The sequence below is a fragment of the Kitasatospora sp. NPDC089509 genome (assembly GCF_044749365.1).
GTDB lineage: Bacteria > Actinomycetota > Actinomycetes > Streptomycetales > Streptomycetaceae > Kitasatospora.
Map to the genome: position 1 here is coordinate 55,144 of NZ_JBIVHS010000024.1, position 57,671 is coordinate 112,814.

42 protein-coding genes (2 of these 42 only partly in view) are annotated in these 57,671 nt (G+C 72.0%); 20 read left to right on the plus strand and 22 right to left on the minus strand.

Annotation, left to right across the window (positions count from 1 at the left end; translation table 11 throughout):
• Both ACIP4P_RS35210 and ACIP4P_RS35215 read left to right on the plus strand, forming a co-directional pair.
• A protein-coding gene (locus ACIP4P_RS35210) for an RNA-guided endonuclease InsQ/TnpB family protein (protein WP_400925684.1) crosses the window boundary here: on the plus strand, positions 1-235 show its end. Its footprint begins 992 nt before the window's first position; only the last 235 of its 1,227 coding nucleotides appear in the window; its start codon lies off the left edge, out of view; its stop codon occupies positions 233-235.
• A gap of 409 nt (positions 236-644) precedes the next feature.
• Positions 645-1,349, plus strand: a complete 705-nt coding sequence (locus tag ACIP4P_RS35215) for a hypothetical protein (protein WP_400925534.1) — start codon at positions 645-647, stop codon at positions 1,347-1,349.
• Positions 1,350-1,464: 115 nt separating this feature from the next.
• Here the strand turns inward: ACIP4P_RS35215 and ACIP4P_RS35220 are convergent, their stop codons facing one another.
• The 7 genes from ACIP4P_RS35220 to ACIP4P_RS35250 all read right to left on the minus strand — a co-directional run bounded on the left by ACIP4P_RS35220 (position 1,465) and on the right by ACIP4P_RS35250 (position 9,524).
• Entirely contained in the window at positions 1,465-1,734 is a 270-nt protein-coding gene (locus tag ACIP4P_RS35220) for a hypothetical protein (protein ID WP_400925536.1), read from the minus strand.
• Positions 1,731-2,654: a hypothetical protein gene (locus ACIP4P_RS35225; RefSeq protein ID WP_400925538.1), complete on the minus strand. Its 924-nt coding sequence runs from the start codon at positions 2,652-2,654 to the stop codon at positions 1,731-1,733. The genes ACIP4P_RS35220 and ACIP4P_RS35225 overlap by 4 nt, the downstream gene beginning before the upstream one ends.
• A gap of 631 nt (positions 2,655-3,285) precedes the next feature.
• Entirely contained in the window at positions 3,286-3,948 is a 663-nt protein-coding gene (locus ACIP4P_RS35230) for a methionine ABC transporter permease (protein ID WP_400925540.1), read from the minus strand.
• Positions 3,945-4,985: a methionine ABC transporter ATP-binding protein gene (locus tag ACIP4P_RS35235; protein WP_400925542.1), complete on the minus strand. Its 1,041-nt coding sequence runs from the start codon at positions 4,983-4,985 to the stop codon at positions 3,945-3,947. Before ACIP4P_RS35235 ends, ACIP4P_RS35230 begins: the two co-directional genes overlap by 4 nt.
• A 3-nt stretch (positions 4,986-4,988) precedes the next feature.
• Positions 4,989-5,873 carry a MetQ/NlpA family ABC transporter substrate-binding protein gene (locus ACIP4P_RS35240; protein ID WP_400925544.1) on the minus strand — a complete coding sequence of 295 codons (885 nt, stop codon included), beginning with the start codon at positions 5,871-5,873 and terminating at the stop codon, positions 4,989-4,991.
• 171 nt (positions 5,874-6,044) lie between these two features.
• The gene (locus tag ACIP4P_RS35245; protein WP_400925546.1) at positions 6,045-7,481 is read right to left on the minus strand and encodes a transglycosylase family protein; all 1,437 of its coding nucleotides are present in this window, start codon (positions 7,479-7,481) and stop codon (positions 6,045-6,047) included.
• Between the two features lie 96 nt (positions 7,482-7,577).
• Positions 7,578-9,524 (minus strand): hypothetical protein, encoded by a 1,947-nt coding sequence (locus tag ACIP4P_RS35250; RefSeq protein WP_400925548.1) that lies wholly within the window; start codon positions 9,522-9,524, stop codon positions 7,578-7,580.
• Between the two features lie 525 nt (positions 9,525-10,049).
• Here ACIP4P_RS35250 and ACIP4P_RS35255 point away from each other — a divergent pair.
• Positions 10,050-11,708, plus strand: coding sequence for a DUF4157 domain-containing protein (locus tag ACIP4P_RS35255; protein WP_400925550.1), 1,659 nt, complete (start codon positions 10,050-10,052; stop codon positions 11,706-11,708).
• Between the two features lie 16 nt (positions 11,709-11,724).
• Here the strand turns inward: ACIP4P_RS35255 and ACIP4P_RS35260 are convergent, their stop codons facing one another.
• Both ACIP4P_RS35260 and ACIP4P_RS35265 read right to left on the minus strand, forming a co-directional pair.
• Positions 11,725-12,105, minus strand: a complete 381-nt coding sequence (locus tag ACIP4P_RS35260) for a hypothetical protein (RefSeq protein WP_400925551.1) — start codon at positions 12,103-12,105, stop codon at positions 11,725-11,727.
• Positions 12,106-12,201: 96 nt separating this feature from the next.
• Positions 12,202-12,945, minus strand: coding sequence for a hypothetical protein (locus ACIP4P_RS35265; RefSeq protein WP_400925553.1), 744 nt, complete (start codon positions 12,943-12,945; stop codon positions 12,202-12,204).
• Positions 12,946-13,169: 224 nt separating this feature from the next.
• Here ACIP4P_RS35265 and ACIP4P_RS35270 point away from each other — a divergent pair, with 224 nt between their 5' ends.
• From ACIP4P_RS35270 to ACIP4P_RS35280, 3 genes are all read left to right on the plus strand, one after another.
• The gene (locus tag ACIP4P_RS35270; protein WP_400925555.1) at positions 13,170-13,733 is read left to right on the plus strand and encodes a GNAT family N-acetyltransferase; all 564 of its coding nucleotides are present in this window, start codon (positions 13,170-13,172) and stop codon (positions 13,731-13,733) included.
• 44 nt (positions 13,734-13,777) lie between these two features.
• Positions 13,778-14,167 (plus strand): S1 RNA-binding domain-containing protein, encoded by a 390-nt coding sequence (locus tag ACIP4P_RS35275; protein WP_400925557.1) that lies wholly within the window; start codon positions 13,778-13,780, stop codon positions 14,165-14,167.
• Positions 14,168-15,149: 982 nt separating this feature from the next.
• Positions 15,150-15,563, plus strand: coding sequence for an SsgA family sporulation/cell division regulator (locus ACIP4P_RS35280; RefSeq protein ID WP_400925559.1), 414 nt, complete (start codon positions 15,150-15,152; stop codon positions 15,561-15,563).
• Positions 15,564-15,648: 85 nt separating this feature from the next.
• On the opposite strand, the gene ACIP4P_RS35285 is transcribed toward ACIP4P_RS35280, so the two are convergent.
• The 3 genes from ACIP4P_RS35285 to ACIP4P_RS35295 all read right to left on the minus strand — a co-directional run bounded on the left by ACIP4P_RS35285 (position 15,649) and on the right by ACIP4P_RS35295 (position 17,409).
• Entirely contained in the window at positions 15,649-16,443 is a 795-nt protein-coding gene (locus ACIP4P_RS35285) for a phosphoribosyl-dephospho-CoA transferase MdcG domain-containing protein (RefSeq protein WP_400925561.1), read from the minus strand.
• 340 nt (positions 16,444-16,783) lie between these two features.
• Positions 16,784-17,140: a hypothetical protein gene (locus tag ACIP4P_RS35290; RefSeq protein ID WP_400925563.1), complete on the minus strand. Its 357-nt coding sequence runs from the start codon at positions 17,138-17,140 to the stop codon at positions 16,784-16,786.
• Positions 17,137-17,409 (minus strand): hypothetical protein, encoded by a 273-nt coding sequence (locus ACIP4P_RS35295; protein ID WP_400925565.1) that lies wholly within the window; start codon positions 17,407-17,409, stop codon positions 17,137-17,139. Before ACIP4P_RS35295 ends, ACIP4P_RS35290 begins: the two co-directional genes overlap by 4 nt.
• A 220-nt stretch (positions 17,410-17,629) precedes the next feature.
• Here ACIP4P_RS35295 and ACIP4P_RS35300 point away from each other — a divergent pair, with 220 nt between their 5' ends.
• From ACIP4P_RS35300 to ACIP4P_RS35315, 4 genes are all read left to right on the plus strand, one after another.
• On the plus strand, positions 17,630-18,667 hold the full coding sequence (locus tag ACIP4P_RS35300; RefSeq protein WP_400925567.1) for a GlxA family transcriptional regulator: 1,038 nt from the start codon (positions 17,630-17,632) through the stop codon (positions 18,665-18,667).
• Positions 18,668-18,821: 154 nt separating this feature from the next.
• A complete protein-coding gene (locus tag ACIP4P_RS35305; RefSeq protein WP_400925569.1) occupies positions 18,822-19,103 on the plus strand; it encodes a hypothetical protein in 282 nt (93 codons plus the stop codon).
• 76 nt (positions 19,104-19,179) lie between these two features.
• Positions 19,180-19,833, plus strand: a complete 654-nt coding sequence (locus tag ACIP4P_RS35310; protein WP_400925571.1) for a hypothetical protein — start codon at positions 19,180-19,182, stop codon at positions 19,831-19,833.
• A complete protein-coding gene (locus ACIP4P_RS35315; protein WP_400925573.1) occupies positions 19,833-20,762 on the plus strand; it encodes a LysR family transcriptional regulator in 930 nt (309 codons plus the stop codon). Before ACIP4P_RS35310 ends, ACIP4P_RS35315 begins: the two co-directional genes overlap by 1 nt.
• A 491-nt stretch (positions 20,763-21,253) precedes the next feature.
• On the opposite strand, the gene ACIP4P_RS35320 is transcribed toward ACIP4P_RS35315, so the two are convergent.
• Positions 21,254-21,577: a hypothetical protein gene (locus tag ACIP4P_RS35320; protein ID WP_400925575.1), complete on the minus strand. Its 324-nt coding sequence runs from the start codon at positions 21,575-21,577 to the stop codon at positions 21,254-21,256.
• 881 nt (positions 21,578-22,458) lie between these two features.
• Between ACIP4P_RS35320 and ACIP4P_RS35325 the strand changes: the two genes are divergently transcribed.
• Positions 22,459-23,625 carry a methyltransferase domain-containing protein gene (locus ACIP4P_RS35325; RefSeq protein ID WP_400925577.1) on the plus strand — a complete coding sequence of 389 codons (1,167 nt, stop codon included), beginning with the start codon at positions 22,459-22,461 and terminating at the stop codon, positions 23,623-23,625.
• Here ACIP4P_RS35325 and ACIP4P_RS35330 read toward each other — a convergent pair.
• Complete coding sequence (locus tag ACIP4P_RS35330; protein ID WP_400925579.1) at positions 23,597-24,058, minus strand: hypothetical protein; 462 nt, start codon at positions 24,056-24,058, stop codon at positions 23,597-23,599. The genes ACIP4P_RS35325 and ACIP4P_RS35330 overlap by 29 nt on opposite strands.
• Positions 24,059-24,167: 109 nt before the next feature.
• Between ACIP4P_RS35330 and ACIP4P_RS35335 the strand changes: the two genes are divergently transcribed.
• A complete protein-coding gene (locus ACIP4P_RS35335; protein ID WP_400925581.1) occupies positions 24,168-24,629 on the plus strand; it encodes a nuclear transport factor 2 family protein in 462 nt (153 codons plus the stop codon).
• A 92-nt stretch (positions 24,630-24,721) separates the two neighbouring features.
• Here ACIP4P_RS35335 and ACIP4P_RS35340 read toward each other — a convergent pair whose 3' ends face one another.
• The 8 genes from ACIP4P_RS35340 to ACIP4P_RS35375 form a co-directional block, all read right to left on the minus strand.
• Positions 24,722-25,963: a winged helix-turn-helix domain-containing protein gene (locus tag ACIP4P_RS35340; RefSeq protein ID WP_400925583.1), complete on the minus strand. Its 1,242-nt coding sequence runs from the start codon at positions 25,961-25,963 to the stop codon at positions 24,722-24,724.
• 72 nt (positions 25,964-26,035) lie between these two features.
• The gene (locus ACIP4P_RS35345; RefSeq protein WP_400925585.1) at positions 26,036-27,397 is read right to left on the minus strand and encodes an acyltransferase domain-containing protein; all 1,362 of its coding nucleotides are present in this window, start codon (positions 27,395-27,397) and stop codon (positions 26,036-26,038) included.
• Positions 27,394-28,626, minus strand: a complete 1,233-nt coding sequence (locus ACIP4P_RS35350) for a hypothetical protein (RefSeq protein WP_400925586.1) — start codon at positions 28,624-28,626, stop codon at positions 27,394-27,396. Before ACIP4P_RS35350 ends, ACIP4P_RS35345 begins: the two co-directional genes overlap by 4 nt.
• Complete coding sequence (locus tag ACIP4P_RS35355) at positions 28,623-29,861, minus strand: acyl-CoA dehydrogenase family protein (RefSeq protein WP_350508088.1); 1,239 nt, start codon at positions 29,859-29,861, stop codon at positions 28,623-28,625. The genes ACIP4P_RS35350 and ACIP4P_RS35355 overlap by 4 nt, the downstream gene beginning before the upstream one ends.
• Positions 29,846-30,115 (minus strand): acyl carrier protein, encoded by a 270-nt coding sequence (locus ACIP4P_RS35360; RefSeq protein ID WP_350508087.1) that lies wholly within the window; start codon positions 30,113-30,115, stop codon positions 29,846-29,848. Before ACIP4P_RS35360 ends, ACIP4P_RS35355 begins: the two co-directional genes overlap by 16 nt.
• 11 nt (positions 30,116-30,126) lie before the next feature.
• On the minus strand, positions 30,127-31,065 hold the full coding sequence (locus ACIP4P_RS35365; protein ID WP_400925589.1) for a 3-hydroxyacyl-CoA dehydrogenase family protein: 939 nt from the start codon (positions 31,063-31,065) through the stop codon (positions 30,127-30,129).
• 11 nt (positions 31,066-31,076) lie between these two features.
• On the minus strand, positions 31,077-32,966 hold the full coding sequence (gene asnB, locus ACIP4P_RS35370) for an asparagine synthase (glutamine-hydrolyzing) (protein WP_400925591.1): 1,890 nt from the start codon (positions 32,964-32,966) through the stop codon (positions 31,077-31,079).
• Positions 32,967-33,044: 78 nt separating this feature from the next.
• Positions 33,045-40,160 carry an amino acid adenylation domain-containing protein gene (locus ACIP4P_RS35375; RefSeq protein WP_400925593.1) on the minus strand — a complete coding sequence of 2,372 codons (7,116 nt, stop codon included), beginning with the start codon at positions 40,158-40,160 and terminating at the stop codon, positions 33,045-33,047.
• A gap of 437 nt (positions 40,161-40,597) precedes the next feature.
• Between ACIP4P_RS35375 and vioD the strand changes: the two genes are divergently transcribed.
• The 8 genes from vioD to ACIP4P_RS35415 all read left to right on the plus strand — a co-directional run.
• The gene (vioD, locus tag ACIP4P_RS35380; RefSeq protein WP_400925594.1) at positions 40,598-41,749 is read left to right on the plus strand and encodes a capreomycidine synthase; all 1,152 of its coding nucleotides are present in this window, start codon (positions 40,598-40,600) and stop codon (positions 41,747-41,749) included.
• 102 nt (positions 41,750-41,851) lie between these two features.
• A complete protein-coding gene (locus tag ACIP4P_RS35385) occupies positions 41,852-43,396 on the plus strand; it encodes a radical SAM protein (RefSeq protein WP_400925596.1) in 1,545 nt (514 codons plus the stop codon).
• On the plus strand, positions 43,393-48,150 hold the full coding sequence (locus tag ACIP4P_RS35390; RefSeq protein WP_400925598.1) for an amino acid adenylation domain-containing protein: 4,758 nt from the start codon (positions 43,393-43,395) through the stop codon (positions 48,148-48,150). Before ACIP4P_RS35385 ends, ACIP4P_RS35390 begins: the two co-directional genes overlap by 4 nt.
• Positions 48,147-52,073 carry an amino acid adenylation domain-containing protein gene (locus ACIP4P_RS35395; RefSeq protein ID WP_400925599.1) on the plus strand — a complete coding sequence of 1,309 codons (3,927 nt, stop codon included), beginning with the start codon at positions 48,147-48,149 and terminating at the stop codon, positions 52,071-52,073. The genes ACIP4P_RS35390 and ACIP4P_RS35395 overlap by 4 nt, the downstream gene beginning before the upstream one ends.
• Positions 52,074-52,138: 65 nt before the next feature.
• Positions 52,139-53,167, plus strand: a complete 1,029-nt coding sequence (gntD, locus tag ACIP4P_RS35400) for a guanitoxin biosynthesis L-enduracididine beta-hydroxylase GntD (RefSeq protein ID WP_400925601.1) — start codon at positions 52,139-52,141, stop codon at positions 53,165-53,167.
• 1 nt (position 53,168) lies between these two features.
• A complete protein-coding gene (locus ACIP4P_RS35405; RefSeq protein ID WP_400925603.1) occupies positions 53,169-54,518 on the plus strand; it encodes an MFS transporter in 1,350 nt (449 codons plus the stop codon).
• A gap of 53 nt (positions 54,519-54,571) precedes the next feature.
• Entirely contained in the window at positions 54,572-56,983 is a 2,412-nt protein-coding gene (locus tag ACIP4P_RS35410; protein ID WP_400925605.1) for a lantibiotic dehydratase, read from the plus strand.
• Positions 56,980-57,671 carry the beginning of a penicillin acylase family protein gene (locus ACIP4P_RS35415; protein WP_400925607.1) on the plus strand. 1,936 nt of this gene lie beyond the right edge of the window, so the window shows 692 of its 2,628 coding nt (coding positions 1-692); the start codon lies at positions 56,980-56,982; its stop codon lies off the right edge, out of view. The genes ACIP4P_RS35410 and ACIP4P_RS35415 overlap by 4 nt, the downstream gene beginning before the upstream one ends.

Genomic DNA, 57,671 nt, shown 5'->3' on the forward strand with positions numbered 1-57,671 from the left:
CTGCGGCGTCAAGGACGGCCCCAAGCCCCTCAATGTCCGCGAGTGGACGTGCGCGGCGTGTGGGGCCGTCCTTGACCGGGACATCAATGCGGCGGTCAACGTCGCCAAGGCCGCCGGACTGGCGGTATCAGCCTGTGGAGCGCGGGTAAGACCGGGAGCGATCCCGGCACAGCGCGAAGAAGCAGGAACCCACCGAGACGGTCAGCCGACCGTGGTAGGAATCCCCGGCCTTTAGGCCGGGGAGCGGAAGTCAATGCAACGGCGATGTGATGCCGATGGAGTTCGCCCCGCTGGAGCGCTTCGCGCGGCTGTGCCGGGCGACACCGGAGGAACACACCGAGCTCTACCGGTTGTGGGTCACCGCCCATGCGGCGCGGGGGAACCGGCAGGCGCCCGCCCCCGCCCCGGCGGCCCTGGAGCCCTCTGCGCCACTGGATCCTCTGACGGAACCGGAACCGGAACCGGAACCAGAGCCGGAGGTTGGAGCGGTAGCCGAACCGGAAGCGCGGCCGGCCGGGGGAGGTGCCGCGACGGACGGGACGGTCACCCCCGTGCGTACCTCCGCCGTGTCGACGCGGCGACCCGTGCGCCGGGGAGTACTCGCCGCTGTCACGACTGCCGCGGTGCTCGCCGCCATCGGGGCCGTGGCCACAGGTGTCAGGCCCCATCCGGGCGGTGACCCCGAGTCCGTCCCCGCCTCGGCGGCGGACGCCGGACCGTCGGCCGGCGCTGCCGACCGGGATGCGGGTGCCCCGATCGCCGTCGCGGTCCGCTGGCCCGGCCGGGCGGACGGGTGTGAGCAGTACCTGGTCGACCGCCCGCCGTCGCAGGTACCCCGGCCGCCCGCGCTGATGGACGTCCCCGCCTGGGTCTCCCAGGTCGGCGCGGTCGCCGGCCGCTCCCAGTCGATCGAGTTCGCCGTGCAGGGCACCGGCAGCGAGACCGTGGTGCTGACCGCCCTCGACGTCCGCGTCGTGCGGAGCGCGGCCCCGGTGGCCTGGAACGCCTACTCCATGGGCGAGGGTTGCGGCGGCGGAGTCGACCTCCACTCCTACGACCTCGACCTGGACGCGGCCCGCCCCCGCCCGGTCGTGAGCGCGGGCAGTACCGGCCTGCCGGTCAAGGTGAGCGAGCGGGACCCGGAGGTCATCGAGGTCAGCGCCGCGACCACCTCCCACGACGTCAGCTGGTACCTGGAACTGGCGTGGTCCAGCGGCGACCGCAAGGGCACGCTGACCGTCGGCCCCGGCGCCGGCGCGCCGTTCCGCACCAGCGCGGTCAAGGGCCGGCCGCTGTACAGGTTCCCGAACGGCGGGAATGCCTGGGAGCCGAGTCCCTCCCAGGAGTGACGACCGCGCGGGGTCCCGTCGGCGGTGAATCGGAGCATGCCTGCCGCCGAAGGCGAACCGGCACTCCTTCTCGCCATCTCGATCCGGTTCGCCGTCGGTTCCTGGTTCGGGAGGCTCATTGTGAACGGTGCTTGGCCCAGGTGCGTCGGGTGATCATGAAGGCGAGACCGGCCAGAACCGCCATGCTGAAGACGAGGAAGTCGCTCGCCCCGGGGTGAGCGGTAGCCAGACGCATGCCCTTGGCGTAGCAGAGGGTCAGAACCAGCGCCCCGACCGCGCATACGGCACGCAGTCGAGCGGGTTTCTCCCGCTTGGCTGCGATGGAGACGAGCGCGACGAGGCATGAGCCGATCGCGAAGCCTGCGATTCCCCACAGAATGATCATCGGCAGTAGCCTCCCGAGTAGCCCCCGACCCTGGTCAGATCGACACTCGCACCGTACTTGATCTTCACGCACTGGCCGTTGTTGTAGATGTAGCTGGCCTGAGCGGCCGTAACGACCCCCGGAATGGCCAGCGGTCCGGACCACATGCCCAGAAGACTCGCGAGGCTGGCCCCGAAGATCAGCTTGTTGGTCTCGTCCCGGTTGAGATAAACCGTGCCGCTGATGATGCCCCAGGTCCACTTGGGGTCGGCGACGACGGGGAAGGCGGCGCCGTCGGTGTCGACGGTCTGGGTGAGGGTGGTGTTGTTGAGGGTGTAGTGGGTGGGAAGCTCCTTGCCGGTGGCGTCCTTGGCCCAGGGGGCGTCGACCTGGCCCATGACAACGGTCGCGCCCGCGCCGACGCGCTTGGTGATGTCGTAGCCACCGTGGTCGTTGGGCACGAGCTCGGCGCCTTCGGGCAGGTCGACGGTGAAGTCGTGGGCGGTGGGGGCCTTGTCGGTCTTCAGGGTGACCAGGGCACGGGCGCCGCCGTCGGTGGTGGCCTGCACGGCTATGTCGGTGGCGGGGGCTGCGTCCGGATAGACGACGGTTCCGGCCCCGGCCCGGATGCCGGTGACGTCCTTGGTCCGCGGCAGGCTGAGTGCGACGGTCGAGCCGTCCGCCGCGGTCGCCTTCACCGAACCGTCTGAGGTGTCCGGGGCCGTGACGCTCACTTGACCGCCCTGGCCGTTGATGACCGCGGTGCCGTCGGAGGTGACAGCGAGGTCATCGGTGCCGGTGGCCCGTTCGATGACAGAAGCCGCCTGCACGGCACGGGAACTGACGTCATCGGCCATCACGGCCGGGGCCAGGCCGATCACGAGCGAGCTTGTGACGGCAGCTGCGACGAGGCCGCAGGCGACGCGCTGGCGGTAATTCATATAGCCCTCCACAAATACGGGTTGAACCGGTTTCGGCACAGGGGGGTGAGCTCCCGGTCGCCGCGCCGGAGTGATCTTGTCCCGGACTCTGCCAGAGCAATCGAGTCCGGCGTAAGGGGCAAATATGATCTAGGTGGGAAAACGGGACCAAAGCCCTCAATATCACCGGTGGTGCAGCCTTCCTCGGGCAGCCAGGGCGACGTGAGGCGTTCGGGGCGCCCCTCGGTTCCGGGTGATCCACCAGGCCCGGTCCTGGGCAGGAGAGTCGCCCGCCCGGAGCCGGGCCACCTTCGGCGAATGGCTCGGTCGCGACTCCTGGGACCTGCTCCCGCCCGGCTGGGGCTAGCACGCCAGTCGGTCCTCTCCATTTCCGCTGCCGGTCGGGCACGGCCCGCTCGGCCTGGCGTCGGGGCGCGGTGAGGTGCACCCGGGCGGACCGGGTCGGCCTCATCGTCCACACCGGCCGGGCATCGGTCCTGCGCGCCGACGAAGCCGGTACCGGAGCGATCGTGCTGTGTGCGGACCGGTCCCGCGTGCGCAGGGCCTACCGGCGGATCGTGCCGGTGCACCCGAAGGCCGAGACACCGGCCCCGCGTGCGCGGTGCCTACCGGGCCTCGGCCTCCTGACGGTTCACCGGCGCAGGACCTTGCGGGCGAGCAGGTTGCCGGCCAGCTGGGCCAGTTGGACCAGGGCGATGAGGATGGCGACGGTGACGACCATCACCGAGGTGTCGAAGCGCTGGTAGCCGTAGGTCATCGCCAGGTTGCCGACCCCTCCGCCGCCGACCATTCCGGCGACGGCGGAGAAGTCGATCAGGGCGACCAGGACGAAGGTCAGTCCGAGGACCAGCGGGCCGAGCGCCTCGGGGACGAGGACGGTGAGCAGGACCCGCAGCGGACCGGCCCCCATGGCGCGGGCGGCCTCGATGACGCCCGGGTCGACGGAGACCAGGTTGGTCTCGACGATCCGGGCGACGCCGAAGGTCGCCACCACGACCATCGGGAAGACCGCTGCGTCCGTGCCGATCATCGTGCCGGTCACCGCCCGGGTCAGCGGCGCGAGCGCGATGATCGCGATGATGAACGGCACCGGGCGCACGAGGTTGATCAGCAGGTTGAGCACCGCGAACACGGGCCGGTTCTGCAGCAGGTTGCCCTTGCGGGTGGCGTAGAGCAGCAGGCCCAGGGCGAGCCCCAGCACGGAGGAGAGCAGCAGGGTGAGCAGCACCATGTAGACGGTCTCGCCGGTGGCGTCGATGAGTTTGGGCCGGAACAGCTCCCAGTCGACCTTCATGCCGCCACCGCCCTGCGGCCGTTCGTCGCGGACGTGAGGCCGACGACCTGCGGGTCGGCGAGGAACGCGGCCACCTCGGCCTCGGCGCCGTGCAGTTCGAGCGTCACGCTGCCCAGGGGCCGCCGGCCGACCTCGCTGATCCCGCCGGAGACGAGGGAGAAGTCGAGGCCGTGCCGGCGCAGCAGGCCGGACAGGTCCCGTCCGAGGTCGCCGTCGTGCCGGAACGGGACGGTCAGCAGGGTGCCCGGGTGCCGCTCGCGCAGCCGTTCCAGGGTCTCGCCGGCGGGCTGTTCGGGCAGGACGGAGCGGACGAAGGCGGCGGTGGTGGGGTGCTGGGGGTTCGCGAAGACCTCGTAGACGTCGCCGGTCTCCACCACCCGGCCGCCGTCCATCACGGCGACGCGGTCGCAGATCCGGCGGATGACGTCCATCTCGTGGGTGATCAGCACGATGGTGATGCCCAGTTCCTCGTTCACCCGCTTCAACAGGGCCAGGACCTCGCCGGTGGTCTCCGGGTCGAGCGCCGAGGTGGCCTCGTCGCTGAGCAGGACCTTCGGCGAGGCGGCCAACGCCCGGGCGATGCCCACGCGTTGGCGCTGTCCGCCGGAGAGCTGCTCGGGGTGCCGGCGGGCGAGGTCGGCGAGGCCGACGAAGCGCAGCGCCTGCTCGGCCCGTTCCCGCACCTCGGCGCGCGGCAGTCCGGCGAGTTTCAGCGGGTAGGCCGTATTGCCGTACACCGTGCGGGAGTTGAACAGGTTGAATTGCTGGAACACCATGCCGATCCGGCGCCGGTGCGGGCGCAGTCGGCGTTCGCTCAGGCCGGACAGGTCCTGGCCGTCCACCAGGACGCTGCCCGAGGTGGGACGCTCCAGCTGGTTGATCAGCCGCAGCAGGGTGCTCTTGCCCGCGCCGCTGTGGCCGATGACGCCGAACACGCTCCCGCGCGGGATGGTGAGGGAGACGTCGTCGACGGCGGTGAAGGGGGCGGACTTCCCGGTTCCGGGGAAGGTCTTGGAGAGGTTGCGGAGCTCGATCACCGGTCAGCCCGCCTTCGCGGTCTTCGCCAGGTTGTCGAGCTCGGCCTGCAGCGCGGTCGGGTCGAGGTCGCTCAGCACCTTGGCGCCCTTGGACTCCTCGGCGGCGGCCTTCTGCACCTCGGGCGAGTGGTAGAGCTCGACGATCCTGCGGTAGGTCGGGTTGTCCTTGTCCTTCGCCCGGGCGGCGATGACGTTGATGTACGGGCGGGTGGACGGGTTGTTCGGGTCGTCGTGGAAGATCGAGCCGGTCGGGTCGATCCCGGCCTGGCCGGCCACACCGTTGTTGATGACCGCGCCGTCGGTGTCCTCCAGGGCGCGCGGGGTCTGCTGCGCGTCGATCGGGGTGATCTTCAGGTGCTTGGGGTTGTCGGTGATCTCTTCGGGCGTGGCCTGGAGGCCCGAGCCGTCCTTGAGCTTGATCAGTCGGGCCTGTTCCAGGACGCGCAGCGCCCGGCCCTGGTTGGTCGGGTCGTTGGGGATCGCGATCCTCCCCTGGTCGGGGAGTTCGCCGACGGACTTGTACTTCTTGGAGAACAGGCCGAGCGGGGCGACGGCGGTGGCGCCGATGGGCACGATGTCGGTGTGGTTGGCGGCGTTGAACTGGCTGAGGAAGGCCAGGTGTTGGAAGGCGTTGAGGTCGATGTCCCCGGCGGCCAGGGCCTTGTTGGGCAGCGAGTAGTCGTCGAAGGTGACCAGCTCGACCTTGAGCCCCTCGGCCTTGGCCTTCTCGGCCAGGACGTCCCAGTCGGAGCTGCTGCCGGAGATTCCGATCCGAATCCGGCTGCCCGCTCCGTCGGAACCCTTGTCCTCGCAGGCGGTGAGGGTGGCGATCGCGAGGAGAGCGGTTACGGCGGTGGCCGTGTACCGGTGGTTCTTGGTGCTCAGCATGCGGGTAACCGTAGGTCAGATTCGTTGATGACCTTGGTTTTGAAGGCCACTGTTCATCAATGTGCAACGCCTCGCAACAGAAGGCACGTCCATGGCCTCGTTCATGGCCTCGTTCCCCGGACTTCCCGGGGAACGAGGCCGCCGCCATACCGCCGACGCCGACGGTCCGGGTCAGACCGTGGGGAGCTTGGACGTCAGGCCGGTGGGCACCTTGACGACGTCGGAGAAGCTGTACTTGCCGGGGCCGAAGTCGGCGGCCGTCAGGGCCTTCTTGCCGCCGCCGCCCATGACCTGCCAGACGGTGGGGCCGTCGGGCGACAGCAGCAGGGTGCCGTCCGCCGGGGTCCCGGTGGCGGCCTTGCCCAGCCAGGCGCCGGGGACACCCAGCAGGGACTGCTTGTCGTAGCCCATGCCGGTGAAGTCGGCGTAGGTGAGCGGGACGGCCGTGCCGCCGGCCATGACGTACACGGTCGTGTCGGTCCCCGCGACGTCCCTGACGACGGTGCCGTTGGGGACGGGCTTGGCCGCGGCCTTGCCCAGCCATGCCTCGGGCACGCCCATGAGCGACTGCTTGTCGTACCCGTCGGCCGTCCACTCGGCACCGGAGATCGGCAGGGCGCTGCCGCCCACCATGACGTAGATGGACGGATCGGTGCCCGCCTGGCCGGTGACGACGGTGCCGTCGGGCAGGGCGGTGGCGGAGGCGGTGGCGAGGTAGCCGCCGGGGACGCCCATGTCGGCGCGGGTGTTGTAGCCGTCGGCGGTCCACTCGGTGCCGGAGATCGGCAGGGCGGCGCCGTTGACGACGACGTAGCGGGCGGCCCCGCCGGCCTGGTCGTGGACGACGAGGCCCGTGGGCAGGGCGGCGTTGACGGCGGCCTGGAGCCAGGCGGACGGAACGCCCATGTCGGGACGGGTGTTGTAGCCGCCCGCGGTCCAGTCGGTGCCGGAGATCGGCAGGGCGGCGCCGGCCACGACGACGTAGCGTGCCGCCCCGCCGGCCTGGTCGTGGACGACGGTGCCGGCGGGCGGAGTGGTGGGCAGGGCGTTGAACGCGCTGTCGTCCACCGTCACGATCTTGCCGAGGTCGTAGCCGTCCGGGGCGACGTCGGAGCCCGCGACGGGCAGCCCGGCGCCGTTGATGAGCACCTTGACGCTCGGGCCGTTGGGCGACTTGACGAGAGTGCCGGCGGGCAGCGAGGACGGGGCGGGGTAGGACGGGGCGGCCGGGTACGGGTCGGCGTGGTCGTTGCCGAGACCGGCCACCGCGCCGCAGTGCGGCCAGGCACCGGGGCCCTGGCTGGCGAGGACCTTCTCGGCGATCAGGATCTGCTGCTGCTTCGTGGCCCGGTTGGCGTACGGGGCGTACTGGCTGCCGCCGTAGGCGAGCCAGGTGCTCTGGGAGAACTGGAGGCCGCCGTAGTAGCGGGGGTTGGTGGCGGAGACCACCGACCAGTCGCCGGTGCTCTCGCACTGGGCGACCTTGTCCCAGGTAGCGACGGAGGCCGCGGAGGCCTGGTCGGCACCGACGGCCAGCTGGGCGGCGAGGCCGAGCAGCGTGGCGGCGGCGAGGGCGAGCGCGGGCTTCTTGCGGGCGGTGGTGGTCATGGCGGTGGTCCCCCAGGGGTGGTGCGCGGATTCGGTGGCAGGCGCCACGGGCAGCCCGGCGGTGGCCGGGCTACCCGTGGTGGTGGTGCGGGAGCGTCAGGCGGTGACGGAGATGGTGGGGAGCTTGGCGGTCAGCGCGGTCGGGACCTTCACCACGTCGGCGGGGTTGTAACCGCCGGGCACCGCGGCCTTCTTGCTGCCGCCGACGACCTGCCAGACGGTGGTGCTGTCGGAGGACTGCAGCAGGGTGCCGTCGACGGGGGCCGGCTTGGCGGCGGCCTTCTGCTCCCAGGTGCCCGGGACGGCGCGCAGCGGGAGCTTGTCGTAGCCGTAGCCGGTGAAGTCGGCGTAACCGAGCGGGACGGCCATGCCACCGGCCATGACGTAGACGGTGGAGTCGGAGCCGTCGACGTTCTTGATCACGGTGCCGTTGGCGAGCGGGCGGCCGACCACGGAGGCCTCCCAGGTCTCCGGGACGCCCAGCACGGGCTGGTTGGCGTAGGAGCCGGTGAACTCGGCGTTGGTGAGCGGCAGGGCGGAGTTGTTGACCATGACGTAGACGTTGGGATCGGTGCCGGCCTGGCCCTTGACGAGGGTGCCGTCGGCGACGGTCTTCTTGACGGTGGCCCCCAGCCAGCTGCCGGGGGCGCCGGCGGTGGGCCGCTGGTTGTAGCCGTCGGCGGTCCACTCGTCGGCGGAGATGGGCAGGGCCGCGCCGCCGGCCATGACGTAGCGGGCGGGGTCGTTGCCGGCCTGGTCCATCAGCACGGTGCCGTCGGTGGGGGCCTTGGCGGCGGCCTTGTTCAGCCAGGCGCCGGGGACGCCCATGAGGGCCTGCAGGTTGTAGCCGTCGGCGGTCCACTCGTCGGCCGAGATGTGCAGGGCGGCGCCGTTGACCATGACGTAGCGGGCGGGGTCGGTGCCGGCCTGGTCCATCAGGACGGTGCCGGTGGGCAGCGTCCGGGCGGCGGCCGCCTTGAGCCAGTCGGTGGGCACGCCCATGAGGGTCTGCTGGTTGTAGCCGTCGGCGGTCCACTCGTCGGCCGAGATGTGCAGGGCGGCGCCGTTGACCATGACGTAGCGGGCGGGGTCGTTGCCGGACTGGTCCATGACCACGATGCCGGTGGCCACGGTGCCCTTGGTGGCGCCCTGGAGCCAGGAAGACGGAACGCCCATGTCCGAACGGGTGTTGTAGCCGTCCGCCGTCCAGTCGCTGCCGGAGATCGGCAGGGCGGAGCCGTTGATGACGACGTAGCGCGCCGCTCCGCCGCCCTGGTCGTGGACCACGGTGCCGGTCGGCGGGGTGCCGGGCAGGGCGTTGAACGCGCCGTCGTCCACCGTCACGATCTTGCTGAGGTCGTAGCCGTCCGCGGCGACGTCGGAGCCGGCCAGCGGCACACCGGCGCCGTTGATGATGACCTTGACGGTGGGGCCGTTGGGCGACTTGACGAGGGTGCCGGCGGGCAGCGCGGACGGGGAGGTGCTGGTGTCCTCGACGATGTTCTTGTAACGCAGCGCCCGGTACTCGCTGTTGGGGTGGCTGTCGAGGGTCGCGTTGATGGAGACACCGGTGCGGTGCTTCACCGGGGTCGAGCCGAACGAGTAGTACGAGAAGGTGGTGTGGGCGGCGTCGTCCCACTTCTCGAACAGGATGACGTGGTTGTAGTAGCTGTTGAGGACGTCACCGGGGCGCAGGTCGCTGCGGGAGATCTCGTAGGTCTCGGAGTCCGCGATCGCCCGGGTGTCGGCGCTGTAGCCCAGGTGCCAGGCCATCGACACGTAACCGGAGCAGTCCCTGCGGTAGGGGCGGCCGCTGGAGTCGGGGAACGTCCCGCCCTGGGAGTAGATCAGGCCGGGGTTCTGGTTGTACCAGTACTGGGCACGGGCGAGCACCTCGGAGCGGGTGATCTGGCCGGTGACGCTGGAGGCGGGGGCCGCGTGGGCGGCCGTGGTGGTGACGACGGTGGCGGCTATCGCACCGGAGGCGGCGATCGAGGCGGCGAGGGCGACGCGGGTGAGCTTGGACAGGCGGGAGGAAGGCATGGTTGAGGAAGTCCTGACTGAATGAGGAGAAGGCGGGTGATCGTGCCGATGCCGGTGGTCGGCGCGGAAGTCTCGGTGGGTGCGCGCCCGGCGAGGACGGCTGCCCTGCAGGAGCAGCGGTCACGCGGCCTTGCGGCGGCGGGTGCGGACCCTTCCGGGAGTTGAGACGGTGTCATGGGTGATTCCGGCCTCGTGTCCCGCGGTTGACGCTTCGCCGGTGCCTTCCGGGTGTCGTCCCCGGCTGGCGAGAACTACTCTCGTCGCAGTTCGGAGCGGGTGGAAGGGGTGCCGGGTGGACGGAAACGGCAGTGACCGGATCGGTCCAGCGGGCCCGTCCGGCCGCCCCCGACCCCGGTAGTGTCCCGGGACACCGCACCGTCCCGCTGCCGTGCCGCCTGGGTGCACGGAAGTGCCGCGGGAGACCGTCGTACCGGCCCCTGGCTCTGCCCTGATGAACCGTCCGCCGTGCCCCGGCCGTCGGGTTGAGTGGGATGCTGTCGACGATCCCAGGAGGGGCGGAGTCCGATGCGCAAGCGGGAGAACGAGGAAGCCGGCAGGGCCAAGGCGGGCCGGGAGGCGGGGCACGGGGCCGCCCGGGCCGGGCAGCCACGGTCAGGGCTGCTCGCCCTCCAGGCCACCGTGGGCAATGCGGCGGTCGTCCAGATGCTCCGCCGGGCCGGCCACGGCCCGGACCAGGAGGAACACCGGCACGGGGACGGCTGCGGCCACGAGGGCCCCGCCGTGCAGCGAGCCCCGGCCCCGGCGCTCCAGCGCTCCTCCGTCCACGACGTCCTGCGCAGCCCCGGTCGGCCTCTCGACCAGGCCACCCGTACGGACATGGAGTCCCGCCTCGGCGCCGACTTCTCCGATGTACGCCTCCACACCGACGCCGCCGCGAAGGCCTCCGCCGCCGAGGTCGGCGCGCGCGCCTACACCTCCGGCAACGACATCGTCATCGGCGAGGGCGGGGGCGGCGCGCACACCCTCGCCCACGAACTCACCCATGTCATCCAGCAGCGCCGGGGACCGGTCAGCGGCACCGACAACGGCGACGGGCTGAAGGTCTCCGACCCCTCCGACCGCTTCGAGCGCGAGGCCGAGGCCAACGCCCGTGCGGTGATGAGCCGTCCGGCCCCCCGGACCTCCTCCGACGTGCAGCGTTCGGCCGACCCCGGGTCCGCGTCGGCCGGTGCGGCGCAGGCAGCCGTGCAGCGCACTCTCGAGACGGGCCTCGCGGCGGGCACCCAGGTCGTCAAGCACACGGACGAGGGGGACATCGAGGGGCACACGATCACCGGTTTCGGCTTCGGGTCCTACCTGATCTCCCCTGGCGCGGACGGCAGGAAGCCCCGGGCGTCCACCAGCGACAGGTCGTGGGGGACGGTCGCGGGACGGAAGGCGTCCCGCGCGCAGTACGACGCAGCCCGTGCCCTGGAGTTGGACCCGGCGGTCCTCGCGGCCAGGCAGAAGCAGAAGGACCTGGACCTCGGCGAGAACTACCTCAGCGCCGACTACCGCCGGATCAACCCGCTCCTTGCCGCCCTCGGGCAGGTCGGCTTCACCCCCGGCGAGATCGCCGCCCCCGGTTTCTCCTACACGTCGAAGGAGAACGAGGTGCTCGACACGTGGCGCAGTGTCGCCATGGCGCGGGGCTACGCGGACGAGCAGACCACCGGGGCGTGGGACAAGAAGGCCCTCGCGGACACCTTCGACATCTTCGCCCGGATCAACGGCGTGTGGGACGACTTCGCGACGCCCCGCGCGAACGAGGACGGCAACGTGCTGCGGGGCGACAGCAAGCACCTGTACGAGTCGTTCGGCGGCATCCTCAAGCAGCAGGAGAGCCACCCGGACGGCGGCTACGTCTCGGTCGACCAGACGATCGAGTGGCCGGCGATCCTGTCGACCACGTACGGCGATCCGCTGACCCACTCGTACGTGGCCGGCAAGGAGATCGTCTGGGAGTTCAGCCTCCCGGAGGATCACCGGGGAAGGGCGCTCGGCAGGAACAACCAGTCCGAGGCGGAGATGACCTTCCCCATCGGCACCAGGATCCACATCCGTCAGATCCTCGTGCGGAGCGGCGACTTCCGGCAGGAGCGGTCGGCGAAGTACGGCGAGAGCGCGGCCGTGATCGTCTTCGCCGACATCCTGGCGGGCCAGGGACCGACCCGGGAGAACTAGTGTGCTGCGGCAGCACTCACGTCAAGAACGCGATCACCAGCGGGTCCGACTCCGGCGAGATGTAGTCGTACGTCGGGAAGTCGACGTGGCAGTGATGGCTTGTGTCCGCCTCGGAGGCGAAGCCCTCGATGTTGTCGGCGAGGAGGTCGAGGGCCTCCCGCCCTCCCCGGATCCACAGGGTCCGGGCCTCCATGACGATCGAAACGCAAGCCCGCTCCGGATCCTCCGAGAACGCGATCCCGGACAGTGACCCCTCGTAGGGGAAAGGGTGCCGGTTCTCCGAGAGATCGCCGTTTCCGGCCTTCCCCCGCAGCAGCTGCCCGAGGGCCGTCAGCCCTTGCCGGGTTCCGGACAGTTCGAGCTCCCTGGTCCCCCCGCTGTACAGAACCTGCAGCACCGCATTCCCTCCTTGTCCTCACGTGCGAGTTCGTGATCGATCCGCTCGGCGGGTCGATGAGTCGTCGCCGACGGCAGCTCATGGTCACGCGGGCTGTCAGGAGTGGAAGCGGATGCGGACCATGAGTGCGTTCTCGGCGAGTTGGTCGAGGTAGCGGTCGGCGAAGTCGAAGTACCGGTCACCGACGAGAGCGTCGGGGTCGGGCGAGGTGCACGTGCCGTCGAGCCACTCGCCGTCCAGGGTGAGCAGCACGTTGGTCGGCACCACGCGGGAGGCCCTTCGACGCACGAACTGCTCGCGGGTGCCGGCGTAGCAGCCGACCGGGTCAGGCGCTCGGGCCCACCGGTGATCCTGCTCGCTGCTCGCCCGCAGGGCGGCCACGGCCCGGATGACCGGCTGGTCGAAGAACGCCGCCCACCCCGCCCGGCCGTCGGAAGCCTGCGCGATCATGGCGTACTGCGACAGCGCGGGTTCGAAGTCGGAGCTGAAGGCGGTCCAGTTGTCCCAGTCCGCGGCCGCCGCAGCCGCCACCGGTGCGCGGTCGGAGTCCAGATCGAGCAGGCCACGCGGCCCGCCGTCGCAGCGCCCGGCCGGCTGCGGCGGCCGCGGACTGCCGTCGGACCAGAGCGGGTTGCGTACCAGCCTCGGATCGGCCTCGTCTCCGGCACGGACCGCCAGGCCGTGTGCGCCGTCACCGCCGAAGACGTGCCACCACTGCCACTCGCCTTGCCAGACGCCGCCCGGCGGGATCTCGGCGTCGTTCCAGAACGGGGCCATCGCGGCAGCCAGCGCGTCCGGCACGTCGGCGGGGTCGGTGGGCGGCAGGCAGACAGTGAGCATGTCCCGGGCCATGGACTCGCTTTCATAGGCGGGTGACATCGATCGTCGGAGCCGACCGTAGCGGGGGCGCCGGCACGGCCTCAACGCCATTTTCGAACAAGCCACGGCCCGGATCGCGGGCCGGTTCGAGCGAGCGAGCCGCGCGCCACGGCCCACACCGTGCAGGGGTGGGTGGTGTCGTAAATGCGTTGAGGGACTCGGGTGGTTCATGAATGATCCGCTGCATGGCCATCTATCTGGAGACCGAGCGCGTGACGCTGCGCCGGTTCACCGCCGACGACGCGGACCTGCTGATCGAACTGGACGGCGATCCGGCGGTGATGCGGTTCCTGTCGGGTGGGGAAGCGACGCCCGCGGAGGTCGTCCGCGAGAGCCATCTGCCGAACATCATCGCCGGCTACGAGAGGTGGGGCGGCGAGCTCGGGTTGTTCGCCGCGTTCGAGAAGGACGGCGGGGCGTTCATCGGCTGGTTCTGCCTGCGACCAGCGAAGGACGGCCCGAAGGACGAGGCCGAGCTCGGGTACCGGCTGCGGAGGGCGGCCTGGGGCCGGGGCTACGCCACCGAGGTCTCACGGGCCCTGCTGCGCAAGGGGTTCGGTGAGCTCGGCCTGCGGATGGTCTGGGCCGCGACGATGGTGCTGAACCGCGGTTCGCGCAACGTCGTGGAGAAGGTGGGCATGACGTTCTCCCATTCCCTTCCCACCCCGGACGACATGCTGATGGTCGAGGGCGCCGACCTGGGCGGCGTGCAGTACGAGATCACGAAGGAGCAGTGGGAGCAGCGCTGACCTCCCATCCGGTCCGGCTATGAGGCGCAGAGGCGCGGAGGCGGGTGAGGACGGCCAGGGGCGGTGGTTGCCTCCGGTGGGGTCGGGTCGGTCATCAAGATCGTTCCTTTGGTGTGTTCGTGCGACTTGCTTCCGACGTCAAGGGGTTCCTTCAGCTCTCGGAGCCGACCGACGAGCCGATCGAGAACCCGCACCAGCTCGTCGATGAAGGCGAGTTGACCACAGTGAAGGTCGGCAAGGTCGACCTCCAGCGTCGCCGGCTGCGACCGGGCGCCGTCGGTGGAGCGGAAAGAACCTCGGAGTCGGCGACAACATGCTCGCCGAACGATCAGCTCGGCCACCGAACCCGGGTCGGCGAGGTCGAGGCGGTGGGTGAAGTCCACGATGATGCGCTCGCAGGCCCCTTTTCGCGAGCATCCGCTCGACCGGGGTGATGATCTCGTCGTCCATTCCCCTGTCTACCAGCCCCGACGGGTCCCACCGCAACGGCATGTCCGCACCCGTACCGGCATGCTCCTCGCCCCCTGCCGCCCAACTTGGTTCACCAGCGGACGGACTGAGACGAAGACCGGCGGTGGCAGTATCCGCGAAGCCTCATCCCGCGACGCTAGAAGCCTCATCCCGCGACGCTACTGGTCACGTCGCCGCCGCAAGTGCGAACCGGCTCGTCAGTCGGTGGCTTTCCTCATCCGAGGGATGAGGGGGCGGCTGTCGTCGACAGAGGCCGGCGATCGGCCGGCGACCGGTGAACGCAGACCGAACCGGGCTCTGGTCAGTGTGGCGGCCGACCCTCTCCTCGGAGATCCGGTGCGGCAGCGGGCGCATCCCGCTGAAGTCGGCCTCGCGCCCGATGTGGCCACCACAGCGGCCAGAGCAACGGTCGCCAGAGAGGCGACAGCGACTGTGCGGAGGTGATCCCTGTACATGTGTGGCTCTTTCTCGTGCTTCAGAGCGGCAATTGTCTTCGGTGAGTTGGATGTTCCTGATCCGCTCAGCTCCTCATCGGAACGGCGACAGGCACTGCGGCGGTACTGGTGGGCCGTCTGCAAAGCAGATTTGTATCTGCAATATCAAGGTAGGTGATCCGCCCGGCTCGGCGCGCTGGTTCGGCATACGGTGCGGTGGCCTTGAAGTCAAGCCTCAGCAGCCGCTCTTGGGGCCAAGGGCCCTGGGTTGTGGATCGTAGGTCCCTGCTCTTGAGTTCTTTGTTCGTGAGCTCTTGCGGGCATGGGAATGGACCGGTCAGAATCGATTGAACGACAGGTTTTGCAGGTTTGGGGTAGCACCTTCATGGTCGGCTTCACCTGGGTCGACATGCTTGCTTCTGCATTTCTTCACAGGGCCATCAAAGATATGCCGCACGGCTGTCGGGACGGGTTCCCGAGGGTCGCGGGCAGAACGCGAGGAGATGACGCCGTGCAGCACCGCACAGTTCTCGGACACATGGTGATGGAGATCGCTTCCTCGACCGGTTCAACCCGTCTCATCCTGGTGGACCTGGCATACGTGGCCGACGATCCATACGCGGTTCAACTCACCTTCCACCCTGACCACGGCGCCCGTGTCACGTGGTACTTCGCGCGGGAGCTGCTGATCGACGGATTGAGCCGGGCCGTCGGCGAGGGTGATGTCCGCATACGTCCCACTGGTGATGATCTCTCCGAGACGTCCATCGCGCTGAATTCGTCTTTCGGCTGTGTTCTACTCCTCGCCTCAAGTAGGTCACTGAACGCCTTCCTGGACCGGACGGACAGCCTGGTTCCAGTCGGACAGGAACTGACCGAACAGCATATTGACGCCCAGCTCGAAAAAATTCTTCGAGAGAGGTGATGATCTCGAAACATTCCCACGACCATGAGAGCCCGACCTGCCCGGACATCACAGGCCGACGAAGGTGACGAGACGGCCCAAAGATCTACCGACGTCGTCCACGATGAGACGATTCTCCTTGCCTTATGTCGTGGAGCACCTGACGAGGCATCGCCCGGAGTACCCGTGACATCGCCGCCTGCGCAGGATGTCTACCCGAGTTCGCTCGGCCCACGGTGCCCCGGGCATAGCGGTCCAACGGCACTACGTGGTTCCGAATCTCCAGCTCGGCGTCGAGCTCCACATCGAGTCGGCCGAGTTCCCGCCACAGTTTCATGGCGTCACGCCGGCTGAGCCACGCAGGGGCGCGCAGGACCAGGCGCAACGGGCTGAGCGGGCCGGCCACCGGTTCACCAGTGGCCAGTTCGTAGCCGATCGCGCCGATCGGCCCCCAGGCCAGTCGATGGTCCGTGATGAGTCCCGTGACTGCTCGCAGCGCAGCCAGGCCCGGTATGGCCGCCACTCTTCGCGGTGGCAGTAGCTTGAGCCGATCAGTGAGCTGCTCGGGACGCAGTATGCGGGCCACTGTGGACCGGGGGGCCATCGCGTCGAACCGCTGCCCCCGCTGGGGACCACGCACCATGACCGGGACCCAGGGCTCGCCCGGTCCTGTCACAGACGGCGCCCGCGCGACTGTCACCCATGGGTGTGTGCGCAGTGTCTGCCGCGCCCAATTCGGGGGTCCGCCACGATCGAGCGGTCGTAGGGCGCCGGGGTAGCGCAACAGGAGCAGATCGTGGGCGACAGGCAGCTGCCCGTTCAGAGGTGCCAATGGACGCCGTAGCGCGCCATGCGGTTGTTCATCTGGATCGAGGACATGGTGCGGGGCCACGGTGGGCATGTGAGAAGCCTCAGGAAAGTTCGGATATCCGGGCTGGCCCGGTCGGGTGCGGTGCGGGCGACGGGCGACGGGCGGCGGCAATCGGGTGTCCACTGAACGGTCGATGTGCGGGAGCCGGGGCTCACGGCCATCGGCTGGGACCGTCTTTCAACTGACGTTCATGGAATGACTGTTGGTCCAGCCCGGCCAATACTGGGCCGCGTCGGTGGGGGCTCTGCCACCGGCCTGCCGCTGCGTGGGCGGCCGGGTCAGGCCGGCACCTGCGGTTCCCGGTCCTTGGCGTCCAGGTGGCCACGAAGCCGTGCCCGGCGCAGTGTCCAGCGCGTCAGCAGGCCCACGGTCACGCCGGAGCCGGGGTGAGGCTCGCCACGATCCGCCGGGCGGTGACGATGCCGACGCCGGTGGCTCCGCGCAGGAAGATCAGCGCCTCGCGGCGGCGTCCTGCTGACAGCAGGCCGTGGAGTACCTGCCGTAAGGCGGGATCGTGTTCGGCAAGGACTGCGGCCGCCTCGTCCGCGGTCACCGGGAGGTTGCGCTTCCTGAGTACTGCGAGCGCGGCGGGAGCGTGAGCGGGCGACAGGTCGGACCCCACCAGCAACGCCTTCAGCGCGTCCGTCTCCTGGCCGTCGGCCAGGTGCCGGAGTGCTGTCTGCTGCTGGTCCCTCGGCACCGGCGTGATGACGGCCGCGGTGATCACAGGATCCTGCCCCGGGTCGATGCGTTGGGGAGGACCCCATCGGCGAGGAGTCCCTGAGCACTGCCGGGTCCGGAGAGCCGCCCCTCGTCCACGGCCTCGCGATTCACCAGGTCGGCGGCCTGCTTCCACCGGTCGCCGGCCCGGTCGCCGGCGGCCCGGTCGGCTAGCTGGCCGGTGGGCGGCTCGGTCGCGGCCGCCGAGGCGAATCCGAGGAAGCGGGCGACGGCCAGGGCGAGCGTGGCCATGGGGTTGATGCACGGGCTTTGCATGGTCGGTTTCTATTCGTTCGGTCCAATATCCGGGTGAACCGGACAAAGCTCATCCTGCTACCGCTGACGGCCGGCCAGGGAGGGCCCGGTGGTCCGATGTCCTCCAAGGTGGGACTTGCGTCCTGATCGACCCAGGCCGCCGCGAAAACCATGACTCCACCGGGGTGTTGCGCCTGCTGAGCTTGGCATTTGGCCTTGTGAGCGGCTTTCATGACGTTCCATGACGAACCGGAACCTACTCTTCGTCTTGTCGGATGACATGGAAGCCATCGACGTCACCGGACCCATGACCGTCTTCGACTGGGCCAACCGCCTTCTGGCGCCGGAGCGCAGCCGGCCGGCTTACAGACTGCGCACGGCAAGCCCGGGCGGCAGGCCGGTGACGGCCAGCGGTGGACTGGTCCTGGCTGCACAGTCCACGCTGGCGGAGGAGCCCGCACCCGACACCGTGGTGATCCCCGGTTCTCCGAGCGACCCGGAGGTGGCTGCCTGGCTCAAGGGGAACGCGTCCGAGATCCGCAGGGTCGTCGCGGTCTACGAGGGCGTCTTCACGCTGGCGGCCGCCGGCCTGCTGGACGGACGCCGCACCGTCGCGCACTGGCGGCTCGCGCCGGCCGTGGCCCGCTCCTTCCCCGCCGTACGGGTCGATTCCGAGCCGATCCACGCCGGTGACGGGCGGGTGTGGACATCGGCCGGAATGACCAGCGGCATCGACGTGGCCCTCGACCTGGTGGAGACCGATCACGGACCCGACCTTGCGCTGGAGGTCGCCCGGCAGCTGGTGGTGTTCCTGCGGCGGACGCACAACCAGGGCCAGATCAGTACCCAGCTGAGGCTGGCGGCGGCCAGGAGCGGTGAGTTGCGGCGGATCCTGGAGTGGGTCGTCGACCACCCCGGCGAGGATCTCACCGTGGAGACCCTGGCCTGGCGGGCCGCGCTCTCGCCCCGTCAGTTCACCCGGGCCTTCACCGCCGAGACCGGCCTGTCCCCGGGCCGCTTCGTGGCCCAGGTGCGCCTGCAGGCGGCCTGCCGGAGGCTGGTGGAGCACCCGCAGGACAGCCTGGAACAGGTGGCGAGGTCCGTGGGATTCTCCAGCGCCGAAGTGATGCGGCGTGCCTTCCGGAGAGCGTACGGGATCGCCCCCTCCACCTACCGGAAGGCCAACCTCCCTCGGGCCAGGTGGCATTCGCCCGGTCCGCCCAGCCGACATGTCCCGAAGGGGAGGCGAGATCGACTTCACCGGGATCGAGACGCGTGACGGTCGTGGTCAGGCGATGCGAAGGGGGGCACGCGACTCAAAACGCTGTCGGGAGGCATGATGCGACGCGCCGGGATCGCCGGAGCCATGGTCGGCGATCCCGAAGCCCTACCGCTCCATCAGCGACAGCTCGACGCAGGCCGAGGAGACCCTTGTGGCATTCCTACTGATCTTCGGAGGCTTCCTCGCCGGCGCCGGGCTTCACGCCACGCTGTGGCTCGCTCGTCGAGCAAGGACCCCAAGCGTCGTTGGAGCGCTGAGCTTCCTCGGCGCGGCAGCTGTGGCCGCAGCCGGCCTGTGGGCGGCCAATGCCTTGCGCGACAACGGTCCGCTCGGCGGCGTCGTGCATCCCGATTCGCTCTTCAATACCGGTTTCATATTCGCGATCTCCGTTGGCGCCGCCACCGTGAAGGCAGCACGACAGAGAAAGCCGTGACCGAACGGCGCCGCACCACACTTCGTCGCTGTGGAGCACGGCTCGGCGTCGGCGCAGACGTCCGATGGTCGGGGTCGTGGGTTCGAGCGTGGCCTCGGCCGATGTCGCCGCGAAGTTCCGCTACCGCGAGCTGTGCCGCGCGAAGGTCCGGGACCCCGACCCGGTCCTCGCCGAGAACGAGCCGTTCGACCGCAGGCGGCGACACAGCCGGGTGCGCGAGCCGGGCCGCATCGCGATCAGCCCCGGCAGCCGACCGGCGGCATTGGCGTCCGCGGCGATCCGGGCTGATCAGGACACATGTCCCACTCTGGAGGGCATCGGGCCCCGCGGCCCTTCCGAACCAGTCGTCAGCAACGGCAGGCTGAGCTGTGTCCCGGTTCACCCGGATATCAAATCGAACGAACAGAAACCGACCATGCAGAGCTCAGGCGTCATTCCCACCGGCACATTCGTCCTGGCCCCAGAGGCAGCAGGGCCCGCTACGGCCTCACCCGGCCGGACAGCCGACTCCCGGGAAGCCGGTGGTTTCACCAAGTCGCTCCAGACGGCCCAGGGCGGCCGGTCGCCGGCCCAAGCCGCCGATGACAGGCGGGAGACCACGACGCGCGTCGCCCGCATCCGCACGGCGATCGCCACCACGACCGGAACCGTCACCGGGCACCTGAGGCTGAAGGCCTTCCGCAAGGAGCAGACGCATGTCCTCCTGAGCACCGGAGTGGTGACAACCTGATGCTCAACTCGATCCACATCCGTACGCTAAACATGGTGCTGACCACAGGGTCCTTCGCCAAGGCCGGTTCCATGCTCGGCTACTCCGCCTCGGCTGTCTCCCAGCAGATCAGCGCGCTCGAAAGCAGCACGGGTCTGACGCTGTTCGAGCGTGGGGCCCGTAGCGTCCGTCCCACCCGCGCCGCCATCGTCCTGGGCGAACGATGCGCAGGAGTACTGGATCAGTTGACGGCGTTGGAGCAGGAGGCCCGGGCGCTTGCCGCTGGTGATCGAGGAGTGGTGCGGGTCGGGAGCTACCCCGCTGCCCAGGCGACGCTGATCCCCTGGGCACTGGCCCGCCTGGCGCAGTGGCACCCCGATGCGCAGGTGGACCTGGAGGAGGGCGAGTCATCGGACCTGATGCCCCTGGTCTTGTCCTCCGCACTCGATCTGGCCCTGGTCTACGTCTACGACCTGATGTCGGAGGAATGGCCTGCCGGGATCACGGCGGTCGAGCTGATGCAGGAACGGCTGTTCGTGCTCGTTCCGCCGGCCAACCCGTTCGTCACAGCCGACCGGGTCCGCCTCGGTGACCTCGCGGGGCAGAGATGGATCACTGGCCATGAAGGGAGTGCCAAAGCGGCGCTATTGACGCGGTTGTGCGCCGACGCCGGCTTCTCGCCGCGGGTGGCGTTCCGCAGCAACAATCACGACGCCGTGCAGGAGATGGTGCGGGCCGGGCTCGGCGTGGCCCTGGTACCCGATCTGGCCCTGGCCGGGCCCAGTCGAGAGACGGCGCGCGCACTGGACGGAATGCCATGCGTACGGCGGGTGTTCGCGGTCCGGCGGACGTCCACCACAAACGCACTGCTGACATCGTTCGAGGCTGCCCTGAGTCGGGCGGCGGCTGATCGCCGCATGCGGCAGCGGCCGACAGCCCAGGTGAGGTGAATCCGGGTCACCGTCGAACGCCTACGACGCAGGACGTTCCACCGCCGGACGAACCACTCCGCGGTCACGGATCCAGCCGCTCTGGTTCTACGAACCGAGCCGGTGCTCATCCGGCAGGCAGCCCTTGCCGTTCCGTCGCGCTGCTTCGCCGATGCTCCGGGCTTTCCGACGGGGATCCACGGCGCCGTGGCCCACAGCAGCACGACCCGTTACCGCAGCAGCTTCACCGAGCTGGCCCGGAAAGCCGGCTCATCTCTCCGGTCGGGCTTCCAATGCGGAGCAACTCCTGTTGCCCGGGCCGTGAACGGTGCGTCTAAGTACGCCTTCGACCCGAGAGATGAAGAACAGTTGCCGTCGCTACCACGGACGCGCCGACAAGAACCAATTGGACCCAGAAAGGTGGGGCGAGCATCTTGTTGGTCGCGATCATGAATGCTGTGAGCATTGCAAATGCAATGATCTTTTGTCGCACGGGGTGTCTCCAGTTTTGATCAGACAAGAGAGCTCAGGCAGGCGGCCGCCCCGGCCCCGGCCACGTTGACGGCCAGATCCCGGGCCGCCGTACCGTTGACCCTGCCGACAACCAGCGCTGCCGCGCCGCTGATCCCTGCCTTGACCAGGCAATTCTTGGCCATGTCGGACATCGGCTTGTTGGCGAGAGCCTCACAGTACTTCTGCCTCTCGCCGTTGCCGTTCCCGAAGCGGCAGTTGATGGAGTTGTGCTCCTGAATGACGTCGACCGCATGGGCAAGTGGTACTAAAATGCCCCATGTCATGGCTATAGAAAGGACGATCGAGAAATCCCTGATCCGCATACTGCCACCTTCGGATAGTCTGCCGGAAGCGCGATTGTGCAGCTCCTTTGGTGAGCCTATGAGGAGAACGCGGGCCTGACCATGCATCATTCATTTGAATTCTTCCGGGTGAGGCCGAGGGGGCCTGATGCTTGTTCATCCGGGGTGTGGCAGGCCCCGGAGATCGGGGTGCCGGTGCTGGTGCTGGAGGAGGTCGACCGCTCGCCGTGGCACACCGAGGTGAGGCAGCGGAGGAGTGGGGCGGCGATGCTGCTCGTGAGGACGCCGGCGATTCTTGGCGGACGGCATGCTCGTGGTCGGCGAAACGGCCGACTCCGAGCGCACCAGGGCCGAGGAACTCGGCATTGCGGTGCGTCGCCTCGGACGAGTTCGCCGCGCGTGCCGTGAGCGGGGGACCGTCCGTGCGGCACGCGCCGACCGCCTCGCCGTCGGCCCGTAGGAGACAACGGCGAGCTGACCGCCGGTCACTGCGGCGGAGCGGGTCGGGCACCTCTCGCAGAAGCCGGGCCCGCGCGGGTCGCCCGTACGACCGTCGCCGTCAGGGAGCTGACGGCATCCTCGGTACCGGTGGCATGCCCCCACGCTGTCCCCGCCCGGTTCCACCGGCCGGAGTCCGTCCGGGTTCCGAGATGATCCGTGTCCCTGGGGCGCGATGCCTTGGTGCGCGCCCCTCGGGCGCTGCCGTACGCCGTCTACCGGTCGGTGGGGGCGTGGGCGAGGATGGGCGGCCGACCATGTCCCATAGGCGAGAGGGCAGCAGCATGGGTATGCACGAGAAGCCGGCCCCTGACCCCGGATCGGGAACGCCTCCGCCCGGCAACAAGGACGGGCAGGTCCCGCCATCGCCGCCGCCGACCGGCACCCGGCGGAAGTAGAACGTGGTGACGAGCGGCGAGGATCCGGCGGGGCGCCGGGCGGGCCTGGACGCGGCGATGGAACGGGAACGGGCGTGGCCGGCCGGGTCGCCGTGGGTGCGCGAGGCCTTCGCGGCGGTGCCCCGCGACGCGTTCGCGCCGGGGCGGCTGTGGCGGTGGGACGGCCGTGCCTATCTGCCGGTGGACCGGGCGGCCGATCCCGAGGGCTGGGCCGGCGAGCTGTTCACCGGGGTCCACGACGCGGCCGTCACCCAGGTGCGCGGCGGACTGCCGTCCTCGTCGCTGTCCGCGCCCGCCGTGGTGACGGACATGCTGGACAGTCTGCGGCTGGAGCCCGGGCACCGGGTGTGGGACATCGGCACCGGGCAGGGGTGGACGGCGGCGCTGGCCGCCTCGCGCACCGGCCCGGGGCGGGTGGTGTCCACCGAGGTGGACGCGGGCCTGGCCGACTTCGCCCGCGGGCGCCTGGCAGCGGCCGGCCTGGACGTTCAGGTGGTGACCGGCGACGCGAGCGGCGGCGGGCTGCCGGGCGGCGGGCAGGTCGACCGTCTGCACGCCACCTACGCCGTGGAGGCCGTCCCGTGGGCGTGGGTGGAGGCGGTACGGCCGGGCGGCCGGCTCGTCTACCCCTGGGGCAGGCTGGGGCACGTGGCCCTCACGGTCGCCGACGACGGCAAGAGCGCCACCGGATGGGTGCAGGGCCTCGCCCAGTTCATGGCCGACCGGCACGGCCCGGCGCCGACGCCCACCGGCCGTGCCGCCTACACGGCGGTGCGCGGCACCGCCGACCCGGACACCGAGCGGCTGCTGACGCGCGACCTGGCCCCGCTGGAGAGCGACTGGGACCTCCTGTTCGCCCTGCGGGTCGCCGTGCCGGACGCGGTGCTGCTCACCGGCCGGGACGAGGACGGTGTCAACGCCTGGCTGCACGACGGCGACCGGTCGTGGGCGGCGTTGACCGCGCGCGGTGACGGCACCGTGACGGTGTACCAGGGCGGGCCGCGCCGGATCGGCGACGACATCGCCACCGCCTGGGACGAGTGGGAGGGGCTCGGCCGCCCGGACCGGTACGACTACGGCATCACGGTCACCCCCGACGCCCAGTGGGCGTGGCAGGCCGGCCCGGACGGGCCGCGCTGGCCGATCACGCAGCCGACGCCTGCCCGGTCGTGACCGGCACGGGCTGGGGCGATACGAACCTGCCCCGGCTCGTCCTCGCCGACCGGCCGGGGCAGTGCCCTACGGTCGGGCGGGACATGCCGCAGGGCACCGGGGTGGAATCAGTGATCCACACGGTGTCGGTCCAGAAGTCGCTGTCCGTGGCCAACTCCCGGATCATGCGCTTGACCAGCGGCAATGCCGCACGCAGGCGCTTGTCGTACCCCGACTGCTGCGGCAGATTTGGGAACAGGTCGGCCAGGCGCTTGCGGGCGAACCGCAGCCAGCGCGCCTCCGAGTGGAAGCCGAGCAGGGCCTGGGCCACCGCCAGGCAGAGGAGTTCGGAGTCGCTGAGCAGGGGCGGGCGTCCCATCCACCGCGTTCCTCTGATCTCGTCGTCGATCTTCACATAGAGTGCGGTCAAGAGGGTCTCCAAGTCGGGCGTCACAACCGGATCTTGGAGGCCCTCGTCTGATCCGCGCGCCCAAAGTCCTGAAGTTCTGACCCAGCGCCCGACTGAGCTCGTCCACACGTTGACTGAACGGAGTCCAACCGCCATGCCGGACACAACCTCGGCCAACCCCGGCCCTCGTGAGGTTTTGGCCCGCTACCAGCAGGCGATGCTCGACAAGTCCGCGGACGACTTGGCCGACCTGTACGCGGTCGACGCCGTCCACGAGTTCCCCTTCCTCCTCCCCGGCATGCCTGAGCGCTACCAGGGGCGCGAAGAGGTCCGTACGGGCTATCGAGCGGCCTGGGGCACAAGCCCAGCGCAACCGCAGGAGATCCGCGAGGTCGCTGTGCACGAGAACACCAACCCGGAGGTGATAGTCGTCGAGCAGGTCGTCTCCGGGACCGTAACCACGACCGGCCGGCCCTTCAGCTTCCCCGGCCTCCTCGTCATGCGGGTCCGAAACGGCCAGATCGTGCATGTTCGCGACTACATGGACGGGCTCGGAGTCGCTCACGCGATGGACCGGCTGACCGTCATGGCTGCCAGCCTCAGCGGCCGCTACTGAACCACTGACATCGGACTCATTCGTCTAGGGCACGACGTCGTCCAGGATTTCACCGTCCGTCGGGCCGGCCGGCCCGACGGTGGTTCCGGGCGTCAGCCCTCGGGGAAGAGGTCGGCCCAGTCGGGTGGGCAGGGGCCGGTGCGGACGGTCGCGCGGGCGTCGACGAACTCGGCGAGGGCGGCGACGGTGTCGGCCAGCCCCGCGCGCAGGGCGTCGTCGGTCGGGGTGTCCGGTTCGACGAAGAGGCCTTCGAGGTGGAGGGTCCGGGAGCGCCGGTCCAGCCGGGGGGCGACCCGGCCGACCAGCCGGTCGCCGTGCAGGAGCGGCATCACGTAGTAACCGTACCGGCGCTTGGCGCGCGGCACGTACATCTCGTTGCGGAACCCGAAGTCCCAGAGGCGTTCGGTGCGGGCCCGGTCGCAGATCAGGTTGTCGAAGGGGGACAGCAGGGTGGTGCGCGGCTCCCACTCGCCGGACTCCAGCCGTTCCAGGAGCGGCAGTCGGTCGGCGGTGAGGTACCAGCCCTCGCTGGACGGGGCGTCCTCCAGCTGGACCCGCAGGATGCGGCCCTCCGCGAGCAGGCGGGTCAGGGCGGAGTCCAGTCCGGGATAGCGGTCCCGGGTGAAGTGCTGGCGGATGTCGGCGGGGCGGGCGATCCCCAGGGCGCGCAGGGCGTGTTCGGCGGCCAGCGGGACCACCTCGGCATCGGGGAGCGGAGCCGAGGCGGCGTCACCGGGCAGGCAGCGCGGGGCCAGGTCCCACAGCCGGGCCCGGCCGCGGCGTCCGCTGACCATGATGCGGCCCTGGAGCCACAGGTGGTCCAGCATGCGTTCGACGTTGCGCCCGGTCGTCCAGCCGCTGGACTCCCACGGGGTCTCGGCGACGTCGTCGAAGCCGCCAGCGGGCAGCGGACCGGCCTCGGTCAGCCGCTGGACCACGTGCGTCTGCAGGGTGCCGTTGGCCTTGAGCCAAGTGGCCACCTTACGGCCGTAGTTGGACGTCCCCGCCGGGTAGCGGCGCATGGTCGCCGCGTGCAGCGGATAATCGTCCGTCAGCACGATGGAGGCGGCGTGGGCCCAGTACTCGAACAGCCACCGGGCCTCCCAGAGGAGGTGGTCCAGGTCCTCGCGGCGGTACTGGCCGAGCCGGCTCCACAGCACCAGCAGATGGCTCTGGGCGACCGCGCTGATCGGGTCGAGCTGGAGGCAGCGCAGTGCCCGCAGCACCTCCCGGATGCCGTCGACGGTCGGCGGGGCGGGCGGGCCGGCCAGGAACTGGGCGCTGATCGCCAGCCTCCGGGCGGTGGTGCTGCTGACGGACGGTGTCGGGGGCATCGGCTCCAACCAGGTGTCTGCGGACGGGAACGGAGGGAAGGAACGGGGGGAGGAACGGAGGGGAGGAGCGGGTCAGGTCACCCCGCCCAGGTCGACGCCGGTACCGGCGGCCCACAGCCGGGCCACCGCGTCGAGGAAGACCACCGTGTCCGGGCGCCGCTCCAGTGGCCCCGGCAGCGTGGGCACGGCCACACTACCGTGCTCCGCCGGGCGGTCGGGGCTGCGCATCGCGAGGCGGATCAGCCCCTGGCCGGGCCCGAGTTCGACCAGGACCGGCGACTTGAGACGCCACAGTTCGGCGAGGTCGTCGGTGAACCTGACCGTGCCGCAGAGCTGATCGGCCCAGTAGTCGGGGCCGGTGGCTTCCTCGCCCATCCAGGCGCCGGAGCCGTTGGAGAGGACTGGCACGTGGGGCGGGCGGAGCCGGAACCCGGCCACCAGCTCCCGCAGCCGGGCGGTGACCGGGGCCATCAGCGGGGAGTGGAAGGCGTGCCGGGCGGCCATCGGCTGGCAGGCGATCCCGCGCCCGACGAGCCGCTCGGCCACCCGGTCCAGATCCGTCGAGTACCCCGACAGCACGGTGAGTTCGGGCCCGTTCAGGGCGGCCAGCGCGACCCGCCCGGTGACGAGGTGGGGGGTGACCGCCTCCGCACCGGCCATCACCGCCAGCATCCCCCCGCCGGCGGGCAGTTCGGATACCAGCCGGGCCCGGCGCGCCACCAGGGTCGCCGCCTGGTCCAGCGGTAGGATCCCGGCGAGGCAGGCCGCGACATACTCGCCCAGGCTGTAGCCGAGCAGGGCAGTGGGCCGCACGCCGAGGGACTGCAGGGTGGCGGCCATCGCGTACTGGACGGCGAACACCGCCGGCTGCGCCACCTCGGTGTCGTCGATGGCCGGCCCCGCGGCACCGTCGGCCGGCCCGGCGGGCACCCCCACCCGGCGGGCGCCGGCGGAGTCGGCCGCCACCCGGGACAGGAAGGCGCCGAGGTCCCCGCCCAGCTCCCGGTCGAGCTCGCGCAGGCAGGTCCGCAGGTGCGCGGCGTAGACCGGCAGCTGGTGCTGCAGCCCGGCGGTCATGCCGAGGTAGTGGTCGCCGACGCCGGCCGCCAGGAACACCACGGGACGGTCCGGGTCCGCCCGCGCCGTGACGAGCTGCCGGGGGTCGCGTTCGCGCAGGTGGTGGGCGGCCCTGGCCGGGTCGGTGGTCACCAGGGCACGCCGGTGTTCCAGGGCCTGCCGCTGCCGCAGCCGCCGGGACAGCCCGCTCAGGCCGTCCGAGCCGTCCGGGCCGTCCGGGCCGTCCGGACCGGTGCCGCGCCCGGCCGCCAGCGAGTCGAGTTGCTCGGCGAGCCGGTCGGTCTCCCGTTCGAGCTCCTCGGGCGTCGCCGCGGAGATCGTCAGCAGCCGCGGGCCGGTACCCCCTGCGGAGGTCACGACCCGACCGCCCGGCGGACCTGCTCGGGCCAGCCCGCCGGGTCGACACCGTGCCGGCAGAGGAAGGCGTACGCCAGGCGTTCGAGCCCGAATCCGGCGCAGGCGGTGTGCACCGGGCCGGCGCCGTCGCCCGCGCCGATGGCGAACGCCCTGCCGAAGAAGCGGTCGTGGAAGTTGAACGAGCAGACCGCCACGTCCCGTTCGCCCTCCAGCGGCAGGCGCAGCTCGTACTTCAGTTCCAGGAAACGCTGGTTCCACACCTGGTCGGCGGTGTCGGTGTTGATGAAGAACGGGTCGCTGGCGACCTCGCACCTTCCGCCCAGGCCGAGTTCCGCCATCAGCTCGAAGGTGAGCTCCATCAGCCGGGCGCGCTGCGCCAGCACCGTCCGGCGCGGACCGAGGAAGACGATCTCGCGGATGGTGAAGTCCCACAGGCGTTCCAGCGACCGCTCGTAGCGGGACTCGAAGCGGAACGACTTGCCGCGCGAGGTCAGCACCGACGACCCGGCGGGCAGCGTCGAGTCGGCGAGCTGGGCGAAGGAGTGGTAGCACATCGTGGGCGGGAGGCAGTGGTCGACGGTGGCGGCGCCCGCGCGCAGGAGGTCCGTCAAATCGGTGCCGGCCGAGAGGCCGTGCAGGAAGTCCTGGTAGACGTCGACGTCGGAGTGCAGCCGGGACACGAACATCATCAGCTGGGGGAACGACGAGAAGTAGCCGCTGCGCCGCATCACGTCGGTGGCGATCAGGGTTGGGTAGCGGAACTCGGCGGCGTCGAACTCGGCCGCCACCAGGGCCCGGACTCGCTGGTCCAGGTGGTCGGTGAGGGAGAGCAGCGGCTCGCCGAAGGCGACCTGCCCGGCGCCCGCCGGGATCGCCGCACCCGTCGCGGTGAGCTCGTCGAAGACGTCGGACGGGGTGCCTTCGGTGTCCAGCCGCCAGACCACCTTCGGGGTGAAGGCCTCCTGCCGGGCCAGGTCGTTGGCCACCACCACGGCGAGCTTGCGGGCCAGTTCGGCCGGGTCGGTGCCGGCCGTGGCGGTCACCTCGAGCCCGGTGATCCGGTCCTCGCCGACCAGCCGGAAGTCCAGGATGGACTCGGCGACGAAGAAGACGCGGCGGGCCAGCTCCGCCGCCTGGGAGCCGTCGAGGGGAGGCTCCACCGGCAGCAGGAAGGTGGTCACGGGCTGCCGCGGAGGCCCGGCGGGCCGGGCGTCGTCGAGGGCGGTCACGGCCGGCCTCCGTCCGTCGGGCCGGCCGTCGCGGCGACCGGCCGGGCGGGGCGACGGTGGGCGGGTACGGCACCGGACAGGCTGCCGGTCAGCCCCATGAGCTCGGCGAGGACACCGCGGTGGATGCCGTTGGCGCCGGCGTAGATCGGCCCGCCGAGGGCGTCGCGCAGTTCGCGTTCGAGCTGCCAGTCCGTCAGGTAGCCGCGGGCGCCGTGCACCTCCAGGGCGGCCATCGCCGTCCGGGCCAGGCCCTCGCTGGCGACGATCTTCGTGATGGTCGCCTCCAGCAGGGCCATCCGCCCGCGGCTCTTGAGCCAGCCCACCTTGTAGAGCATCAGCCGGGCCAGCTCCAGCCGGATCCGCATGTCCGCGATCTCGTGCGCGACGCCCTGGAAGGAGCCGATCTGCCGGCCGAACTGACGGCGGCTGGTGACGTGGTCGACGGAGGTCTCCAGCAGCCGCTGCATCGCGCCGACGTGCCCGGCGAACATGAAGGAGCGCTCCCATTCGATGCTGGAGAGGAAGATCCGGTAGCCGGAGCCCTCCGCGCCGAGCAGGTTGGCCGCCGGGACGGAGACGTCCTCGAAGGCGACGACGCCCATCGGCGTGCTGCGCAGGCCCAGCTTGCTGAGCTGCCGCACGGTCCGCACGCCCGGCAGGTCCGCGGGGACCAGGAAGGCGGACAGCCGGTCCTCGGGCGCGCCCTGGTCACCGGTCCGGGCGAACACCACGAACAGGTCCGCCACCGGTCCGTTGCTGATGAACCACTTCTCGCCGTCGAGGACGTACCGCTCGCCCTCGCGGCGCGCCGTGGTGGTCAGCGCCAGGACGTCCGAGCCGGCCTCGGGTTCGGACAGGGCCTGCGCGCCGATCAGGTTCCCGGAGCACATCGCCGGCAGGAAGCGTTCCTTCTGCTCCTCGCTGCCGTGCTCCAGCAGGTAGATCGCGCAGCCCCAGAGGTGGTTGTTGACGGCGAAGACCAGGCCGTTGTCCCGGCAGCCGTAGCCGAGCGCCTCCAGGGCGATCATCGTGCTGAGCGGGTCGAGCCCGCCGCCGCCGTACTCGGCGGGTACCGGCCAGCCGAGCACCCCGTGGCGTGCGCAGCGCTGCCAGTCCGCGCGCGGGAAGCGTTCCTCGCGGTCGTCGCCCGCGGTGTCGCGGCCCAGCCGGTCGCGGGCGAAGGCGGTGGTCGCCGCCTGGAGGGCGCGCTGGTCGTCGGTCAGTTCGAAGTCCACGCCGCGTCCCTGGTGTCGGTGGTCCGGGCCCGGACGAAGGCGGTGATGCCGTCCACGGTGCGCAGGTCGTCCAGCAGCAGTTCCTCGCGGCGGACGGTCAGCGCGAAGGTGCGCTCGATCCACATGACCAGCTGAACGGCGAACAGCGAGTTGACGAACCCGGCGTCGAAGAGGTCCTCGCCGTCCTCGACCGGGATCCCGTCGGTGTGCCGTAGGACGAACTGCCGGACGGTGTCCTTGGCGGTGTCGGTCATCTGTGCTCTCCTCACGCGGCGGTCGGGCGGGTGGCGGCGGTCGCCGCGGGGTCGGTCGCGGTGCGGTCGGTGGCCGCGGGCTCGGCCTGCGGCCGGCCGGGCACCTCGTAGCTGTGGAAGCCCTGGCCGGTCTTGCGGCCGTGCAGGCCCGCGTCGACCATCCGCCGCAGCAGCGGGCAGGGGCGGTACTTGGGGTCGTTGAAGTTCTCGTAGAGCACGTCGAGGGAGAGCAGGACGGTGTCCAGCCCGATCAGGTCCGCGGTCGCCAGCGGGCCCATGGCGTGGCCGAAGCACTCCTTGAACAGGCGGTCGATCTCGGTCACCGAGGCGACGTTCTCGTGCAGCAGGAAGATCGCCTCGTTGAGGGTGAGCATGGCCACCCGGTTGGTGACGAAGCCGGGGGAGTCGGCGACCACGACGTGCTTGCGGCGCACGCCCCGAAGCAGGTCCCCGACGCGCTCCAGGGTGGCGTCAGTGGTGTGGTGGCCGCGGATCACCTCGACGGTCGGCTTGAGGTGGGCGGGGTTCATGAAGTGGGTGCCGATCACCTGGCCGGGCCGGCCGGTCACCGAGGCGATCCGGGTGATCGGGATTGCCGAGGTGTTGACCCCGATCAGGGCCTCCGGCCGGCAGACCCGGTCCAGCTCCCGGTAGAGCTCGCGCTTGGCGTCCCAGCGCTCGACGATGTTCTCGACCACGAAGTCCGCCTCGGACAGGTCCTTGGCTTCGGTGCTGAACGTGATGCGTTCCAGCACCGCCTCCGGGTCCGGCGGCACGTCGTGCGGGCGCACCAGCGGCGCCAGCCGGAGGTCGTCGGCGATGGCCGCGCGCGAGCGGTCGAGCGCGTGCCGGTCGATGTCCACCAGGACGACCCGGTGGCCGCCCTCGGCGAACAGTTGGGAGACACCGGTGCCCATCGTGCCGGCGCCGACCACTCCGATCCGATCCATCTGCGTGCTCCCTAGGACAGTGCGGGCAGGTCGAAGGTTTCGAGGAAGATGCCGTGTGTGACGACCACCATCAGCAGGTCGTCCTCGAAGAGGGTGTTCAGGCCGACCTCGCGGCCGGTGTAGCGGGCGCGCAGTTCCTGGACGGCCGAGGGGTCGAAGTAGCCCTCGCGCCGGATCCGCGCGGGTGCCAGGTAGTCGTCGATCCAGGACCGGTCGATCCGGAGCAGATCGGCGCTGGGGTTGGCGTGGAAGGCGAACTTCTCCCGGTTGACGATCTCCCGGGGCACGTACCGCTCGGCGATCCGTTTGAGCGGGTACTTCTCCTCGAAGCCGTGCAGTACGAGGTCCGGGTGCAGGGCGCGGGCGCAGTCGATGACGCCGCGGTCCAGGAACGGGTAGCGCGCCTCCACCGAGTTCGCCATGGCGACCCGGTCCCCGTGGTCGCCCAGCAGGTGGTCGGCGAGCCGGAGCTTGAAGTCCAGGTAGGAGCGCTGGTGCAGGACGTGCCGCCCCTTGAGCTGTGCGAGGTCGACCAGTGGCTGGGCCAGGCAGTCGAAGTCGGGCAGCCGGGACCGGAGCTGCGGCGAGTACAACTCCGCCCGGGCTGAGGCGAGTTCGCCGAGTCGTTGGCCGTAGGCGAGCAGCGGGTTGCCCCACAGCCGCTGGTTCAGGCGCTGTTCAGCGGAGAGCGGCCGTCCGGTGGCCGTTCGGCGCCGGGAGCGGGCCGCCCGGGCGGCGGTCTGCTTGTCGAACTTGTACCCGACGTACCCGGCGAACAGCTCGTCCGCGCCCTCGCCGCTGAGCACCACCTTCGCGCCGCGGGCCCGTACGGCCGCGGAGAGCCGGACCGAGGCGACGTTGTAGCTCTCCTTGAGCGGGCACTCGCTGTGGCGGACCACCTCGCGCAGCTGGTCGAGCAGGTGTCCGGGGGTGACCGGCACCTCGTGGTGCTCGGAGTCGAGGCTCCGGGCGACCATCTGCTGGTACGGCTGCTCGGACATCCGGGCGTCGGGGAAGGTGACGGAGAAGGTGCGCAGCCGCTCGGCGGCGGACTTCGCGGCGATCCCCGCCACCAGTGAGGAGTCCAGACCGCCGCTGAGGTAGTAGGCGTGCGGGACGTCCGCCCGCATCCGCAGCTCCACCGACCGCTGGAGGGCCTGCTCCAGCCGGCCGAACCGTTCCTCGGGGTCGGCCGCGGCGGGCGGGGAGAGCTCGGCGGCCAGGGGGTAGTCGAGGTCCCAGTACCGGCGGACGTCGACCCGGCCGTCCTCGACGACCATCAGGTGGCCCGGGGGCAGGGTGGCGATCCCGGCGAACATGGTGCGCGGGCTGACCAGGCCGGGCAGCAGCATGATCTGGTCGAGACCGCCCGGGTCGACCTCCCGGCGGACCAGCGGGTGGGCCAGCAGGGCCTTGACCTCCGAGCCGAAGACCAGGGTGCCGCCGGTCACCGTGTAGTGCAGCGGGGTGATGCCGACGTGGTCGCGGGCCAGCACCAGGCGCCGCCGGGCCCGGTCGTAGAGCGCGAAGCTGAACTGGCCGTTGAGGTGGTGCACCAGCCCGGTGCCGTGCTCCTCGTACAGGTGGACCAGCACCTCCACGTCGCCGCCGGTCCGGAAGACGTGCCCGGCGGCCGTCAGCCGGTCACGCAGCTCAGCGTGGTTGAAGACCTCGCCGTTGCAGCAGACCGTGACGTTGCCGTCCGGGGAGGCGATCGGCTGGTCGCCGGTGGCCGGGTCGACGATGCTCAGCCGACGGGTCGCCAGGCCGACGTGGTCGGCCAGGAAGTAGCCGTCGGAGTCGGGACCGCGGTGGAACAGAGTGCCGGCCATCCGTTCCAGGACGGCCCGGTCGGCCGGGTGGCCGCCGTTCAGGTGTGCGTATCCGACGATGCCGCACATGTGTCACGCTCCACGGTTCGGGGGCCCGGGCGCGCCGGCGGGAACACCGGCGCGCCCCTGGCGGGACGGTGGACGGGTTCAGTCCTCCAGTTCCGCGAGGATGGCCGCGAGTTCGCTCCCGTCGACGCCGGACGCCTGCTCCTCCAGGACGAGCACCGCCAGCGTCGCCACGGTCGGTGCCTCGAACAGCCGGCGCAGCGGGAGTTGGACGCCGAACTCGCGCCGCAGCCGGGCCAGCACCTGGTTGGCCAGCAGGGAGTGGCCGCCCAGGTCGAAGAAGTCGTCGTTCACCCCGACCCGTTCCACCGGGAGGTACTGGGCCCAGATGTCGGTGAGCTGTTCCTCCAGCGGGGTGCGCGGGGCGACGTACTCGGTCTCCCAGTCGCCTTCGTCCTCCGCGAACTCGTCGTCCTCGTCGTCGAAGTCGAGGTCGAGGTCGAGTCCGGCGAGGGCGTCGGGTCCGTCCTGGACCGGGTGGTCCGGAGCGGCGGTGTCGGCGGGGTCGATCAGGAGGGCGCCGGCCAGCGCGGAGGACAGCGGGCGGTCCGGGTCGCCGACCGCCAGTTCCAGGACGGCGCGCAGGTGTTCGTGCAGCCGCCGGATGGTCCGCAGGTCGAAGACGTCGGAGTTGTACTCCGTCATCACGGTGATCCGGCTGTCCTCCTCGGCGGAGACCTCGCCCGGACGCTGCTCGGCGTGCGGGCGCACCACGATGTTGAGGTCGAACTTGGCGGTGCGGTTGTGCGCGTCCACGACCTCGAAGGTCAGGCCGGGCACCTCCAGGGCGGGCATCGGGGTGTCCAGGAAGCTGAACATCACCTGGCACAGTGGCATCCGGGAGAGGCTGCGCTCGGGCTTGAGGTGCTCGACCAGCTTCTCGAACGGCATGTCCTGGTGGGCGTACATCCGCAGGCTCCGCTCGCGCACCCGCTCCAGCAGCTCGGCGAAGGAGGGGTCGTCGGAGGTGTCGACCCGCAGCAGCAGGGTGTTGATCATCATGCCGAGGAGATTCTCGGTCTCCGGCCGCTGCCGGTTGGCCATGCCGACCCCGACGAGGAGGTCGGGCTGGCCGCTGTAGTGGCTCATCAGGGCGGAGAACGCCGTGGACATCATCATGAACAGCGTCGCCCGCCGCTCCTGGCCCACCCGGCGCAGGGCGAGCGCGAGTTCGCCGTCGATGACCAGGTTCTCCAGTCGTCCGGAGAAGGTGAGGGCGGCGTCGTGCGGCCGGTCGGTGGGCAGTTCGAGGACCTGGGGCGCCCCGGCGAGCTCCGCCGTCCAGAAGTCCAGCAGCCGGCCCAGCTCCGCGCCGCTCACCACCTCGCGCTGCCAGGCCGCGAAGTCGGCGAACTGCACCGGCAGTTCCGGCAGCCGGGCGGCGCGGCCGGTGGTGCGGCCCTCGTACAGCTCCAGGAAGTCGCGCAGGAAGACGCCCTGGGCCCAGCCGTCGTGGATGAGGTGGTGCTCGATGACGACGAGGACGTGGTCGGCGGGGCCGAGCCTGACCAGGGTGACCCGGATGGTCGGGCCGTTCTCGATGTCGAAGGGCTCCCGTCCGGCAGCCAGGATCAGCTCCCGGACCCGCTCCTCCTGTTCGGCCTCGGGGACGCCTTCGAGGTCCACACCGGCGAGCGGGATGCCGCGCGGCTCGTGCACCACCTGCATCGGGGTGCCGTCGATGTCGGGGTAGGCCGTGTGCAGGATCTCGTGCCGCTGCTCCAGGTCGGCCAGCACCTGCTCGACCACGTCCCGGTCGAACACCCCGCGGATGCGCAGCGCCCGGGGCACGTTGTAGACGGTGGACTCCGGTGCCAGCCGTTGCAGCAGCCAGATCCGCTCCTGGACGAAGGACAGCGGCAGCGGACGGTCGCGCGGCACCCGGGGGATCGGCAGCTGCGCGGGCCGTCGGGTGTCGACCGGACCGGTCGGGATCCGCGCCGCGAGTTCCGCCACGGTCGGGTGCTCGAAGATGGCCCGCAGCGGGAGGTCCGCGCCGAAGTGGTCCCGGACCCGGGCGATCACCTTGGTGGCCAGCAGCGAGTGGCCGCCGTGGGTGAAGAAGTCGTCGTGGACGCCGATCCCGGGGAGTCCGAGGACCTCGGCGACGATGCCGGCCAGGGCCTGCTCGGTGGCCGTGCGCGGTGCGGTTCCCTCACTGGAGTGGGTCTGCGGCGGGGGCAGCTGGCCTCGGTCGATCTTCCCGCTCGTGGACCGCGGGAACGACGGGAGCACCGTGACCGCGGCCGGCACCAGGTAGCCGGGGAGCCGCTCGCGCAGCGCCGAGCGCAGCCGGTCGGGGTCGGGGGCGGCCCCGGTGACACCGGCCACGTAGGCGATCAGCCGGTTGCCGTCGGGGTGGGGCAGTACCAGGCTCTCGGCCACGGCGGGGTCCGCGGCGAGCAGCAGGGCCTCGATCTCGGCGGGCTCCACGCGGTAGCCGTTGAGCTTGAGCTGCCGGTCGGCCCGGCCGACGAAGGTCAGGGTGCCGTCCGGTGCCCAGGACGCGAGGTCCCCCGTGCGGTACATCCGTCCGTCCCGGCCGTCCTCGGCGAAGGGGTCGGGCCGGAAGCGCTCGTCGGTGAGCGCGGGGTGGCCGAGGTAGCCGCGGGCGACGCCCGGGCCCGCGATGTACAGCTCGCCGACGGCGCCGGTGGGCACCGGCCGGCCGGCCGGGTCGAGCACGTAGGCGCGGACGTTGGCCACCGGGCGGCCGATCGGGACCTCGCCGTCGCCGACCTGCCGGGTGAGGTCCTGGACGGTCGCCACGATGGTGGTCTCGGTCGGGCCGTAGCTGTTGACCGTACGGACGCCGGCGGGCACGTGCCGCAGCCAGGCGGCGACCCGCTCGGGGCGGGCCCGCTCGCCGCCGATGATCACCAGCCGCAGGTCCTCGCCGGGGGCGGTGGCACCGCCCGCGACGCCGTCGGCGAGCTCGTGCCAGTAGGCGGTGGGCAGGTCCAGCACGCTCACCCGCCAGTGGTCGCACTGGCGCAGGAAGGCGTCCGGCGAGCTGAGCATCCAGTCGTTGCGCAGCACCAGGGTGGCCCCGGCCGCCAGGGTCGGGAAGATCTCCTCGGCGCTGGTGTCGAAGGCCAGCGAGGCGAACTGCAGGACCCGGTCGCCGGATCGCAGGCCGAAGTGCTCGACGGCGAAGCGGGTGTAGTTGGTGAGGCCGCGGTGTTCGATCTGGACGGCCTTCGGGGTTCCGGTGGAGCCGGAGGTGTGGATCAGGTAGGCGAGGTCGCCCGGTCCGGCGGCGGGGTGGGAGCGGGCGTCGGCGTCGGTGCCGTCGGCCGCGTCGACCGGCGTCCGCTCGCCGTCGACCAGCACGGCGTCCACGCCCTGGGGCAGGCGGGGCGCCAGCCGGTGCTGGCTGAGGACGACGCGCACGCCCGCCCCGGTGAGGACCTCGGTGACCCGGTCGCGGGGGTTGGCGGAGTCGAGCGGCACGTAGGCGGCACCGGTCTTGAGGACGCCGAGGACGGCCGCGATCTGCGCGGCGGAGCGGTCGAGGAAGACCCCGACCGGGCTCCGGCCGTCGACGCCGCGTTCGCGCAGCTGCCGGGCGATCAGGTCGGCCCGGGCGTTCAGCTGCCCGTAACTGACCTCGCCCTCGTCGCCCAGCACCGCGAGCGCGTCCGGCCGTCGCTCGGCCTGCCGCTCGAACAGCTGGACCACGTTGGTGGTCAGGTCGTAGTCGCGGCGGGTGCCGTGGTCGGCGAGCAGCGTGCGCTCGCCCTGCTCGTCCAGCAGCCGCAGCTCCGTGACCGGCAGGGCGGTGTCCGCCGCGATCTGGGTCAGCAGCCGCTCCAGCTGCTCCAGCAGGGCGACGGCGGTGGCGGCCCCCAGGACCTCGGTCCGGTGGCGCAGCTGGGCCAGCAGTTCGTCGCCGGCCTCGATCAGGGTCAGTTCCAGGTCGACCGGGGTCCGGGTGTGCTCCAGCGGCACGGCCTCGGCGGTGAGCGGCCCGAAGGCGCGCCGGATCCCGGAGTGGCCGCCCATCAGGACGGCGAGTTCGCCGCGGCCGCGCAGCGGGGGCCGGTTGAAGACGAACATGGCCCGGAACGGGTCGCGCTGCTGCCGGTCCTCCGCCAGCAGGTGCAGCGGGTGGTCCTGGTGCTCCAGGGCGTTGAGGACCCGGGTGCGGGTGGCGGCGACGAACTCCCGTACGGAGGTGTCCGGTGCGAGGCGGCTGCGGATCACCACGGGGTTGGTGCAGTAGCCGACCACGTGCTCGAAGTCCTGCTGACCGCGGCCCGCGGTCGGCATGCCGACGAGCAGGTCGTCCTGCCCGGTGTACCGGTGCAGCAGGGCCTGGTAGGCGGAGAGCAGCAGCATCGAGACCGTCACGCCCTCGGCCCCCGCCCTGGCGCGCAGCCGGGCCGTCAGTTCCGGTGCCAGCCGGGCGCGGGCCGTGCCCGACCCGGGCGGTGCGGTGTCGGCGCGCCGGTGGTGGCGGGGCAGCCGCAGCTTGGGGGAGGCGTCGGCGAGCTCCTCGGCCCAGTAGCGGCGCGAGCGTTCGCCGGCGGCGCCCTCGACGGTGCGGTGCTGGCGGGCGACGAAGTCCCGGTAGGAGGCGGGCAGCGGTTCGAGGGCCGCGGTCGGGCCGCCGGTGTGCTCGGTGTAGAGCGCCTCCAGATCGGCGACGAGCTTGGACATCGACCAGAAGTCGGTGGTGATGTGGTGGGTCGCCAGCAGCAGCACGGTCTCCTGCGGGGCGCGCCGGAAGAGGTCGATGCGCAGCAGCGGACCGTGGGCGAGGTCGAACGGCTCGTCGGCGGCGCGGTCCAGGAGTGCGGCGAGGTCGTGCTCGGAGCGGCCGGCGGCGTCGTGGACGCGCAGCTCGGCGCGGCCGGCCGCCGCGGTGCGCTGGACCGGCTGCCCGTCGGGGGCGGGGAAGGTGGTCCGCAGCGCGTCGTGCCGGGCCACCAGGGCGGCCAGGGCACGGCGGAAGGCGTCGGGGTCGAACGGGCCGTGCAGGCGCAGGGCCGCCGTGATGTGGTGGGCGGTGCTGTCGGGCTCCAGCTGCTGGAGGAACCACAGGGCGCGCTGCCCGTAGGAGAGCGGTCCGTCGACGGGTTCGGCGTCGGCGTCGCCGGCGAGCAGGGACCCGAGCAGGGCGGCGAGTTCGGTCAGGCTGCCCGCGTCGGCGAGCTGCGGCACGGTGACCGGCACGCCGAGCTCCCGCCCGATCGCCTGCTGGATGTCGACCACGGCCAGCGAGTCGACGCCCAGGCTCAGCAGCGGGGCGGAGGTGTCGACGGCGATGGGCGCGAGCCCGCAGGCGGCGGCGACCTCCTGCTGGAGGAAGTCCTCCAGGGCGCGCCGGCGTACCTCCGGTGCGGCGGTGCGCAGCGCGTCGGGGTCGACCCGGCAGCCCTCCGCCGGGCCGGGCGCGTCGAGGTCGCTGCGGCCCACCTCCGGCAGCGTGCCGGCGGCGAACTGGGCGGCGCACGCGCTGCGCTGGATCTTGCCGCTGGAGGTCTTGGGCAGCGCGCCCGGCGGCACCAGCACCACGGTGTGCACGGTGACCCGGTGGTCCCGGGCGACCGCGGTGCGGACGGCGGCGCCGATCCGCGCGGCGTCGGCCGCCCCCGGGTCGCGGACCTCGTGGGCGAGCACCAGCCGGGGGTCCGCCCCGTCGGGGTGCGGGACGGTGAAGGCCGCCCCGCACCCCGGGCGCAGCTGTGGGCAGCCGCCCTCCGCGGTGAGTTCGAGGTCGTGCGGGTAGTGGTTCTGCCCCCGGACGATGATGACGTCCTTGATCCGCCCGGTGACGAACAACTCCCCTTCGTGGAGGAAGCCGAGGTCGCCGGTGCGCAGGTAGTCGGCGTCCTCGCCGGGCAGGCGGTGGCCGAACACCTCGCTGCTGCGCCCCGGGTCGCCCCAGTAGCCGTCGGCCACGCTCGGTCCGCTGAGCCAGAGCTCGCCGACGCCGCCGGGGCCGACCGGGCGGGCGGTGTGCGGATCCACCACGACGACCCGGTGGTCCGGGGCGATCCGGCCGCAGGACACCAGCTCCACCTGGTCGCCACTCGGTTCGCCGGTCGGTCCGGCGCCCGGGTCGCCGCTCGCCGAGCCGCTCGGACGGGCGAGGGCGGTGCCCGCGCGCAGCGCCGTACGGTCGAAGACCCGGCGGGCCGTATCGGACCAGGGGACACCGCCGGTGACCATGAGGGTCGCCTCGGCCAGCCCGTAGCAGGGGTGGAAGGCCTCCGGCCGGAAGCCCGCGACCGCGAAGGCGTCGGCGAACCGGCGCAGGGTGTCCGCCCGGATGGGCTCGGCGCCGTTGAAGGCGACCCGCCACCGGCTCAGGTCGAGCGCGGCGCGCTGCTCGGGCGTGGTCTTGCGCACGCACAGCTCGTAGGCGAAGTTGGGCCCGCCGCTGACGGTGCCGCCGGTGCGCGACATCGCCTCCAGCCAGGTCAACGGGCGTTTGAGGAAGGCGACCGGGGACATCAGGGTGACCGGGAAGCCGGTGTACAGCGGCTGCAGGATGCCCCCGATGAGCCCCATGTCGTGGTACGGCGGGAGCCAGATGACGCCGCGGCTGTCGGCGTCCACGCCGAAGTCGTGCCGGATCACGGCCGAGTTCCGCAGCAGGTTCCCGTGGGTGAGTACCACTCCGCGCGGGTCGGCGGTGGAGCCTGAGGTGTACTGCAGCATGGCGGTGGTGTCCGCCGTGACGTCCGGGTCGCGCCAGGCTTCGGCCCCTTCGGGTGCCAGCGCGTCGGTGGCGACGACCGTCAGTCCGGCCGACTGCGGCACCGTGGACAGCAGGGCCGGCACGGCCTCGGCGAGGGCGGCGATGGTGAGCACGGCGACCGGCCGGGCGTCCTCCAGCACCGCGAGCAGCCGCGGCAGGCTGCGCTCCAGCCGGGTCGGGTCCGGCGGGTAGGCGGGGACGGCGACAGTACCGGCGTACAGGCAGCCGAAGTAGGCGGCGAGGTAGTCCAGGCCGGGCGGGTACAGCAGGATCACCCGCCGCCCCTCGGCGTCCAGTTGCTGCAGCGCGTGCCCGATCGTCCGCGCCGCCCGGTCGAGTGCGGCGTGGTCGAGGCTCTGCTGCTCGACCCCGTCGTCCGCGAGGAAGGTGTAGGCCACCTGGTCGGGGTGTTCCCGGGCGCGGCCGCGGAGCACCGAGACGAGGGACGGGTGATCGGCGTCTGGTGCCGGAAGGCGGACGGGTTTCACTGACAGTTCCTCCCTGCCGAGGGGGCCGGTGGCGCAGCGATGAACCGAGATGCCCTGGCGGACCGTTACGACTGATGTCGCCCGGTTCGCCGGGAGCGGTGCTCGGTGGGTGTCGGGAATTGCCGGCGGATGTCCGGCAGGGCGCGAGGACGGAGGGGGGACAATGGCCGGAACATCGCCGACGAAGGTTATCCACCGTCATATCCGTGGAAGGGCCCGGTTGCTCCTCGACCGATCCGAGGGGGCCTGCCGTTGTCATTGAAGCAGAGGTGCCGCCGAGGCGGAAGGTACTCGACCTCTTGCATGCCCTCGAACAACGTGGTTAGCCTGGCGACTCAATCACCCCCCTGAGTTCCGGGGACGAATCTGTCTTCAGGGGGGGGTGCATTTCCGCGCGTGTTGCCAACAATCCTGTTGTTCGACAGGGGGGAGTGGACATGCAAGTGGACGAAGCACTGCTCGAAGAATGGATGCGCCGCTACTACTTCGCGACCGAGTTCGACCTCGGCAGCAGCGGCGTCCATCCCTACACCTTCGCCGAGGTTCGGGCGCTGACCGGCCTGACCCACGACGAGATGGACAACGTCGGCTTCGAGGACAGCTGGACCTTCGGCGGCCCCGACGTGCGCCGCGCCGTGGCGGACCGGTTCGCCGGCGGGGCGGTCGACCGGGTGATGGTCACCCACGGCTCCAGCGAGGCGATCTTCCTGTCGATGTGCGCGCTGCTGCGCGCCGGCGACGAGGTGGTCGTGCTCGATCCCGCCTACCAGCAGCTGCACGGCGTCGCGACGGCACTCGGCTGCACCCTGCGGCGGTGGCACCTGCGGTTCGACCGGGGCTTCCGGCCCGACCTGGACGAGCTGCGCGAACTGGTCACCCGGCGCACCCGGATGATCGTGGTCAACTTCCCGTGCAATCCGACCGGTTCCACCCTGACCCCGCAGGAGCAGCGGGAACTGGTCGCCATCGCGGCCCGCTCCGGCTGCTACCTGGTCTGGGACGGAGCCTTCACCGAACTCACCTACGACCAGGACCCGTTGCCCGATCCGGGCGGCTGGTACGACCGGACCGTCAGCTTCGGGACGCTGTCCAAGGCCTACGGCCTGCCCGGACTGCGGGTCGGCTGGTGCCTGGCCGCACCGGAGGTCCTCGACCGCTGCGCCCGGGTGCGGGACTACGTCTCCCTGCACCTGTCACCGATGGTCGAGCTGGTCGCCGAACGGGTCGTCCGGCACGGCGACGCCCTGGTCGGGCGGCGGCGCGACCTCGCCACGGCGAACCGCGCGGTGCTGGCCGACTGGATCGCCGAGCGCCCCCGGCAGGTCGCGTGGGTGCCGCCCGTCGGCGGTGTCAGCTCCTTCGTGCACCTGCCCGAGGTGGCGGACGTCGAGGACTTCTGCCGGTGGTTGGCCCACGAGCACCGCATCCTGCTGGTCCCCGGCACCTGTTTCGGCCACCAGGGCCACGCGCGGCTGGGGTTCGGCGCACCCGCCGAGGAGCTGCGCCGGGGCCTGGACCTGCTCGGCCGGGCCCTGGACGAGTACCGCCCCGGGGCCGGGAAGCGTGCCGCCGCCCTGAGTGCCGGCTGATCCCGCCGCCGCCACACCACGCCCCACCCCCACGCCTTGCCCCGTCTCCATGCCCTGTCCCACCTCCGCGCTTGCCCGGACACGCCAAAGGGGGCTGCCGTCATGAACGCTGCCGGCGACCTGGACTGCATCCTGATCGGCCCGCACGAACTCGACTTCGACGACTACGAGGCAAGCCTGCGCGCGATGGGCGAGGAATCGATCGCCTACCGCGTCCTGAAGGCCAACTCCACCGTCCTCGACGGGCGGCGGATGACCTACTACGACTTGCTCAACCGAATGCTCCCGGACAGCCGGGGAGAACCCGGCGACCTGCACGTGTGCAAGCTGCCGAGCCTGGCGATCGGCCACCTCAAGACCGCCCTGACCAGGGCCGGACTGGTGACCGAGGAGGTCAACTTCTTCACATGGGAGCGCGACCGGCTCGTCGAGCTGCTTGCCTGCCGCCCCCGGGCCGTGGCGATCACCAGCACCTTCTACGTCGACAACACCGCGCTGACCGAGATCGTCGACTTCGTCCGCCGGCACGACCCCGACATCCCGGTGATCATCGGCGGACCGCACATCCTCAACATCCACAACGGCTACGACCCGGAGGCCCAGGACTTCGTCTACCGCGAGATCGGCGCCGACATCTACGTCTGCGACTCCCAGGGAGAGTCCACCCTCGCCCAGGCGCTGCGCGCCCTGCGCACCGGCCGGGCCGGCCTCGCCCTGGTGCCGAACCTGGCCTACACCACGAACGGGCACGACTTCACCCGCACCGGCCGGGTGGTCGAGGACAACCCCATCGAGGACAGTGTCGTCGACTGGTCACTGTTCGACCCGGGTTTCTATGCCCCCACCGTCCAGCTGCGCACCGCGCGCAGTTGTGCCTATGCCTGCGCCTTCTGCCAGTATCCCCAGCTAGGGGGGCCGTTGAGCCTCAATTCACTGGAGCACGTGGAAGCGCAGTTGCGGCACTTCGCCGAAGTCGGCGTGAAGAACGTGGTGTTCATCGACGACACCTTCAACGTGCCGTTCCCGCGGTTCAAGAAACTGCTCCGCATGATGATCAAGAACGGCTTCGACTTCAACTGGTTCTCGTTCTTCCGGTGTGCGAACTCCGACGCGGAAGCCTTCGACCTGATGGCCGAGAGCGGCTGCAAGGGCGTCTTCCTGGGGCTGGAGTCCGGCGACGACCGGATCCTCAAGAACATGAACAAATCGGCGAGTTCGGAGAAGTACCGACGCGGAATCGGTGCGCTCACCGAACGCGGGATCCTCACCTTCGCCTCCCTGATCGTCGGGTTCCCCGGCGAGACCGCGGACTCGGTCGCCCGCACCATGGACTTCATCGCGGACACCGCCCCGACCTTCTACCGGGCCGAGATGTACTACCACTACCCGGCCGTGCCCATCGCCCAGCAGGCCGACAAGTACGGCCTCCGGGGCACCGGCTACCACTGGCGGCACGACACCATGGACGCCGAGCAGGCCTGCGCCGCGGTCGAGCACATGTACCGCACCATCGACAGCTCCCTGATCATGCCCGGGTACATGTTCGACTTCTGGTCGATCCCCTACCTGATGGGCCAGGGCATGGAGGTCGAGCACCTCACCGCCTTCGTCCGCCGGGCCGGCGAGGGCCTGGTGAGGGCGCTGTGAGCGACCTCCAGGCGCGGATCGCCGCCCTCCCCGCCGACAAGCGCGCCAGGCTGGAGGAACAGCTCAAGCTGCGCGGCGCACCCAGCCGCGTACCGGACCGGATCGCCCGCCGGGCGGACCCGACCGAGCCCGTCCCGCTCTCCTGGACCCAGCAACGGGCCTGGATCCTCAGCCAGTTGCGCAGCCCGTACAACCCGCCCTGCGTGATCGAGGTGGACGGCGCGCTCGACCTCGCGGCCCTGCGGGAGACCTTCACCGAACTGCTGGCCCGGCACGAGGCGCTGCGCACCGTGATCGAGGCCCACGAGGGCACCGCGCGTCAGCGCGTCCTGCCGCCGACGCCGGTGCCGATGCCGGTGCGCGACCTCGGCGGCCTCCCACCGGAAGAGCAGGAGCGGATCGTCGCCGAGCTGGCCCGCGAGGAGAGCCGGCGCGGCTTCGACCTCGGGCGCGACCAGATGCTTCGGGTCGCCCTGGTGCGCCTCGGTGAGCAGCGGCACCTGATGCTGCTCACCATCCACCACATCGCGATGGACGCCTGGGCGATCGGCGTGCTGGTCCGCGAGGTCGGCGTGCTGTACGCGGCGTGCAGCGCCGGAAAGCCCTCACCGCTTCCCGAACTAGCCGTCCAGTACGCGGACTTCGCCCTCTGGCAGCGCGAGCACCTCCAGGGCGAGCGGCTCGCGGAGCACCTCGACCACTGGCGCGGGCACCTCGGCGATCCACCGCCCCCGCTCGTCCTGCCGACCGACTACACCCCGCCCGACGGTCCGGGGGCGGACGGCGCGACCCACGAGATCGCGCTCCCCGAGGAGCTCACCGCACGGATCAAGGCGCTCGCCGACCGGGAGGGCGCGACCGTCTTCATGACCATGCTCGCCGCCTTCGCGGCGCTGCTGCACCGCTGGACCGGGCAGCAGGAGCTGGTCCTCGGCTCGACCATCGCGAACCGGACCCCGCCCGAGACCGAGGCGCTGATCGCCTGCTTCGTGAACACCGTCGCGCTGCGCGCGGACGTCTCCGGGGACCTGCCGTTCGACCGGCTGCTGGCGCGGGTGAAGGAGGCCGTCCTCGACGGCTTCGAGCACCAGGAGCTGCCGTTCGAGAAGCTGGTCCAGGAACTCGCGGGCGAACGGGACCCGGCGCAGCTGCCGATCGTCCGGGCCGTGCTCAACTACGACAACACCACCCGACGCCCGCTGGAGTACGCCGGACTGCGCCTCGCCGTCCGTCCGGTGCCCCAGGACGTCGTGCACTTCGACCTGGTGGTGACCATCACCCCCGCCGACGGCGGGCTGCTCGCCACCTGGGAGTACAACACCGACCTGTTCGCCGGACCGACCATCGCTCGGCTGGCCGCCGGCTGGCGCAGCGTGCTGGAGCAGGTCACCCGGCGGCCGCAGGCCGCGGTCGACGACCTGCGGATCCTCACCGAGCAGGACCGCGACCGGCTGGAGGCCTGGAACGACACCGCCGCGCCGGTGCCCGACACCACCGTCCCCCGGCTGTTCGAGGAACGCGCGGCGGCCACCCCGGACGCCGAGGCCGTGGTGCTCGGCGCCGACGCGCTGAGCTACGCCGAGCTGAACGCCCGCGCCGACCGGCTGGCGGCGGAGCTGCGTGCCCTCGGCGTCCGCCCGGGCGTCCTGGTCGGCATCCTGGTGGACCGCTCCTTCGCGCTGCCGGAGGCCGTCCTCGCGGTGCTCAAGGCGGGCGGGGCGTACGTCCCGCTCGACCCGGACTACCCGGCGGACCGGGTGGCGTTCATGCTCCAGGACGCCGCGGTGGGCGTCCTGGTGACGACCTCGGCCCTGCGGGAGCGGCTCGCCGAGCAGATCCTGCCCGCCCTGGCGGCGGGCGAGCACGGAGCCCCGCGGTTGCTCGTCCTGGACGCCGAGCGGCCCCGGCCCGCCGACCCGGCGGGCCCCGGGCCGGAGGCCGGCCCGGAGAACCTCGCGTACGTCATCTACACCTCCGGCTCCACCGGCCGCCCCAAGGGCGCGCTCACCGAGCACCGGGCCCTGGTCAACTACGCGCTGGGGGCGGTCGAGGCCTTCGGGCTGACCGCCGCCGACCGGGTCCTCCAGTTCGCCTCACCGGGGTTCGACGTGCTGGTCGAGGAGCTGTTCCCGACCTGGCTGGCCGGGGCGACACTGGTGATGGTGCCCGAACGCGTCCTCGGCGGCGGGGAACTGGTCCGGCTGATCGAGACCCAACGGCTCACCGCCTTCGAACTGCCCACCTCGCTCTGGCACGAGTGGGTGCACACCCTGGCCGAGGAACGGACCGTCCTGCCGCCGTGCCTGCGGCTGGTGATCGTCGGCGGCGAACGGATCCTGCCCGACCGGCTGCGGGCCTGGCGGCGCACCGGCGTCGAGCTGGTGCACGTGTTCGGGCTGACCGAGACCACCGTCACCACGACCACCTACCGGGTGCCGCCGCTGGGAACCGGCCCCGACGACGGCCCGGACGAGCGGCTGGAGCAGAACCTGCCGATCGGCCGCCCGTGGCCCAACATGACGGTCCACGTGCTGGATGGGCAGCGGCGCCCGGTCCCGCCCGGAGTGCCCGGCGAGCTGTACATCGGCGGGGCGAGCGTGGCCCGCGGCTACCTCAACCGCCCGGAGCTGACCGAACAGCGTTTCCTGCCCGACCCGTTCGGCCCCGCCACCGGCCGCCTCTACCGCACGGGGGACCTGGTGCGCCGGCTGGACTCCGGCGACCTGCAGTTCCTCGGCCGCCTGGACACCCAGGTCAAGGTCCGCGGCCACCGGATCGAGCCCGCCGAGATCGAGGCCGCGCTGGCCCGCCACCCGGACGTGCGGGACGTTGCGGTGGCGGCCCGTGAGGACACCCCTGGGGACCGCCGCCTGGTCGCCTACCTGGTGCCGGCGGCCGGCCGCGAGCCCGGCACCGGGGAGCTGCGCCGCTTTCTGGAGGACGCGCTGCCCGCCCCGCTCGTCCCGTCCTCCTTCGTCCTGCTCGACGCCCTGCCGACCACCGCGCACGGCAAGCTGGACCGCGCGGCCCTGCCCGCCCCCGACGGGGCCAGGCCGCAGCTGGCCGAGGAGTTCACCGCCCCCGCCGACGGCATCGAGCAGACCCTCGCCCGGATCTGGGCCGAGGTGATCGGCATCGACCGGGTCGGCGTGCACGACAACTTCTTCGAGATCGGCGGCGACTCCATCCTCAGCATCCAGATCGCCGCCCGGGCTCAGGCCGCCGGGCTGCGGATCGGCGCGATGGACGTCTTCCGGCACCCGACGATCCACCAGCTGGCCCCGACCGTGGGCACCGGCGACCCGGACACCGGCGACCGGGCCCCGGTCAGCGGGCCGACCCCGCTGCTGCCGCTCCAGCACTGGTTCTTCGACCGGCGGCTGCCCGCCCCGCAGCACTGGAACATGGCCGAGCTGCTCGAGGTGCGCCGCCCGTACGGCGAGGACCTGCTGCGGCAGGCCCTCGACCGGCTGCTGGAGCACCACGACGGGCTGCGCCAGCGCTTCGCCACCGACGGCGGGCCGCGGGGCCCGGTGCGCTCGTGGATCGCCGAACCGGGCCAGGGCGTACCGCTGGAGGTGCACGACCTCTCCTCGCTGTCGGCCGAGCGCCGCGTGGAGGAGCTGGCGGCGCTGGCGGGCGCCGTCCAGAGCGGCCTCGACCTCGCCGAAGGCCCGCTGGTGCGCGCCGCGCTGTTCCGGCTCGGTGCCGCGGAGCCGCCGCGCCTGCTGGTGGCCGCCCACCACCTGGTGGTCGACGCGGTGTCCTGGCGGGTCCTGCTGGAGGACTTCGCGACGATCTGCGAGGCGCTGCGCACCGGCGCACCGGTCCGGCTCCCGCCGAAGACCACCTCCGTGCCCGACTGGGCGCGCCGACTGGAGGAGTACGCCGGCTCCGCCGCCCTGACCGGCCAGACCGGGCACTGGCGGCAGCTCCTGGACACGGCCCCCGACGCCCTGCCGGTCGACTTCGCGCAGACCCGGACCGAGGACACCGTCGCCCTGGCGGCCACCCACGCCACCGAACTGGACGCCGAGTGGACCGAGGCGCTGCTGCGCGAGGCCCCCGCGGCCTACCGCACCCGGATCGACGAGCTCCTGCTGGCGGCGCTCGCCCGGGCCCTGACCCGGTGGACCGGCGCCTCCGCTCACCTGGTGGAGCTGGAGGGCCACGGGCGTCAGTCCACGCTGTCCGGCGTCGACCTCGCCCGCACCGTCGGCTGGTTCACCGTGACGCATCCCGTCGCGCTGGAGGTCCGTGCCGGGGACGGACCGGAGGAGCTGATCAAGCGGGTCAAGGAGCGGCTGCGGTCCGTCCCCGACGGGGGCCTGGGCTACACCGCCCTGCGGCAGCGCGGCGCGCTGGCCGGCCGACCCGCCGCGCAGGTCGCGTTCAGCTACTTCGGACAGTTCGACCAACTCGTCCAGCCCGACGCTTCCCTTGTCCCGGCGGCCGAGGGCACCGGCGCCGCGGCGGACCCGCGCGGCCGCCGGCCGCACCCGCTGGAGGTCGCCGCGCAGATCCGCGACGGCCGGCTCCAGGTCTCCTGGACGTACGGGCAGCGGGTGCACCGCGCCGCCACGATCGAGCGGCTCGCCCGGGACTACCTGGACGAACTCACGGCCCTGATCGAGCACTGCCGCACCGCCCAGGGCGGGTTCACCCCCTCCGACTTCCCGCAGTCCCGGCTGAGCCAGTCCGCCCTGGACGCCTTCATGAGCCGGCTCACCAGCCGTCCCGAGGAGGACCGGTGAACACCAACGAGGCCATCGAGGACATCTACGAACTCTCGCCGCTCCAGCAGGGCCTGCTGTTCCACAGTCTGGCCGGCACCGACCCCGAGATGTACCTGGCACAGCGCAGCTACCGGCTGCACGGCGAGCTGGAGCCGCAGCGGCTCGCCGAGGCCTGGCGGGACGTCATCGCCCGGCACACCGCCCTGCGCTCCTCGTTCCACTGGGACGAGCTGGAGAAGCCGTTGCAGGTGGTGCACCGCACGGCCGGCACCGACCTGGAGGTGCTGGACTGGCGCGGGCTGCCGCCCGGTGAACAGCGCGAACGGCTCGACCGGTGCCTGCGGGACGACCGGGCCGCGGGCTTCGACCTGACCGCCGCGCCGCTGATGCGGCTGACCCTGGTGCGGCTTGCCGACGAGGAGTTCCAGTTCGTCTGGACCCACCACATGATCCTGCTCGACGGCTGGTCGGTGCCGCTGGTGCTGCGGGAGATCTTCGTCCGCTACGCCGAACTGGAGCGGCGCGGCGCGCGCACCGCGCTGCCCCCGGTACCCGCCTACGCGCAGTACATCGACTGGCTCCAGCGCCGGCCCGAGGCCGACGCCGAGCGGTTCTGGCGCGACACGATGTCCGGGGCGCCGACGTCGGCCGTGCCGGAGCGCACCGCGCCGGGCACGCCGGTGCGGGTCGAGGTGGAGCGGCTGCGGTTGTCGCCGGAGCTGACCGGCGCGCTCCAGCAGCTCGCCGCCCGGCAGCGGGTCACCCTGAACAGCGTCGTCCAGGCCGCCTGGGCGCTGCTGCTCGCCCGGCACGCGGGCGCCGCGGAGGCGGTCTTCGGGATGACCACCTCCGGCCGCCCGGCCGCACTGCCCGGGGTCGAGTCGATGGTGGGGCTGTTCATCAACACCGTCCCGCTCCGGATCCCGGTCCCGGACGGCCCGGAGCCGGTCGGTGCCTGGCTGCGGGAGGTGCAGGAGCGCCAGGCCGCCGTGCGCGAGTACGAGTTCAGCTCGCTGTCCCAGATCCGGCGGTGGAGCGGGGCCCCGGGCGGGCGGCCGCTGTACGACAGCATCGTGGTGTTCGAGAGCTACCCGGTGCCGGCCGACGTCCGGCTCGGGGTGAGCACCCTGCGGATCTCCACCGACAGCTCGGTGGAGAAGACCAGCGAGCCGCTCACCGTGCTGGCCTCCCTCGAACCGGAGCTGACCCTGCGGCTGCAGTACCACCCGGAGCTCCACGAACCCGCGATGATCGTCCATATGGCGGCCCAACTGGGCACTGTGCTTGAGCAGTTGACGCTGCACGAGGACGGCTCGACCGCCGACCTCCGGCTGATCACCGAGGCGGAGTACCGCCGGCAGCAGACCGGGTGGAACGACACCGCGCGCAGCTACCCCGGCGCGGACACCCTGCACGGGCTGGTCGAGGAACAGGCCCGGCGGACCCCCGGGGCCGTCGCCGTGCGCTCCGCCGAGGAGCGGCTGCACTACGCCGAACTCGACGCCCGCGCCGAGGAGCGGGCCCGGGTGCTGCGCGCGGCCGGCGCGGGCCCGGGCACGCTGGTCGCGGTGTGCGGCGAGCGCTCGTCCGCGCTGGTGGTCAGCCTGCTCGCCGTCCTCAAGTCGGGTGCGGCCTACCTCCCGCTGGACCCGCAGGCGCCGCCGGAGCGGCTGCGCCGGATCCTCGCGGACGCCCGGCCCGCGCTGGCGATCAGCGACCGGCAGCTCGACGCCGGCTGCCCCGCCCTCCCGATGACCGGCGACTGGCCCGCCCCCGCCCCCGAAGGGGCAGCGGCCTCCGACCGGCCCACCGGGGCGGACCCCGCGTACGTGATCTACACCTCCGGCTCCACCGGCGCCCCGAAGGGCGTGCCGATCCCGCACCGCGCCATCCGCAACCGGCTGCTCTGGATGCAGGACACCTTCCCGCTGGGCCCGCAGGACCGGGTGCTGCAGAAGACCCCGTACGACTTCGACGTGTCGGTGTGGGAGTTCTTCTGGCCGCTGCTCGCCGGCGCCCAACTGGTGCTCGCCCGCCCGGGCGGCCACCGCGACCCCGGGTACCTGGTGCGCGCCGTCGCGCAGGAGGGCGTGACCGTCGCCCACTTCGTCCCGTCCATGCTCCGGCACTTCCTCGCCGAACCGGGCGCCGGCGAACTGCCCGGCCTGCGGCAGGTGTTCTGCAGCGGCGAGGCACTGCCGCCGCAGCTGCGCGAGCGCTTCCTGGACCTGCTGCCCAAGACCGCCCTGCACAACCTGTACGGGCCGACCGAAGCGGCCGTCGACGTCACCTGGTGGGACTGCGGCACGCCCGGCCCGGGCGGCTCCGTCCCGATCGGGCGCCCGGTCGCCAACACCCGGATCCACCTGCTGGACGGGCACGGCCGACCGGTGCCGGTCGGTGTGCCGGGCGAACTGTGCATCGCGGGGGTGCAGCTGACCCCGGGGTACCTGAACCGCCCCGAGCTCACCGCCGACCGCTTCCGCACCGTCGCCGGCCTCGGCACCGACCACGGCGCCGGCAGCCCGCCGGAGCGGCTGTACCGCAGCGGCGACCTGGCCCGGAGGCTTCCCGACGGCACCCTGCAGTACCTGGGGCGGCTCGACCACCAGGTCAAGGTCCGAGGGGTGCGGATCGAACCCGGCGAGGTGGAGCACGCCCTCACCCGGCACCCCGGGGTCACCGCGGCCGCCGTGATCGCGCGCACCGACCCCGGCACCCACGGCGACGGCGAGGGCGAGGCGCGACTGGTCGGGTACGCCGTGCCGGGCGAGCCCCGCCCGACCCCCGCCGAGCTGCGCGACCACCTCGCCCGGCTGCTGCCCGCCGCCCTCGTCCCGTCCGTGATCGTGCTGCTCGACGCGCTGCCGGTGACCGCCAACGGCAAGCTCGACCGGGCTGCCCTGCCCGCGCCCGAGCGGACCGTCCCGACACGCCGGCCCCCGGCGGAACCGGTGGAGACGACCGAGCTCCAGCAGCGCATCGGCGAGGTCCTGGCCCGCGTCCTGGACCTGCCCGGCGTCCACCCCGACGACGACTTCTTCGACCTGGGCGGCGACTCCTTCCACGCGATCCGCGCGGTGCGCGAACTCCCCGGCGCCAGCGTGGAGCTGCTGTTCCGGCACCCCACCGCGCGCACGCTCGCCGCCGCCCTGGAACACGACGGGCAGGCGTCGGCCCGCCGCGACCGGCTGCTGCGGCTCACCCCGCGCCGCGAACACCCACGGCGGACCCTCATCGGCGTCCCGTACGGCGGCGGCAACGCCGTCGCCTTCCACCCGCTGGCCCGGCAACTGCCGGACACCACCGATGTCCGGGCGGTGCGACTGCCCGGGCACGACCTCGGCGCCCCCGAACCGCTCCAGTCGCTGGAGTCCATCGCCGAAGAGGCCGCCGACGAGATCCTGCGAACCGTCAGCGGGCCGCTGGCGCTGTACGGGCACTGCATCGGCGTCGCGCTCACCGTCGAGCTGGCCGCCCGGCTGGAGCAGGCCGGACGCCCGGTCGACCGGGTGTTCCTGGGCGGATCGTTCCCCTTCCCGTCCCGGCAGCTGCTCGGCATCGACCTGGTGCGCCTGGTGCCGTTCCGGCGCCGGGAGAGCGACGAACAGGTGATGCGCTACCTGCAGTCGCTCGGCGGGTTCGAGGAGCTCATCGACGGCGAGGAACTCGCCCACGTGATGACCGCCTTCCGGCACGACGGGCGCACCGCGCGCGGCTGGTTCACCCGGCGCCAGGCCGAACCCGACACGGCCCGGCTGCGCGCCCCGATCACCTTCGTGGCCGGCCGGTCCGACCCCGAGACCCGCAATCACCGGCGCCGCCACCGGGAATGGGAGCGGTTCAGCCCCTCGGTGGAGCTGGCCGTCGTGCCCGGCGGCCACTACTTCGTCAAACACCAGGCCGCGGAGCTCGCCCGGGTCATCGAGGACCGCTGGTGACCCCCGGCCTGCACCCGACGCAGCCACGCGACACACAGAGAGGCACACGGACGGCCATGCACACCATGACCCTGTCAGCCGGCGACATCGCGGCGATCACCCCGCTCATCGACCGGGTGCTGACCGACTACGACTCCATCGAGGACCCCGGGCTCGCCCGGATCGCACCCCTCATCGCCCATGAACTGCCGTGCTCCGTCCGGACGTTCCTGGCCGAGTTCCGGCTGGACGAGCCCTCCGGAGCCTGCGTCCTCTCCGGCTTCCCGGTCGACGACGAACGGATCGGCGACACCCCCGCGCACTGGCGCCGCTCGGCGAACGCACGGCTGTCGCCCACGCTGCGCCAGGAGGTGTTCTTCCTCCTGTGCGCCAGCCTGCTCGGCGACCTGTTCGCCTGGTCGACCCAGCAGGACGGCCTGCTGATGCACGACGTCATGCCGATCAGGGGCCACGAACAGGAGCAGCTCGGCTCCGGCAGCGAACAGGTGCTCTGGTGGCACACCGAGGACGCCTTCCACCCCTTCAAGGGCGACTACGTCGCGCTGATGTGCCTGCGCAACCCCGACGCCGTGGCCACCACCCTCGCCGACGCCGCCCGGATCCGCTGGGCCGACCTCGACCTCGACACCCTGTTCGCCCCGAAGTACACGATCCGGCCGGACGAGTCGCACCTGCCCAAGAACCGGGGCGACGACCAGGACGAGGACCCGGCGCGCGCGGCCCTGGTCGACGCCGGCTACCGGCGCATCACCGCCCTCAACGAGAACCCGCCGCCGGTGCCGCTGCTGACCGGCGACCGCAACGCGCCGTACATGTGCCTCGACCCGTACTTCATGGCCGTGGACGACCTCGAACCGGCCGCCCGGAAGGCTTTCGAATCCATGGTCGAGGCGATCGACGCCGCCGTGCAGGACGTCGTGCTGCGCCCCGGCGACTGCATCTTCATCGACAACCTGCGGGCCGTGCACGGCCGCAACCCCTTCCACGCGCGCTTCGACGGCAAGGACCGCTGGCTCAAGCGGCTCAACATCTCGCGCGACCTGCGGCGTTCCCGCGAAGCCCGGCTCTCCAGCTCGCACCGGGTGATCTTCTGAGATGACGACGTTCCTGCGACTGTGGGCCGGCCAGTCGGTCTCGCTGGTCGGTTCCGCGCTCACCAGCTTCGCGCTGGGCGTGTGGGTGTACCAGCAGACCGGCTCGGTCACCGGACTTGGCCTAGTCTACCTGCTGGTCTTCCTGCCCGCCATCGTGGTCTCACCGTTCACCGGGGCCCTGGCCGACCGGCTCGACCGGCGGGTGCCGCTGATCGCCGCCGCCGTCGGCGGGATCCTCCTCACCCTGGCCCTGGCCGCGCTCGCGGCCACCGACCAGCTCCGCCCGTGGCACGTGTACGTCACCACCGCGGTCAGCTCGGTCCTGGGCGCACTGCAGCTGCCCGCCTTCGGCGCCACCGTCGGCCTGCTCGTCCCACAGCGGCACCTGGGCCGCGCCAACGGACTGGTGATGCTCGCCCAGTCCGTCGCCCAGATCATCGGCCCGCTGGCCGGCGGGCTGCTGATCGGCGCACTCGGACTGCGGACGCTGATCCTCGCGGACTGCGCGAGCTTCGTGTTCGCACTGGCCTCCGTGCTCTCCGTCCGCATCCCCCGACCGCCGCAGCGCCCGGCCGCTGACCAGGACGAGGAGGAGCCGGCCGGCCTGCTGTCGGCGGGCGCGCAGAGCCGGCGCTGGATCGCCGCCCGGCCCGGCCTGGTCGCGCTGCTGGCCTTCTACGCCGTGCTGAACTTCGCCGTCGGCTTCGTCGACGTCCTGATCACCCCCCTGGTGCTCGGCTTCGCCGGTACCGACGGGCTGGGCACGGTACTCGCGGTCGGTGGGACCGGCATGGTGGTGGGCAGCGTGCTGATGAGCCTGTGGGGCGGGCCGCGCCGCCGCGTGCACGGCGTGCTGGGGTTCTCCGCTCTGCTCGGTGCGGCGCTGACCGTCGGCGCGCTGCGGGCTTCGGTGGTGTGGGTCGCCGCCGCGGCGTTCGGCTTCCTGTTCTGCTCGGCCCTGATCAACGCCGGCAACCGCAGCCTCTGGCAGGCCAAGGTCGACCCGGAGCTCCAGGGGCGGGTGATCGCCCTGGAGAACATGGTCGCGACCATCCCGCTGCCGCTCGCCTACCTGCTGGCCGGGCCGGTCACCGACCACGTCATGGCCCCGCTGGTGTCCGGCGGGGGCGGGGTGGCCCGACTGGCGGCCGCGCTGGTCGGCGACCGGCCCAGTGCGCCGATGGCCGCGCTGCTGCTGCTCTGCGGGCTGGTCGTGGTCGCCGCCTCGGGCGCCGGCTACCTGCACCCGCGGCTGCGCCGCGTCGACACCGAACTGCCCGACGCCCTGCCGGCGCCCGCCGACCCGGCCCCGCCGCACCCGCGGGCCGGGCAGGCGTCCGGGCGGGCCTGAACACCGGGATCCGCACCACGGGCCCCGAACGACGAACGAACGGACGTGCCGCGATGACCGACCAGAGCGCACCGAGCGACCGGAGCGCGCCGACCGACCGTCACCTGGTACCGCTGGACGGCACCGCCTGGGCCCTCTGGCAGGACGTCGCCCTGCGCAGCGCCGGCTTCCCCGCCGACGAGCTGGACCGGCTCTGCGACCGCGAGCTCGCCTCGGCCGCCGACCGCGTGGGCGAGACGCCCGAGGGCGGCGGTCACTACCGGCAGGTGTACCTGGAGGCCACCGAGCGGCTGGGCGCGGCGATCCGGCACACCGCCGCCCAGCCCGCCTTCCGCGAGGCCGTCACCTGGCAGAACCCGAGCCTCGTCCCGGTCTGCCTGGACAAGGCGGCGCGGGGCGAACCGCGCAACTTCCGCGGCCGCAGCCACGAACTGACCATCGCCCGCTACCTCCAGCGCTACACCCAGAAGAACGAGACGGTCGGCTTCTTCGGCCCGGTCGGCTGGGCGCGACTGGACCGGACCGTCCCCGGGCTCACCATCGCCCCCGGACCGCGGCTGCTGCGCCGGCGCACGACGTACTTCGAGGTCTGGGCCGTCGACGCGCTGGCCACGGCCCTCGGCGCCCGCGACGACGTCCAGCCCTGGCTGCGGCCGCGGCTCGGCCCCTCCTGCGGGCTCGCGGGCCGGGTGCTGCGGCTGCCGCTGCGTAAGCCGATCCGGCTGCCCGTGCCGGAGGCCCGGCTGCTGCGGCTGTGCGACGGCGTCCGGACCCTGCGGGAGGTGCTCGCGCTGGCAGGCCGCCCCGAGATCCTGGGCGACAAGGCCACCGCCCACGCGGCGCTGCTGCGGCTGCGGCAGCTGGGAGCGGTGGAGCTGAACCTGCTCGGCCCGGTGCACGCGTGGCCCGAACGGCTGCTGCGGGAGCGGCTGGAGGCGATCGGCGACCCGGTGACCCGCGCCTCGGCCCTGGCGCCGCTGGACGAGCTGATCGCAGCAAGGGATGCCGTCGACGGGGCGGCCGGGGACCCGGAGAAGCTGATGGCGGCGACCGACGCGCTGCGGGAGGCGTTCGTCCGGCACACCGGCGTCGCCGCCGAACGCCGGCCCGGCCAGACCTACGCCGGACGCACTCTGGTCTACCAGGACACCGTGCGCGACGTGCGGGTCCGGCTCGGCAGGCAGGTGCTGGAGGCGGCCGCCGCCCCCCTGGGACTGGTGCTCGACAGCGCGCGCTGGCTGACCGCCCGGGTGGCCGACCGCTACCACGAGCTGTTCCGGGGGCTGTTCACCGCCGCCCGGGCCCGCGCCGGGACGGCGGACGAGGGCGGCGCGGTGCCGCTGCCCCGGCTGCTGGCGGAGGCCACCCCCGAGCTGCTGACCGCCACCCCCCGCGAGTTGCCGCCGCTGGTCGCCGGGGTCGTCGCCGACTTCCAGCAGCGCTGGCGGGACCTGCTGCGGGTGCCGGACGGCGTCCGGCACCACCGGGTGGCGGTCGAAGCGGTCGCGCGGGAGGCCGCCGCCCTCTTCCCGCCCGACTCGGCCCGCTGGGCCAACGCCGTCCAGCACTCACCGGACCTGATGATCGCCGCCGCGGACGCCGGGGCGGTCGACCGCGGTGACTTCCTGCTCGTCCTCGGGGAGCTCCACCTCGCGGTCAACACCCTGGAGAGCCGGATGTTCGTCGAGCAGCACGACGAGCCCGAACGGCTGCTGGCCGCGGCCGCGGCGGACGCCCGGGGCCGGCGCGTCTACGCCGTGCCGCGGCGCGGCTCCGCCTTCGTCACCTCCCGGCTGTCACCCCCGTCGGCCCTGCTGTCGCCGGAGTTCACCTACTGGTGCGCCGGAGAGGCCGCGGTCGACCCGCCGGTCGCCCCGCTGGCCGGTGCCGATCTGGACGTGCTCCTCGACGGTGCGCGCCTGGTGGTGCGGGTGCGCGGTCAGGAACGCGGCTTCGACCTGCTGGAGGTGATCGGCGAGCTGCTGACGGCGAGCGTCGCCAACGCCTTCCGCCCGCTGCGCACCGCACCGCACCGCCCCCGCATCACCCTGGACCGGCTGGTCCTGTGCCGAGAGTCCTGGACGGTGGACCCGGCGGAGGCCGAGTGGGCGTCCCGCAAGGACGAGGGCGAGCGCTTCGCCGCCGCCCGGGCCTGGGCCGCCCGGTACGGCGTCCCCGAGCGCGTCTTCGTCAAGCTGCCGGTCGAACTCAAGCCCGTGCTGGTCGACTTCGGCTCGCTGCCGCTGGTGAACCTGCTCGCCAAGGGCATCCGTCGCACCGTCGAGGAAGCTCCCGGCGCCACCGTCACGCTCACCGAGGCTATGCCCGACAACGGCGGGTGCTGGCTGCCCGACGCCCGGGGCCGGCGCTACACCAGCGAACTGCGCATGGTCGCCGTCGACCGGCAGCCCGCCACCACCCCCGACCGGCAGCCCGCCACCACCCCCGACCGGAGCGCCGGATGAAGCCCGTAGGCAAGGCCCTGAACGTCCTCTCCGCAGCCGTCGCCGCCGCGCTGCTGCTGTCGTTCCTGGCCCTCGGCGCCGGGCCGCTGCCCGCCCTCGGCACCGCCCTGGACCCGGGCGCGGGGGTCTGGAACGCCGCCGCCGACGCCCGGCCCGTGCGCACCGAGGCCCTGCACCTGCCAGGGCTGCACGGCCCGGTGACGGTCTCCTTCGACGCCGCCGGGGTGCCCGTCGTCCACGCCGGCTCCGACGAGGACGGGTTCACCGCCCAGGGGTACCTGCACGCGAAGTTCCGGGTCACCCAGCTGGACCTGGAACGCCGGATGGCCCAGGGGCGGCTCGCCGAACTGACCGGCCCGGCAGCGGTGGAGAGCGACACCTTCCAGCTGCAGAGCGGCCTGCTGCGCACGGCCCGGGCCGAGTGGGCCACCACCTCGCCCGACAGCCCCGCCGGACGCGCGCTGACCGCCTACAGCCGGGGCGTCAACGCCCAACTGGAGGAGCGCCGCCGGAACGGCGACTGGCCCGCCGTGTTCGCCCTGGCCGGAGTCCACCCCGCCGACTGGACACCGGTGGACAGCCTCTCCGTGCAGGCCCTGCTGACCCAGAACATGAGCTACGGCACCAGCCCGCTGGCGTACGCGCTGCTGCGCGACTCGCTCGGCGAACGGCGGACGATGGACTGGTT

Bases quoted from the DNA above. Each gene is read 5' to 3' on its own strand.
- ACIP4P_RS35220 (WP_400925536.1), bottom strand. From the start codon at position 1,734: ATGATCATTCTGTGGGGAATCGCAGGCTTCGCGATCGGCTCATGCCTC.
- ACIP4P_RS35225 (WP_400925538.1), bottom strand. From the start codon at position 2,654: ATGAATTACCGCCAGCGCGTCGCCTGCGGCCTCGTCGCAGCTGCCGTC.
- ACIP4P_RS35230 (WP_400925540.1), bottom strand. From the start codon at position 3,948: ATGAAGGTCGACTGGGAGCTGTTCCGGCCCAAACTCATCGACGCCACC.
- ACIP4P_RS35240 (WP_400925544.1), bottom strand. From the start codon at position 5,873: ATGCTGAGCACCAAGAACCACCGGTACACGGCCACCGCCGTAACCGCT.
- ACIP4P_RS35245 (WP_400925546.1), bottom strand. From the start codon at position 7,481: ATGACCACCACCGCCCGCAAGAAGCCCGCGCTCGCCCTCGCCGCCGCC.
- ACIP4P_RS35250 (WP_400925548.1), bottom strand. From the start codon at position 9,524: ATGCCTTCCTCCCGCCTGTCCAAGCTCACCCGCGTCGCCCTCGCCGCC.
- ACIP4P_RS35255 (WP_400925550.1), top strand. From the start codon at position 10,050: ATGCGCAAGCGGGAGAACGAGGAAGCCGGCAGGGCCAAGGCGGGCCGG.
- ACIP4P_RS35265 (WP_400925553.1), bottom strand. From the start codon at position 12,945: ATGCTCACTGTCTGCCTGCCGCCCACCGACCCCGCCGACGTGCCGGAC.
- ACIP4P_RS35270 (WP_400925555.1), top strand. From the start codon at position 13,170: ATGGCCATCTATCTGGAGACCGAGCGCGTGACGCTGCGCCGGTTCACC.
- ACIP4P_RS35285 (WP_400925561.1), bottom strand. From the start codon at position 16,443: ATGCCCACCGTGGCCCCGCACCATGTCCTCGATCCAGATGAACAACCG.
- ACIP4P_RS35295 (WP_400925565.1), bottom strand. From the start codon at position 17,409: ATGCAAAGCCCGTGCATCAACCCCATGGCCACGCTCGCCCTGGCCGTC.
- ACIP4P_RS35300 (WP_400925567.1), top strand. From the start codon at position 17,630: ATGACGAACCGGAACCTACTCTTCGTCTTGTCGGATGACATGGAAGCC.
- ACIP4P_RS35315 (WP_400925573.1), top strand. From the start codon at position 19,833: ATGCTCAACTCGATCCACATCCGTACGCTAAACATGGTGCTGACCACA.
- ACIP4P_RS35320 (WP_400925575.1), bottom strand. From the start codon at position 21,577: ATGCGGATCAGGGATTTCTCGATCGTCCTTTCTATAGCCATGACATGG.
- ACIP4P_RS35335 (WP_400925581.1), top strand. From the start codon at position 24,168: ATGCCGGACACAACCTCGGCCAACCCCGGCCCTCGTGAGGTTTTGGCC.
- ACIP4P_RS35340 (WP_400925583.1), bottom strand. From the start codon at position 25,963: ATGCCCCCGACACCGTCCGTCAGCAGCACCACCGCCCGGAGGCTGGCG.
- ACIP4P_RS35360 (WP_350508087.1), bottom strand. From the start codon at position 30,115: ATGACCGACACCGCCAAGGACACCGTCCGGCAGTTCGTCCTACGGCAC.
- ACIP4P_RS35365 (WP_400925589.1), bottom strand. From the start codon at position 31,065: ATGGATCGGATCGGAGTGGTCGGCGCCGGCACGATGGGCACCGGTGTC.
- asnB (WP_400925591.1), bottom strand. From the start codon at position 32,966: ATGTGCGGCATCGTCGGATACGCACACCTGAACGGCGGCCACCCGGCC.
- vioD (WP_400925594.1), top strand. From the start codon at position 40,598: ATGCAAGTGGACGAAGCACTGCTCGAAGAATGGATGCGCCGCTACTAC.
- ACIP4P_RS35385 (WP_400925596.1), top strand. From the start codon at position 41,852: ATGAACGCTGCCGGCGACCTGGACTGCATCCTGATCGGCCCGCACGAA.
- gntD (WP_400925601.1), top strand. From the start codon at position 52,139: ATGACCCTGTCAGCCGGCGACATCGCGGCGATCACCCCGCTCATCGAC.
- ACIP4P_RS35405 (WP_400925603.1), top strand. From the start codon at position 53,169: ATGACGACGTTCCTGCGACTGTGGGCCGGCCAGTCGGTCTCGCTGGTC.
- ACIP4P_RS35410 (WP_400925605.1), top strand. From the start codon at position 54,572: ATGACCGACCAGAGCGCACCGAGCGACCGGAGCGCGCCGACCGACCGT.